Genomic DNA, 56724 nt, shown 5'->3' on the forward strand with positions numbered 1-56724 from the left:
GGCTTGCCCCGCGATGTTTTTGAATCACCCAGAGACTTCTCCTTTTGGCCCACCCCGCCCAACGCCGCTGGTATCCCCTGGTTTTCGCCATTGCCGCCCTGGTGCTGCTGCCGCTGAGCGTGCTGCTGCTGTCCTGGCAGTCGGTCGACATGCAAATCTGGTCGCACCTGCTCGATACCCAGATGGGCCGCCTGCTGGGCAACACCCTGACCCTGATTGTCGGCGTCGGGGTGGGCGTCACCTTGCTGGGCGTGAGCCTGGCCTGGCTCACCAGCCTTTGCGAGTTCCCCGGACGGCGCTGGCTGGATTGGGCGCTGATGCTGCCGTTCGCCATTCCGGCCTATGTGCTGGCGTTCGTCTTCGTCGGCCTGCTGGACTTTGCCGGGCCGGTGCAAACCCTGCTGCGCGACGGGTTCGGGCCCATGCGCCTGCCGCGGGTGCGCTCCACCGGTGGGGTGATCATCGTTCTGGTGCTGGTGTTCTACCCTTACGTCTACCTGCTTGCGCGTACCGCTTTCCTGGCCCAGGGCAAAGGCCTGATGGAGGCGGCGCGGGTGCTTGGGCATTCGCCGTTGCGAGCATTCTGGCGGGTGGCGTTGCCCATGGCCCGTCCGGCTATCGGTGCCGGCGTCGCCCTGGCCTTGATGGAAACCCTGGCTGATTTCGGTGCGGTGTCGGTTTTCAACTTCGACACCTTCACCACAGCGATCTACAAAACCTGGTATGGCTTCTTCAGCCTCTCGAGTGCTGCGCAACTGGCCAGCTTGCTGCTGCTGGCGGTGATGCTGGTGCTCTACGGTGAGCGCCGTGCCCGTGGCGCCGTGCGCGGCAGCAATGAACGCCCCCGGGGCAAGGCGCTGTACCACTTGCGCGGGATCAAGGCGCTGGCTGCCAGTGGCTGGTGCCTGTTGGTGTTTGCCTGTGCCTTCGTCATCCCGGTGCTGCAATTGCTGGTGTGGTTCTGGCAGCGGGGGCGCTTCGATCTTGATGAGCGTTACACCAGCCTGATCCTGCATACCCTCTACCTGGGGGCAATGGCGGCGCTGATCACTGTCTGTGTGGCCCTGGTGCTGGCGTTTGCCCGCAGGCAAGCGCCCACGCCGGGCATTCGTGCCGGGATCGGCTTGGCCAACCTGGGGTATGCCTTGCCAGGCTCGGTGTTGGCTGTGTCGATCATGCTGGCGTTCAGTTACCTGGACAACCAGCTGGTGGTGCCGTTGTCCAACTGGCTCGGCGGTGCCGGCAGGCCACTGTTGTTGGGCAGTCTATATGCCTTGTTGCTGGCCTACCTGGTGCGTTTTATTGCCGTGGCCTACGGCCCGCTGGAAAATAGTCTGGGGCGGATTCGCCCTTCACTGCCCGAGGCCTCGCGCAGCCTCGGGGTCAGTGGCCCAAGATTGTTTTTCAAGGTGTATCTGCCGCTGTTGGTGCCGGGCGCCTTGAGTGCCGCCTTGCTGGTGTTCGTCGATGTCCTCAAGGAAATGCCCGCGACCTTGCTGATGCGCCCGTTCGGCTGGGACACCCTGGCCGTGCGGGTGTTTGAAATGACCAGCGAAGGCGAGTGGGCACGGGCTTCGTTGCCTGCCTTGACACTGATCCTGGTCGGCCTGTTGCCCGTTATTGGCCTGATTCGGCGTTCAGCCCGACACGTGGGTCAAACGCGCTGAGGATGTCAGCCATCAAGCTTGCAGCTACAATGCGCGGCATTCGCTGCGGCCGGTCCTACAGACCGGGTAGCTGAAATGCTGCCAACAGCCGTAGCTTCGCCACGCCCGGAAGGAGAAACCCATGGGACTGCGCACGCCTCTTTATGACCTGCACCTGGCGCTAGGCGCCAAGATGGTCGATTTTGGCGGTTGGGACATGCCTTTGCATTATGGCTCGCAGGTCGAAGAGCACCATCAGGTGCGCCGTGACTGCGGGGTGTTCGATGTTTCCCATATGACCGTGATCGATATCCACGGCGCGCAGGCAACTGTCTGGCTGCAGCGCCTGCTGGCCAATGATGTCGCTCGCCTGACCGAAACCGGCAAGGCCCTGTACAGCACGATGCTCGATGAGCAAGGCCAAGTCATCGACGACATGATTGTCTACCGCTGCGAAGACGGTTACCGGTTGGTGGTCAACGCCTCGACCCGGGACAAGGACCTGGCCTGGTTGAATGCTTGCAAGGGCAGCTTCCAGGTCGAGCTCATCGAACGCCCGGAGCTGGTCATTCTTGCCATCCAGGGGCCTGAAGCTCGCACCAAGGTCGCTGAATTGGTAACCGCCCCGCGGGCAGCCCTGATCCGCGAGCTCAAACCCTTTGAAGGCCGCGCCGAGGGCGACTGGTTTATCGCCCGTACCGGCTACACCGGCGAAGACGGCGTGGAGATCATCTTTCCGGCTGTGCAGGCCCCGGCATTTTTCAACGATCTGGTGGGTGCTGGCATCGCCCCGAGCGGCCTTGGTGCACGCGATACCCTGCGCCTTGAGGCCGGCATGAACCTGTATGGCCAGGACATCGACGAAGACCATACGCCACTGACGTCCAACCTGGGCTGGAGTGTCGCCTGGGAGCCAGCTGAGCGCGACTTCATCGGCCGCAGCGGTTTGCTGACGGAAATCGAGCATGGCGTCGAGCAGAAGCTGGTTGGCCTGGTGCTGGAGGAGCGCGGTGTACTGCGCGCCCACCAGGTGGTTCGCGTTGCCGGTATTGGCGAAGGGGAGATCACCAGTGGTAGTTTCTCTCCTACGCTGAGCAAATCGATTGCGCTGGCGCGGGTGCCGATGGCAACCGCCGATCGTGCCGAGGTGGAGATCCGCGGCAAGTGGTACCCGGTGCGGGTGGTCAAGCCGACCTTCGTGCGCCATGGCAAGATTCTGATCTGAACCCATTCTGGCGGGCCTACCGCTGACCCTATCGAGGACAACAAGATGAGCAATATCCCCGCCGACCTGCGTTTTGCCGAAAGCCACGAGTGGGCCAAGCTGGAGGCCGACGGCACTGTGACCGTTGGCATCAGCGACCACGCCCAGGAAGCCCTGGGTGACGTGGTGTTCGTCGAGCTGGCGGAAGTCGGCAAGGTCTTCGCCGCTGGCGATGCTGCCGGCGTGGTCGAGTCGGTCAAGGCCGCTTCGGATATCTACGCACCGGTCAGTGGCGAAGTGATCGCTGTGAACGAGGCGCTGGCTGACAGTCCCGAGTCGCTGAACAGCGATCCTTACGCCAGCTGGATCTTCAAGCTCCAGCCAAGCGACAAGGCCGAGCTGGACAAACTGCTCGACGCCGCCGGCTACAAAGCCGCCATCGGCGAATAGTTTTCACACAAAGCGGCAATCTCTTCCTAGACTCAATATGCCTCGACTGCTCGGGGCTTGGTCTAGGAAGAGAGAGCCGCTATGTCCCAGTCGCCGTCCCTGAGCCAACTGTACGACGCCAATCCATTCCTGCGTCGTCACCTGGGCCCTGATGCCTCGGAGCAGCAGGTCATGCTCCAGGCCCTTAGTCTGGGCAGTCGCCGCGAACTGATCGAACAAACCGTGCCACCGGGCATTCGCCTGAGCCGACCGTTGGACTTGCCCGCCGCCCTGGATGAGCAGGCCGCCCTGAGCAAGCTCAGAGGGTATGCCGAGCAAAACCAGGTGTGGACCAGCCTGATCGGCATGGGTTACCACGGTACCGTCACGCCGAACGTCATTTTGCGTAACGTGCTTGAAAACCCGGGTTGGTACACCGCCTACACGCCCTATCAACCGGAAATCGCCCAGGGCCGCCTGGAAGCCTTGCTGAATTTCCAGCATATGATTATTGACCTCACCGGGTTGGACCTGGCCAATGCCTCCTTGCTGGATGAAGCCACGGCGGCAGCTGAAGCCATGGCCTTGGCCAAGCGCATGGCCAAGTCGAAAAGCAATGTGTTCTTCGCCGATGAGCACTGCCATCCACAGACCCTGTCGGTGCTGCAGACCCGCGCCGAGGGGTTTGGTTTCGAGCTGGTCGTCGATGCTGTGGATAACCTCGGCAATTACCAGGTGTTCGGGGCGTTGTTGCAATACCCCGATACCCATGGCGAGATCCGCGACCCGCGACCTCTGATCGAGCGACTGCATAAACAGCAGGCTTTGGCCTGCGTTGCCGCCGACTTGCTCAGCCTGCTGATGTTGACCCCACCGGGTGAGCTGGGGGCCGACGTAGTGTTGGGTTCATCACAGCGTTTTGGCGTGCCGATGGGCTACGGTGGTCCTCATGCCGCCTACTTTGCCTGTCGCGACGCGTTCAAGCGGGCCATGCCCGGACGCATTATCGGCGTGTCCAAGGATGCTCGCGGCAACGTGGCGTTGCGCATGGCCCTGCAGACCCGTGAACAGCATATCCGCCGGGAGAAGGCCAACTCCAACATCTGCACCGCGCAGGTGCTACTGGCCAACATTGCCGCATTTTATGCGGTGTACCACGGCCCGGAAGGCTTGCAGCGTATCGCCCAGCGCGTGCATGCGCTGACCTTTATCCTGGCGGCCGGCCTTGAGAACAAGGGCATCAAGCGCCTCAACGAGCACTTCTTCGACACCCTGACCCTGGAGGTGGGCGGCAGTCAGACGGCGATCATCGAAAGCGCTGAGGCGGCGCAGATCAACCTGCGCATACTGGGTCGCGGCCAGTTGGGCGTGAGTCTCGATGAGACCTGTGACGAAACCACCGTATTGCGCCTGTTCGATATCTTTCTGGGGGCCGACCATGGCCTGGATATCGCCACTCTCGATGCCCTGGCCTTGCCGGAAGGCATTCCGGCGGCTCTGGTGCGGCGCTCGGCCTTCCTCACGCATCCAGTGTTCAACCGGCACCACAGCGAAACCGAGATGCTGCGCTATCTCAAGCAGTTGGAGAACAAGGACCTGGCCCTGAACCAGTCGATGATTCCGCTGGGCTCCTGCACTATGAAACTCAATGCCAGCAGCGAGATGATTCCGATTACCTGGCCAGGTTTTGCCTTGCTGCATCCCTTTGCGCCCGCCGCGCAGGTGCAGGGCTACAAGGCGATGATCGATGAGCTGGAAGCTTGGCTGTGCGCGATCACCGGCTTCGACGCCATCTGCATGCAGCCCAACTCCGGTGCCCAAGGCGAGTACGCCGGGCTGATGGCAATTGCCAAATATCACCGCAGCCGCCACCAGAGTCAGCGCGATATCTGCCTGATTCCGTCATCGGCCCACGGCACCAACCCGGCATCGGCGCAGATGGCTGGCATGCAGGTGGTGATCGTCGAGTGCGACGAGGCCGGCAACGTTGATCTGGCTGACCTCAAGGCCAAGGCCCAGGCGGCCGGCGAGCACCTGTCGTGCCTGATGGCAACTTATCCGTCGACCCATGGCGTGTATGAAGAGGGTATCAGCGAGATCTGCGAGGTTATCCACAGCCAGGGTGGCCAGGTGTACATGGATGGTGCCAACCTCAATGCCCAGGTCGGCCTGAGCCGACCGGCCGATATCGGCGCCGATGTCTCGCACATGAACCTGCACAAGACCTTCTGCATTCCCCACGGCGGTGGCGGCCCGGGCATGGGCCCGATTGGCGTGCGGGCCCACTTGGCGCCATTCGTGGCCAGCCATCCGGTGATCCCGGTTCCAGGGCCAGATCCGCAGAACACTGCGGTCAGCGCCGCCCCCTGGGGCAGCGCGAGCATTCTGCCGATCAGCTGGATGTACATTGCCATGATGGGCCCGCAATTGGCCGATGCCAGCGAGGTAGCCATTCTGTCGGCCAACTATCTGGCCGAACAGCTGGGCGGAGCATTCCCGGTGCTGTACCGGGGGCGCAACGGGCGGGTGGCCCATGAGTGCATTCTAGACTTGCGGCCGCTGAAGGCCTTGACCGGGATTACCGAGGAGGATGTGGCCAAACGCTTGATGGATTACGGTTTCCATGCGCCGACCATGTCATTCCCGGTGCCGGGTACGTTGATGGTCGAACCAACCGAGAGTGAGTCGAAGGCCGAGCTGGATCGCTTTGTCGAGGCGATGCTGAGCATTCGTGCGGAAATTCGTGAGGTGCAGGAGGGCAACTGGCCGGCAGAAGACAACCCGCTCAAGCACGCGCCGCATACGTTGGCGGATGTGCTGGGAGTCTGGGAGCGTCCCTACAGTATTGCCCAGGGTGTCGCGCCCAGTGAGCATGTGCGTCTGCACAAGTACTGGCCGGCAGTTAATCGGGTGGACAATGTGTTTGGTGACCGGAACCTGTTTTGTGCCTGTGTGCCGGTGGATGATTATCGCAGCTGATCGCGGGGCAAGCCCGTTCCCACAGGCTGTGTGTGGGGGCGGGCTTGCCCCGCGATTTATTACTGCGCTACAGCATTCTTGGCCAGAATGGCATTGGCCAATTCCATGTCGCTGACCTCAAGCCCCGGGTTATCGGCCCGGACTTTGTGCATGGCCGCTTCCAGGTACGGGCCACGAATTGCACCTTCACTGGCAACAAAGCTGCCGGCATCATCCTGGGCGGCAACCACCAGCTTATGATCCTTGGACGTCAGGTAGGTGGAGGCGGTCGTCGCGCCGGAGGAAATGACATTGCGCCAGAATGTATCGGCCATGGCTGAACCGATTGGCAGGGAGAGCAGGGCAAGGGTCGCGACTGCAATTTTGAGACGCATCGAGGGGTGACTCCAACTGAGGTTAACTGGCAGCTTTGATCGGTTCGCCCCCATCTAGTTCCCTGGGGCAACGCGCAGCACTTCCGCCGCTGTAGTCAGACCACTCAGCACCTTCTGCGCGCCGCTTTGTTGCAAGCTTGGCAGGCCTTCGTCGAGGGCTTGCCGGCGCAGCATTGCCAGGTCGGTATCGCCGCGAATCTGGCTTATAAGCCCTTCGCTCATGCACAGCAGTTCATGGATACCGGTGCGACCGTGATAGCCGGTCTGCCGGCATTCATTGCAACCTTTGGCATGGTAGCCGGCTTCGCTCGAAGGCGCCGGGACTTTGCAGGCACTGCAGAGCGTGCGTACCAGGCGCTGGGCCATCACCCCGATCAGCCCAGCCTTGATCAAGTGCGGCGCAATACCCAGCTCAAGCAGGCGGTTGATGGCGCTACAGGCGTCGTTGGTGTGCAGGGTGGACAGCACCAGGTGGCCGGTCAGCGCGGCCTGGAAGGCCACCTGGGCAGTCTCCAGGTCGCGAATCTCACCGATCATGATGATGTCCGGGTCCTGGCGCAGCAGGGCGCGGGCGCCTTCGGCAAAGCCCAGGTCTATCGCCGGATGTACCTGTAGCTGGTTGAACCTGGGTTCGACCATCTCGATAGGGTCTTCGACGGTACACAGGTTGACCTGAGGTGTTGCCAGATACTTGAGGGTGGCATACAGGGTGCTGGTTTTGCCGGACCCGGTGGGACCTGTAACCAGGATCAGGCCGTGGCGTTGTCCGATCAGGGCTTTCCAGCGCTCAAGGTCCTCGCCGTCCAGACCAAGTTGGGGGAAGTCCTGCAGCAGCAGGAGGGGGTCGAAGATGCGCAGCACCAATTTTTCACCGAAGGTGGTAGGCAGGGTCGACAGGCGCAGCTCGACTTCGTTGCCAGCCGGCAGGCGGGTCTTGATCCGGCCGTCCTGGGGGCGACGCTTTTCAGCGACATTCATGCCTGCGAGGGTTTTCAGGCGGCTGATGACGGCCAGGGTCACTTCGGCCGGGAACTGATAGACCGGGTGCAGCAGGCCGTCGATGCGAAAGCGCAAGTGACCCTGGTCGCGCCGGGGCTCCAGATGAACGTCGCTGGCACGTTGATCGAAAGCGTATTGCAGCAGCCAGTCGACGATGGTGACGATATGGGCATCATCATCTTCGCGCTGCTGGTCGTTTGTACCCAGTTCGAGCAGCTGTTCCAGATTGCCGGGTGAAGGCGCTGGCAGCGGCTGGCGGCTGGCCCCGTTGACCGAACGGGCCAGATGGAAGAATGCCTGGCTGAACTGGCGAATCTGCACGGGGCTCGCCAGTACGCGCTTGATCGGGCGTCGCAGTACCTGTGCCAGATCCGTTTCCCAGGACCTGACAAAGGGTTCGGCGCTGGCCACGGTGATGCCCTGGGCGTCCGCCGCAATCGCCAGTATGCCGTGACGCTGGGCAAAGGCCGCGGACATCAGGCCAGTGGTTGCGGCGAGGTCGAGCTGCAGCGGGTCGATGTACAGGTAGGGCAGTCCGGCCCGCGGGGCCAGCCACTGGCACAGGGTTTCCAGATCCAGGCGCCGACCAGCTTGGCGTGGGTCAGGCAGGCCCTGGCGGGCGATGTGTTCGAGGGGGTGGACTTCGGCGGCCAGTGGTTGAGTTCGCAGTACCTGAGCAGCGTCCGGGTTGATGAGTCGAGCATCGAGCAGGTCGGCCAAGAGGCTGTCCAGGCTCAGCCGGCGATCCTCGTCGCTGACAGTCATGTGGCGTCCTTGCCTTGCTGCCTGAAGGGGTGGCAATGACAAGCGTAGTTGACTGTGGGGAATAGCAAGGCCGATCTACGTATCCAGGCATTTCCATACTCAGTCCGGATGCTGGGCAAGTTGCAGGCGAACTACGTCGACACAGATCAGGTTGCGTATTTTTTGGGCAATGAGTTCGGCCCGGTGCCAGCTCAAGCCGGCAATCTCGATCTCGACGTCGAGCAGATCGCCCTGTTGGCGCATCTGCACTTTGTGCGGCGTGAGGAACTGCAGGGCGAACAGATTCAAAACGCGGCACAGGCTGTCCGGTTCGGCTTCGACCTGCAATTGGTAGTGCACGCAACTGAGGGCGCTGCCGACGGCCCAGACGTCGTCGCGCAGTGGGGGCAGAGGGCTGTCGAAGCGTTCGAGTGCGCTCATGGAGTTCTCCGGATTCAGTGCGAGAAATTTTCACATGCGTGCGCGGGTATTTTTTCTCTATGATCAGTGATTATGGCGAATATTCGAATTATTCAATTCGCTAGAATGTGTAATGGAGAAATAATTATGCCAAGCGAATTGGACGCCTATGATCGTCGCATCCTGGCCCTTTTACAGGAGGACGCTGCGCTTTCCAGTGCTCAGATTGCCGAGCGCGTAGGGCTTTCTCAGTCACCCTGCTGGCGACGGATTCAGCGCTTGAAGGAGGAGGGGGTAATTCGCGCTCAGGTGACCTTGCTTGACCGCAAGAAGATCGGCCTGAATACGCAGATTTTCGCCGAGGTCAAACTCAACGCTCACGGACGCTCCAACTTCACCGAGTTCACCGAGGCGATTCGCGGCTTCCCGGAGGTGCTGGAGTGTTATGTGCTGATGGGCGCAGTGGATTTTCTGCTGCGCATTGTCACCGCGGACATCGAAGCCTACGAACGGTTTTTCTTCGAGAAGCTGTCGATGGTGCCGGGGATCCAGGAGGTCAACTCGATCGTGGCCTTGTCCGAAATCAAGTCCACGACGAGTCTACCGGTGCTGCGCTAGGGCTTACTTGCGCAGCAGGTGCTTCCAGCCACGGCTCTGGAATACGGCCATGGCCTGGTCGACACGGGCTTCAAGGACCTCCGTGCGGACTTGTTCTTCCACTTCGTTGCTGATCGGCAGGTTGGCCAGTTCGTGCAACTTGTTCAGTTCACCGAACAGGCGGTCCAGGTCCGGGCTCTCCAGCACCTGACGGGCATGGTGCAGCCAGGCCAGCAGGCGCTCGATGCGCGGCAGCTGTTCGGCCAGGTCTTCCGGCTGGCGATGGTACAGCGGCAGATTCAGATCCTTGGCCTCGTCGGCCAGCAGCACGTTCAGCCAGTTGCCCAGTTGTGCGGCACCCTGGCGGTCACCACGCTTGTTACGTTCGGCGGTCCAGCCGCGGGCCAGCAGCCAGCGCGAGGTTTCCAGAGAGAATTGACCCCAGCGGGTGTCCAGCAGTTCTTCGGCAAACTGCTCAGGCGCCGCACGGCGGACGTCTTCGTCGTCGTTGCCGGCCAGTACCAGTGGGCGCCAGTCTTCCAGCAGGACGTCGAGATTGGCACGCAGCGCGTGGGTGGTCGTACGCGGTGCGGCTTGGCCCAGGCTGCTGGCCAAGGCGCGCAGTTCGGCCAGGGTTTTGACCCAGTCCTGCAGCAGACGCCAGTGGCCATTGAAGCGGTACTGTTCGGCCAGGCGTTGGCTGGCGCCGAGCAGTTGCCAGGCCAGGGCGGCGAAGGCGTCGTCCAGTGGCATTTCGGCGTTCAGTTCGGCAGCCGGCAGGCTCAATGCGTAGCTGGCCGGATCGAGCAGGCGATAACCGCGCTCGGCCTTGCTGATGTCGCACGGGAACAGCGGCAGGCTAGCGGACAGCTCGGCGGCCAGTTCCAGCAGTGCTTCTGGCTCGCCTTCGCGCAGCTCCAGCTCCAGCTCGCAGATTTCTTCTTTGTGCTTGCCCGCAACCACAGTGCCCAGATCCAGGGCAGCTTCGATGACCACTTTGGCCTTGCCGCGGCCCCAGGCGATTTCCGCGTATTCACGGGTGAAATCGGTGGTAAACAACGCTTTGATGGCCTTTTTGTCCACCTCGGCGAGTTCGGCTGGCCAGCATTCGTCGTCGAGCTTCTTCAGGTCCAGCTTGGCCTTGGGCAGCTGCCACTCGTGCTCATTGCGCTGGGACAGGCCGGCGACGCTTTGGCCGCGGGTCTTGAGGGTCTGGATGACCACCTCGCCGTCGCGGCGCAGGCGCAGCGCGACCTTGGCGGCGGCCAGGTCACGCTCCGGGGTGTCGAAGTACTGGTTGAGCAGTTCGCGCTGCTGCCAGCCAGACTTGTTGCGCTTCTTCAGCAATGGGTGTTCGCGCAGGGCGGCGAGGGTCTCGCGGCTGACCCGCAGTTTGATTTCGGTTTCTTTGTGCATTGCTGGGTAATCCAGGCTCGGATGACAGGGAGCGTCTTGGCCGTGCAGTGTACAGGACTCGGCCGCCGACGGTTTATTCCAGGTGCCCGATGGCCCTATGATGGGTTTCGTCCCGAGGAGAACGCGCATGCCGCTGCCATCGCTCAAAGACCAGTTTGCCGCACTGATTGCCACTCCATCGGTAAGCTGTACTCAACCTGCGCTGGACCAGTCCAACCGCGCGGTGATCGACCTGTTGGCCGGTTGGCTGGGCGACCTGGGTTTTGCCTGCGATATCCAGCAGGTGACGCCGGGCAAGTTCAATCTGCTCGCCAGTTACGGCAGTGGGCCAGGCGGGCTGGTGCTGGCCGGGCACAGCGATACCGTGCCCTATGATGCGGGGCTGTGGCAGACCGATCCGCTGAAGCTGACCGAAGTCGACGGCCGCTGGGTAGGCCTTGGCAGCTGCGACATGAAAGGCTTCTTCGCCTTGATCATCGAGGCGGTACAGCCGTTGCTGGCCAATGACTTCAAGCAGCCACTGCTGATTCTCGCCACCTGCGACGAAGAAAGCTCAATGTCCGGCGCCCGTGCCTTGGCCGATGCCGGTCGCCCTCTGGGCCGGGCTGCGGTGATCGGCGAGCCGACCGGGCTCAAGCCGATCCGCCTGCACAAGGGGGTGATGATGGAACGCATCGATATCCTCGGCCGCAGCGGCCATTCGTCGGACCCGAGCCTGGGGCACAGCGCGCTGGAGGCCATGCACCAGGTAATGGCTGAGCTGATGAGCTTGCGCCGGCAATGGCAGAAGGAATTCAGCAACGCCCAGTTCAGCGTGCCGCAACCGACCCTGAATTTCGGCTGCATCCATGGCGGTGACAACCCCAACCGGATCTGTGGCCAGTGTGCCCTGGAGTTCGACCTGCGGCCGTTGCCGGGGATGGACCCAGAGGCTCTGCGTGCCGCCATCCGGCAGAAACTTGTGCCGCTGGCCGAGCAGCACCAGGTAAAGATCGACTATGCCCCGTTGTTTCCCGAAGTGCCGCCCTTTGAGCAGGCCGCCGATGCGGAATTGGTACGGGTAGCCGAACGTCTTACCGGACATCGCGCCGAAGCGGTAGCCTTTGGCACCGAAGCGCCTTATCTTCAGCGCCTGGGCTGCGAAACCCTGGTGCTGGGCCCGGGTGACATCGCTTGCGCCCACCAGCCGGGCGAGTACCTTGAAATGTCACGCTTGCAGCCTACTGTGCGTCTATTGCGTGAGTTGATCGAACATTATTGCCTGAACCCGGTAATTGCCCGCTGAGTTCAACCGTTTTGCCAAAGGAGATTGCGCGTGACGCCAAGCCTGTTCCGACGATAACCCTTCGAGCGCTGTGTGCTTTCCCGTTCTTGTCCCTTTTTCTACAGGCTCTGTGGTTATGCCCGATTACGTCAACTGGCTGCGTCATGCTTCGCCTTACATCAACGCCCACCGGGACTGCACCTTTGTGGTCATGCTGCCTGGTGACGGGGTCGAACACCCCAACTTCGGCAATATCGTCCACGACCTGGTCCTGCTGCACAGTCTCGGGGTTCGTCTGGTGCTGGTGCACGGTTCGCGTCCGCAGATCGAAACCCGCCTGGCCAATCGTGGCCTGACGCCGCACTACCATCGCGGCATGCGTATTACCGATGCGGCAACTCTGGATTGTGTGATTGACGCTGTCGGTCACCTGCGCATTGCAATAGAGGCACGCCTGTCGATGGATATGGCGGCCTCACCAATGCAGGGTTCGCGCTTGCGCATCGCGGCGGGCAACCTGGTGACTGCGCGGCCGATTGGCGTGCTTGAAGGCGTGGATTATCACCACACCGGTGAAGTGCGCCGGGTTGATTGCAAAGGTATCAACCGCCTGCTCGATGAGCGCTCCATCGTGCTGCTGTCGCCGCTGGGTTACTCGCCGACCGGGGAGATCTTCAACCTGGCTTGCGAAGACGTCGCTACCCGCGCAGCCATCGAGTTGGGCGCCGATAAATTGCTGCTGTTCGGTGCCGAGCGCGGCCTGCTCGACGAGCAAGGACGGCTGGTGCGTGAACTGCGCCCACAGCAGGTGCCAGCACATCTACAGCGTCTGGGCAGTGATTATCAGGGTGAGTTGCTCGATGCTGCCGCCGAGGCCTGCCGTGGTGGCGTGGCGCGCAGCCATATCGTCAGCTATGCCGAAGACGGCGCCTTGCTCACCGAACTGTTCACCCGTGATGGTGGCGGAACCCTGGTGGCCCAGGAGCAGTTCGAGAAGGTTCGAGAGGCAGCGATCGAAGATGTCGGCGGTTTGCTTGAACTGATCAGCCCGCTGGAGGAGCAGGGCATCCTCGTGCGCCGTTCGCGTGAGGTGCTGGAGCGCGAGATCGAGCAGTTCAGTGTGGTCGAGCGCGAAGGGATGATCATCGCCTGTGCGGCGCTGTACCCGATTGCCGACTCTGAGGCTGGGGAGCTGGCGTGCCTGGCGGTGAATCCCGAGTATCGTCATGGTGGTCGCGGCGATGAGCTGCTTGAGCGCATCGAGACGCGGGCGCGGGAGATGGGGCTCAATACCCTCTTTGTGCTGACGACGCGGACCGCGCACTGGTTCAGGGAGCGGGGCTTTGTGCCGAGTGGCGTCGAGCGACTGCCGGCGGCGCGCGCTTCGTTGTACAACTATCAGCGCAATTCGAAGATTTTCGAGAAGGCTTTGTAATGCATCGCGGGGCAAGCCCGATGCTATAACCCCCTGTAGGAGCCAGCGTTGCTGGCGATGCCCGGCGGAGCCGGGCCAGGGGCACTACGCGTCCCATCGCCGGCAACGCCGGCTCCTACAGTTAACCAAGTGGAAGACAGTTGCCACAGGTCATTCCAGCACCCACCCGCTTACACGGTATGCAGGTACCAGTTGTACTCAAGGTCGGAGATGGAGTGTTCGAACTCCTCCAGCTCACTCTCCTTACAGGCCACGAAGATATCGATGTATTTCGGATCGATGTACTTGGCCAGGACCTCGCTGTCGTCCAACTCGCGCAGGGCATCACGCAGGTTGTTCGGCAGGCTCTGCTCGTTCTGCTCGTAGGAGTTGCCTTCGGTCGGCTCGCCCGGGTCGACCTTGTTGGTCAAACCATGGTGAACACCGGCCAAAACAGCGGCCATCAGCAGATACGGGTTGGCATCGGCACCGGCAACGCGGTGTTCGATGCGCACCGCGTCGGGTGAGCCGGTCGGTACGCGCAGGGCTACGGTACGGTTGTCCAGGCCCCAGCTTGGCGAGTTTGGCACGTAGAACTGGGCACCGAAACGGCGGTACGAGTTGACGTTCGGGCACAGGAACGCCATCGACGCCGGTAGGGTCTCGAGCACACCGCCGATCGCGTGACGCAGTGCGGCGTTCTGCTCGGGATCCTCGCTGGTGAAGATGTTCTTGCCATCTTTGTCCAGCACCGAGATATGGACATGCAGACCATTACCCGCCTGACCCGGATAGGGCTTGGCCATGAAGGTGGTGTCCATCTCATGGTCGTAGGCGATGTTCTTGATCAGGCGCTTGAGCAGTACCGCGTAGTCGCAGGCCTTCATCGGGTCGGCAACGTGGTGCAGGTTGACTTCGAACTGCGCCGGGGCGCTTTCCTTGACGATGGCGTCGGCAGGGATGCCCTGCTCCTTGGCACCTTCGAGGATGTCCTGCAGACAGTCGACGTACTCGTCGAGGTCATCGATCAGGTAGACCTGGGTCGACATCGGACGTTTGCCGGAAATCGGCGAGCGCGGTGGCTGTGGACGGCCGTTCACGTTCTCCTGGTCGATCAGGTAGAACTCCAGCTCGAAGGCGGCGCAGATGGTCAGGCCCATCTCGTCGAACTTGCTCACCACCTGGCGCAGGACTTCCCGCGGGTCGGCAAAGAACGGCTCGCCTTCGAGCTCGTGCATGGTCATCAGCAGTTGGGCGGTAGGGCGCTTCTGCCAAGGCTCGTTGGACAGGGTGTCGGGGATTGGATAGCAGATGCGGTCGGCATCGCCGATGTCCAGGCCCAGGCCGGTGCTTTCGACCGTCGAGCCGTTGATATCCAATGCGAAGAGGGAGGCCGGCAGATTGATGCCTTTCTCGTAAACCTTGTGGAGGCTGGTGCGCTCGATGCGCTTGCCACGCACCACACCATTCATATCTGCAATCAGAAGGTCAACGTAGAGAACCTCAGGATGTTCCTTAAGGAACGCGTTCGCTTCGTTAAGCTGAACGGCACGCGGGGGTACCGACATGATGCAACACCTTTGTTGTTAAAAATATCAATCAATGGGGGCTTGCAGCTCCAGTCAATCGGAAAGCCATACTGAAGTCAAGCCAAGCCCATGATGCCCTAAAATGGCCGTCAAGAGGCATTTTTGCTGCAATTGAGGGCACGGACAACCGCTGCTTTCGTACGAGCAGGAGCGACCTTGAGCAGGCCGTGTTCTATTTTTTACGGGGGTGTTGTGTAAAAAAATGAACAAGGCTAAGCTCGGTGGCAACCCATAACATCAATAATACCGGGGGTTACATGTCACACCAGCCGACAATCGGCATCACCGTCTGCCGCCCGCAGATCGGTTCGCAGGCCTTTTACGCGAGCGTCTATCGCTACGCGTCAGTACGCAGTACCCCGGCTGAAATAATTGACGGCCCGGGCAGCCTGCCTGTTGTCGATGCACCTGCGAATATCCACTGCCTCCACTATAGCGGCCCTCGTCGCGGCATGCCCCTGCGCGGCTTTTGCTTTAGCCCCGCGCGGCATACAGAATGTCTGGGACGGCCCACTCCGGGTGTCCTGACGACTGTCCAGACATTTACCTCCTGAGGTATTTATGAGTAGCAACCTCGACCAGCTCACCGATTGGTTGAAAGAACACAAGATCACCGAAGTCGAGTGTCTGATAAGCGACCTCACCGGTATCACCCGTGGCAAGATTTCTCCAACCAACAAGTTCATTGCCGAAAAAGGCATGCGCTTGCCCGAGAGTGTCCTGCTGCAAACCGTCACCGGCGACTACGTCGATGACGACATCTATTACGAACTGCTGGACCCGGCCGACATCGACATGATCTGCCGGCCTGACGAGAACGCGGTGTTTCTCGTGCCTTGGGCCATCGAGCCGACGGCTCAGGTGATCCACGATACCTATGACAAACAGGGCAACCCGGTTGAACTGTCGCCGCGCAACGTGCTCAAGAAGGTCCTGAAACTCTATGCCGACAAGGGCTGGCAGCCAATCGTGGCGCCAGAAATGGAGTTCTACCTGACCAAGCGCTGCGAAGACCCGGACTTCCCGCTGCAACCGCCGATCGGTCGCTCCGGCCGTCCGGAAACCGGCCGTCAGTCGTTCTCCATTGAAGCCGCCAACGAGTTCGACCCGCTGTTCGAGGACGTCTACGACTGGTGCGAGTTGCAGAACCTGGACCTGGACACGCTGATCCACGAAGACGGCACGGCGCAGATGGAAATCAACTTCCGTCACGGTAACGCCCTGGCTTTGGCCGACCAGATCCTGGTGTTCAAGCGGACCATGCGCGAAGCGGCGCTCAAGCACAACGTTGCCGCCACCTTCATGGCCAAACCGATGACCGGCGAGCCGGGCAGCGCCATGCACCTGCACCAGAGCATCATTGACGTGCACACCGGCAAGAATATCTTCTCTGATGAAGACGGGCGCATGAGCGAGCTGTTTCTCAACCATGTCGGCGGCCTGCAGAAGTTCATCCCTGTCGTGTTGCCGCTGTTCGCGCCGAACGTCAACTCATTCCGCCGTTTCCTGCCTGACACCTCGGCGCCGGTGAACGTCGAGTGGGGTGAGGAGAACCGTACCGTCGGCCTGCGCGTACCGGATGCCGGTCCACATAACCGTCGGGTCGAGAACCGTCTGCCAGGCGCCGATGCCAACCCGTACTTGGCGATCGCTGCGAGCTTGCTGTGCGGCTATATCGGCATGGTCGAAGGCATCAAACCAAGCGCGCCGGTAAAGGGCCGTGGTTACGAGCGGCGCAACCTGCGCCTGCCGCTGACCATCGAAGATGCCCTGGAGCGCATGGAAAACTGCCAGGCCCTGGAACCGTACCTGGGCAAGAAATTCATTGCCGGCTACGTCGCGACCAAACGCGCCGAACATGAAAACTTCAAACGCGTAATCAGCTCCTGGGAACGTGAGTTCCTGCTGTTTGCAGTCTGATCAACCCGCAGCCGCAGGACCGCGGCAGTCAGAAACGGAGAAGCACATGAGCGTCAACAACCCGCAAACCCGTGAGTGGCAAACCCTGAGCAGTGAGCACCACCTGGCGCCTTTCAGTGACTATAAACAGCTGAAAGAGAAGGGCCCGCGCATCATCACCAAAGCTCAAGGCGTGCACTTGTGGGACAGCGAGGGCAACAAGATCCTCGACGGCATGGCTGGTCTGTGGTGTGTGGCGGTCGGTTACGGTCGTGAAGAGCTGGTTGAAGTTGCGGCCAGGCAGATGCGTGAGCTGCCGTACTACAACCTGTTCTTCCAGACGGCTCACCCACCGGCGCTGGAACTGGCCAAGGCGGTTTCTGACCTGGCGCCGCAAGGTATGACTCATGTGTTCTTCACCGGCTCCGGCTCCGAAGGCAATGACACTATTCTGCGCATGGTCCGCCACTACTGGGCGATCAAGGGCAAGCCGCAAAAGCAGGTGATCATCGGCCGGATCAACGGTTATCACGGTTCCACCGTGGCCGGTGCCGCGCTGGGTGGCATGAGCGGCATGCACGCGCAGGGTGGGACGCTCCCGGGCATCGTGCATATCCCGCAGCCATACTGGTTCGGTGAAGGCGGCGACATGACCCCGGACGAATTCGGGGTGTGGGCGGCCGAGCAACTGGAAAAGAAAATCCTCGAAGTTGGCGAAGACAATGTCGCCGCCTTCATTGCCGAGCCGATCCAGGGCGCGGGCGGGGTGATCATTCCGCCAGACACCTACTGGCCGAAGATCAAGGAGATCCTCGCCAAGTACGACATCCTGTTCATTGCCGACGAGGTGATCTGTGGCTTCGGGCGTACCGGTGAGTGGTTCGGTTCCGATTACTACGACCTCAAGCCTGACCTGATGACCATCGCCAAGGGCCTGACCTCCGGTTACATCCCCATGGGCGGTGTGATCGTACGTGACGAAGTGGCCAAGGTGGTCAGCGAAGGTGGCGATTTCAACCACGGCTTCACCTACTCCGGTCACCCGGTTGCCGCCGCCGTGGGCCTGGAAAACCTGCGAATCCTGCGCGACGAGAAAATTATCGAGCGGGTTAAGGAAGAAACGGCACCGTACTTGCAGAAACGTCTGCGCGAGCTGAACGATCACCCGTTGGTGGGCGAAGTGCGTGGCCTGGGCATGCTCGGTGCAATCGAGCTGGTCAAGGACAAGGCAACCCGTGCCCGTTACGAAGGCCGGGGCGCAGGCATGATCTGCCGTCAGCACTGTTTCGACAACGGCCTGATCATGCGTGCGGTGGGCGACACCATGATCATTGCACCACCCCTGGTAATCAGCCGTGAAGAGATCGACGAGCTGGTGGAAAAGGCACGCAAATGCCTGGACTTGACGCTCGAGGCGCTGAAATAGCCAAGTGCTAGGCTAGCGTAATGGCATCATCGTGTTTCGAGGCGCGCCTTCCTTGAAAGAGCGCCTTGGAACTTGCCAGACTAGCGACTGTTTCAGTCGCCTAGTGCTTGCGCCATAAAGAGCCGGCCACTGAACAGATGGCTAAATAAAAAATCTTGGAGCATTACGCATGAAGAAATTGGGCAAGACGTTGTTGGCTGTGTCCCTGATGGGCGCCATGGCCAGTGCTGTTCAGGCGGATGACAAGGTTGTTCACGTTTACAACTGGTCCGACTACATCGCGCCGGATACCGTCGCCAAGTTCGAAAAGCAGACGGGTATCAAAGTCGTCTACGACGTCTTCGACAGTAACGAAACCCTAGAAGCCAAGTTGCTGGCAGGCAAGTCTGGTTACGACGTGGTGGTACCGTCCAACAACTTCCTGGCCAAGCAGATCAAGGCGGGCGTTTACCAGGAGCTGGACAAGTCCAAGCTGGCGAACTGGAAGAACCTCGACGAAGACCTGCTCAAGGCTGTTGGCGATGCCAGTGACGCGGGCAACAAACATGCCTTCCCGTATATGTGGGGCTCCATTGGCATCGGCTACAACCCGGAGAAGGTCAAGGCTGCGCTGGGCATCGACAAGATCGACTCCTGGGACGTGGTGTTCAAGCCGGAGAACATCGAAAAGCTCAAGAGCTGCGGCGTGAGCTTCCTCGATGCACCGACCGAGATGATCCCGGCGGCGCTGCATTACCTGGGCTACCCGACCAACTCCAAGGACAAGAAGCAATTGGCCGAAGCCGAAGCACTGTTCCTCAAGGTTCGTCCTTCGATCGCCTACTTCCACTCCTCCAAGTACATCTCGGACCTGGCCAACGGCAACATCTGCGTCGCCGTGGGTTACTCGGGTGACCTGGAGCAGTCCAAGGAACGCGCCAAAGAGGCCGGCGACAAGGTCAAACTGGCCTACACCATTCCGAAAGAAGGTGCCGGTACTTTCTATGACATGGTTGCCATTCCAAAGGATGCCACCAACGTCGACGCTGCCTATAAGTTCATGGACTTCCTGATGCAGCCGGAAGTCATGGCCGAGATCACCAACGCTGTACGTTTCCCGAACGGCAACAAAGCGGCTACCCCGTTGGTGGACAAGGACATTACCAGCGATCCGAGCATCTACCCGTCGGATGAAGTGAAGAAGCAGCTGTACGCAATCAGCGACCTGGACGCAGGCACCCTGCGCTTGATCACTCGCAGCTGGACCAAGATCAAATCGGGCAAATAAGCCTGATTGACCCCGGGCGTGGTGCAAATCACGCCCAGGATCAAGAAAAGTGGCAAATTGTTTTTGCGACAAGCGTGTATCGAAGGTAAGTTGCGCGCCGGTTTGCTTGTCCGGCAGGGATTTCTGCCGTTTGACTTGGGCACTTTTGTAGAGGACCTCCCACTTGTCTATTTCTGTATTTCGCAAGGCCATCTTGGCTGGAGCGGGTCTGACGCTGGCGATCAGCGTCCAAGCGGCGCCCACGGTGCACATTTACAACTGGTCGGACTACATCGGCCAGACGACACTCGCGGACTTCGAGAAAGCCACCGGTATCAAACCGGTACAGGATGTCTTCGACTCCAATGAAACCCTGGAAGGCAAGCTGCTGGCCGGTCGTACCGGTTATGACGTAGTGGTGCCGTCCAACCATTTCCTCGGCAAGCAGATCAAGGCGGGCGCTTTCCAGAAGCTCGACAAGTCGCTGCTGCCGAACTTTTCGAACCTCGACCCGGCGCTGATGAAGCGTCTGAAGAAGAACGACCCGGGTAACCAGTACGCCGTCCCCTACCTGTGGGGCAGCAACGGCATCGGCTACAACGTCGAGAAGGTCAAGGCGGCGCTGGGTACCGACAAGATCGACTCCTGGGCCATGCTGTTCGAGCCGGAAAACATCAAGAAGCTCTCCAAGTGCGGCGTCGCCTTCCTCGACTCGGCCGATGAGATGCTCCCGGCGGTGCTGAACTACATGGGGCGTGATCCCAACAGCACCAACCCCAAGGACTACGCCGATGCCGAGAACAAGCTGCTGGCGGTGCGTCCTTACGTGACCTACTTCCACTCGTCCAAGTACATCTCGGACCTGGCCAATGGCGACATCTGTGTGGCCGCCGGTTTCTCCGGCGATGTGTTCCAGGCCAAGTCCCGTGCCGAAGAAGCCGGCAAGGGCGTGGAAGTGGCTTATGTGATTCCCAAGGAAGGCGGCAACCTCTGGTTCGACATGCTGGCAATCCCCAAGGATTCCACCAATGTCAAAGAGGCCCATGCCTTCATCAACTATTTGCTGCAGCCTGAGGTCATCGCCCAGGTCAGTGATTACGTCGGTTATGCCAACCCGAACCTCAAGGCTGGCGATCTGATGGACCAGAGCGTGCGAACCGACGCAGCGGTTTACCCACCGCAAGAAGTGCTGGACAAGTTGTACGTCAACTCGGAGCTACCTCCCAAGGTGCAACGGTTGATGACCCGCAGCTGGACCAAGGTCAAGTCGGGCAAGTAAATATCCAGGGTCCGTCACGGCAGGGGCGGACGCAAAAAATCTTGTTGGGAGTTTCATAAATGGCTGTTGCCTCCGGTGCCTATAAGAAAGCCCTCGAGGGCGACCAGCAACCTAAACAGGTGCTGGTCAAAATCGACCGGGTCACGAAAAAGTTCGACGAAACCATCGCCGTGGACGATGTGTCCCTGGAAATCAAGAAGGGTGAGATCTTCGCCCTGCTCGGTGGTTCGGGTTCGGGTAAATCCACCTTGCTGCGCATGCTGGCTGGCTTCGAACGACCAACCGAGGGGCGAATCTTCCTCGATGGCGTAGACATCACTGACATGCCGCCCTACGAGCGGCCGATCAACATGATGTTCCAGTCCTATGCATTGTTCCCGCACATGACCGTGGCGCAGAACATCGCCTTCGGTCTGCAGCAGGACCGTATGCCCAAGGCCGAGATCGATGCCCGCGTTGGCGAAATGCTCAAGCTGGTGCACATGACTCAGTACGCCAAGCGCAAGCCGCACCAGCTTTCCGGTGGTCAGCGTCAGCGTGTGGCCCTGGCCCGCTCCTTGGCCAAGCGGCCCAAGCTGCTGCTGCTCGATGAGCCGATGGGCGCGTTGGACAAGAAACTGCGTTCGCAGATGCAACTGGAGCTGGTGGAAATCATTGAGCGGGTTGGTGTGACCTGCGTGATGGTGACCCACGACCAGGAAGAGGCCATGACCATGGCCCAGCGCATCGCCATCATGCACCTGGGCTGGATCGCCCAGATCGGCAGCCCGATCGACATCTACGAGACCCCGACCAGTCGCCTGGTCTGCGAGTTCATCGGCAACGTCAACTTGTTCGACGGTGAAGTGGTCGATGACGCCGAAGGTCATGCGGTCATCGCCAGCCCTGAACTTGAGCGCAAGATTTACGTCGGCCACGGTGTCACCACCTCGGTAGAAGACAAGCGCATTACCTACGCGCTGCGTCCGGAAAAACTGCTGGTAACCACCGAGCAGCCGACCTGCGAACACAACTGGTCGCGCGGCAGGGTTCACGACATCGCCTACCTGGGCGGCCACTCGGTGTTCTACGTCGAGCTGCCTGGCGGCAAGGTTGTCCAGTCGTTCGTCGCCAACGCCGAGCGCCAGGGCACCCGGCCGACCTGGGATGACCAGGTCTACGTCTGGTGGGAAGACGACAGCGGCGTGGTACTGCGGTCATGAACATGCGCAAGCTCAAGCGAGCATTCGATCGAGTAAAGCCCGAGGGGCGCCATCTGGTGATCGGCGTGCCGTTCATCTGGCTGTTCCTGTTCTTCATGCTGCCGTTCTTCATCGTCCTGAAGATCAGCTTTGCTGAAGCAGACGTGGCGATCCCGCCCTACACCGAAATCTACAGCTACGTCGAAGACAAGCTACAGCTGGTGCTGAACATGGCCAACTACGGTCTGTTGACCGAGGATGAGCTGTACATCTCGGCGTATTTGGGCTCGTTGAAGATGGCCTTCTTCAGCACCCTGTTGTGCCTGTTGATCGGTTATCCGATGGCCTATGCCATTGCCAACGCGCGCAAGGAGTCGCAGACGGTCCTGTTGCTGCTGATCATGATGCCGACCTGGACTGCGATCCTGATCCGCGTCTACGCCTGGATGGGCATTCTCAGCAACAACGGTCTGCTCAACAGCTTCCTGATGTGGCTGGGCTTGATCGACCAACCGTTGCAGATCCTCAACACTAACCTTGCGGTGTATATCGGTGTGGTCTATTCGTACCTGCCGTTCATGATCCTGCCGCTCTATGCCAACCTGGTCAAACACGACCAGAGTTTGCTTGAGGCCGCATCGGACCTGGGTTCGAGCACCTTCAACAGTTTCTGGAAGATCACCGTGCCGCTATCGAAAAACGGCATCATCGCCGGCTGCATGCTGGTGTTCATTCCGGTGGTCGGTGAGTTCGTTATCCCGGAACTGCTCGGCGGTCCGGAAACCCTGATGATCGGTAAAGTGCTCTGGCAAGAGTTCTTCAACAACCGTGACTGGCCGGTGGCGTCCGCCCTGGCGGTGGTGATGCTGGCGATCCTGATCGTGCCGATTCTGCTCTTCAACCGTAGTCAGGCTAAAGAGATGGAGGGCCGGGCATGAAGCGTTTCAGTTTCTCCAAGCTGATGTTGATTGTGGGCTTGCTGTTCATCTACCTGCCCATGCTGATCCTGGTGATCTACTCGTTCAACGCCTCGAAGCTGGTGACAGTCTGGGGCGGCTGGTCGGTGAAGTGGTACGTCGGCCTGCTCGACAACAGCCAACTGATGGGCTCGGTGATGCGCTCGCTGGAGATCGCTTGCTACACCGCGATCGCTGCTGTGGCGCTGGGCACCCTGGCGGCCTTCGTGCTGACCCGGGTGACGCGCTTCAAGGGCCGTACCCTGTTCGGTGGCCTGGTCACCGCGCCGCTGGTAATGCCTGAGGTGATTACCGGTCTGTCGCTGTTGCTGCTGTTCGTGGCCATGGCGCAGATGATCGGCTGGCCGCAGGAGCGCGGCATCGTGACCATCTGGATCGCGCATACCACCTTCTGTGCTGCCTATGTGGCGGTGGTGGTGTCGGCACGTCTGCGTGAGCTGGATCTGTCCATCGAGGAAGCAGCCATGGACCTGGGTGCCAAGCCGTGGAAGGTGTTTTTCCTGATCACCATCCCGATGATCGCACCCTCGCTGGCGGCGGGCGGCATGATGTCCTTCGCCCTGTCGCTGGATGACCTGGTACTGGCCAGCTTCGTGTCCGGTCCGGGTTCGACCACTTTGCCGATGGAAGTGTTCTCGGCCGTGCGCCTGGGCGTGAAGCCGGAAATCAACGCGGTGGCCAGCCTGATCCTGCTGTCGGTGTCGTTGGTGACCTTCATGGTCTGGTACTTCAGCCGTCAGGCCGAGGAGCGTCGTCGTCGGGCGATCCAGCAAGCCATCGAGGAAAGTGCTGCCGATTCGTGGAAACAACCGGACGTGCGTCGCGCGCCGACGCCGGTTTCGGCTTGACCTGAAAAACATCGCGGGCAAGCCCGCTCCTACAGCAGGAGTGGGCTTGCCCGCGATCAGGCCCCAGCGGACTCACTCCGGCCAATGCCAGGCCGGCGCATCCAGCACCCCCTGACCCGCCACCCGGGTCTGTCCCAATTCCTTCTCCAGTACGATCGAGTTGCAGGTCGCATCCTGTTCCAGAGCGGCCACCAGTCGCCTTGCGTGCGAAACCACCCACACCTGGCAATGCTCCGTTGCGCGAATGATCAAGCGTGCCAACGCCGGCAGCAGGTCCGGGTGCAGGCTGGTCTCCGGCTCGTTGAGCACCATCATGGTCGGCGCCCTGGGGCTCAACAGCGCAGCCACCAGCAGCAGGTAACGCAAGGTTCCATCCGACAGCTCGGCAGCCGACAGCGGCCGCAGCAATCCTTCCTGATAGAACTGCAAACTGAACAGGCCGCCAGGTACCGCATCGATGGTCAGGTGTGAGCCAGGAAACGCGTCGCTGATCGTATCCCACAGCGCCTGGGCGTCGCCGATCTCGATAATGGTCTGTAAGGCGGCGGCCAGGTCGCGACCGTCGTGATGCAGGACTGGGGTGCGGGTACCCAGTTGGGGCCGTCGTGCCGGGGCGTCGCGATCAGTGCGAAAGTGATCATAGAAACGCCAGCCACGGATGCGCTCGCGCAGATGCAGCACTTCAGGCGATGAGCGCAGGTTGCCGACCTGGTCGTAGAGGCTGTCGAAGTCCGGCGTGTGCTGGGCCAGTACGTCCCATTGGCGTCCTTCGCGGGCACGGAGCATCGCACCCTGGCGATCCACCAGCAGGCTGGACGGGCGATAGAGCGGGCCTGCCCAGATGCATTCGCGCTTGATCTGCGGGTCGAGAGTGAAGCGCGAAGGGATCCGCGAGCCTTGTCCCGGGAGCATGAAGTGTCCGCTGGACGCTGGCAGACCAAGGCCGATGGCATAACCGAAATCCTCGTCGGCAAAGCCCAGGCGCAGGCGTTTGGCGTCCTGGCGCGGGCCGCCCTCAACAGCTACTTCCCCGTGGCTCATGCGGCGGCTGATGCGCTCGGGGCCTGCCCAGAAGGTCGATTCCAGTCCGCCTTCACCGGCCAAAGCATTGACGACACCGCCCTGGGCGGTTTCAGCGAGCAAGCGCAAGGCTTTGTACAAGTTGGACTTGCCGCTGCCGTTGGGGCCAGTGATGACGTTCAGGCGGGCCAGGGGCAGCACCAGGTGATTGATCGAGCGGTAGTTTGCAACGGCCAATGTGGTCAGCATCTTGGCGTCCTTGCGCAGGTGATGGTGGCGTCAGTATCGCCGACTGATCAAGCTCAAAGGAATTGCATTAGTTACAGCGGTCGCCCAATCCCTGATCTACGCTAACACTCGCATCTCTGAATCGATCTGACACATGCAAGGAGCCTGCATGACGGTGTTGCGTACTGTATTGGTCGTCAGCCTGGGCTCGGCGCTCGTGCTAACGGGCTGCGGCGAGAAGAGCACTGCCGAAATCGAGTTGCCCAGGGTGGGCGTACAACGTGTTCAACCCAGCGATTTTGCTGCTTCCGTGACCCTCACTGGCGATGTCCAGGCGCGGGTGCAGGCGGATCAGTCGTTTCGCGTGGGTGGCAAGATCATTTCCCGCAGCGTCGATGTCGGCGATCACGTCAAGGCCAATCAGGTTCTGGCCCGGCTTGACCCCAAAGACCTGCAAGCCAATGTCGACTCGGCCAAGGCCGAAGTATTCGCCGAGCAGGCACGGGTGACCCAGACCGTCGCCGCGTTTGTCCGTCAGCAGAAACTGTTGCCCAAAGGCTATACCAGCCAGAGTGAATACGACTCCGCGCAGGCGGCGCTGCGCAGTAGCCAGAGCGCCTTGAAAGCCGCCCAGGCGCAACTGGCCAATGCCCGCGATCAGTTGAGCTACACCGCACTGGTGGCGGATGCGGCCGGGGTCATCACCGAACGCCAGGCCGAAGTGGGGCAGGTCGTGCAGGCCACGGCGCCGATCTTCAGCCTGGCCCACGATGGCGACCGTGATGCGGTGTTCAATGTCTACGAGTCCTTGCTGGTCGCGCCGCCCAGCAGCGAGACGATCACCGTCAGCCTGGTGGATAACCCGAAGATCCAGGCCAAGGGGCATGTGCGTGAAATCACCCCGACCGTTTCAGCGCAGAGTGGCACGGTGCAGGTCAAGGTGGCGTTGCGCGATGTACCGCCCGGAATGGAGCTGGGTTCGCCGGTCACGGCTACCGGCCATGCCCAGGGTAAGCCAAGTATCGAACTGCCTTGGTCAGCGTTGACCAAGGCTCTGCATGATCCGGCCGTCTGGCTGGTGGGTGAGGGTAACAAGGTCAGCCTGCAGCAGGTCAAGGTCAGTCGCTATCTCACCGGCAAGGTGGTGATCGGTGAAGGCCTCAAAGGGGGAGAGACCGTGGTTGTGGCAGGCGGACAGTTGCTCAACCCGGGCATGCAGGTGGAAATCGCGCCGCTCAAGGACAGTGGGGTGGCACAATGAAAGCAGTCGTACTTGGCCTGTGCAGCGTTCTGTTGCTGGCCGGTTGTGAAAAGAATACCGCGGAGTCGGAGCCGATCCGCCCGGTGCTGTCGGTGATTGTCCAACCGCAGGTACAAGCCAATCTTGGACGGTTCGCGGGCTCCATTCAGCCACGTTATGAGAGCACCCTGGGCTTTCGTGTTGCCGGTCGTATTGCCCGGCGCTGGGTCGATGTCGGTAGTGAGGTGAAACCGGGTGACTTACTGGCCAGCCTTGATCCGGCCGATCAGCGCAATCAGCTGCGCGCAGCCGAGGGCGACCAGGCCAAGGTCCAGGCACAGTGGATCAATGCCCAGGCCGATGCGCGCCGCCAGCAACAGTTGTTCGATCGCGGCGTGGGCGCCCAGGCGCAACTGGATATCGCCCAGACCAATCTGAAAACCACCGGAGCTGCCCTGGAGCAGGCACGGGCCGCTGTCGCCCAAGCGCGTGATCAGCTTGGATACAGCGGACTCAAGACCGATCACGCTGCAGTGGTCACCCACTGGCAGGCAGAAGCGGGGCAGACCGTCAGTGCCGGCCAGGCGGTGGTTACCCTGGCCCGTCCGGATATCAAGGAGGCAGTTATCGACCTGCCGACCTACCTGGCCGAACAGTTGTCCGCTGATTTGAAGTTTGTGGTGGCTTCGCAACTCGATCCGAGTATCAACACTACCGCGACCTTGCGTGAGCTTGAGCCCCAGGCCGACGCCGCCACCCGAACCCGGCGTGCGCGCCTGACCCTGGCCAGTACACCCGAGGCCTTCTATTTGGGTACGGCAATCAGTGTCACGCTGACCTCAGCGGTGTCGCCGCGCAGCGAGCTGCCGGCTTCAGCGTTGCTGGAAAGTGAAGGCCAGGCCCGGGTATGGGTGGTCGATCCGCAGCACAAAACCGTTGCCACCCGCGAGGTGAAACTGCTTGAACGTACCCCCTACAGTGTGGTGCTGAGCTCGGGCGTGCAGGCAGGGGAACGCGTGGTGACAGCCGGTGTGAACAGCCTGAAAGCAGGCCAGAAGGTCATAGTCGATGAGGAAGATCCACGATGAAAGGAAGCTTCAACCTGTCGGAATGGGCGCTGAAGCACCAATCCTTTGTCTGGTACCTGATGTTCGTCAGCTTGCTGATGGGTGTGTTCTCCTACATGAACCTGGGGCGCGAGGAAGACCCTTCATTCACGATCAAGACCATGGTCATCCAGACCCGCTGGCCGGGCGCAACTCAGGATGAAACCCTGCTCCAGGTCACCGACCGCATCGAAAAAAAGCTCGAGGAGCTGGATTCGCTCGACTATGTGAAGAGCTATACCCGGCCGGGTGAATCAACGGTCTATGTCAACCTGCTGGATACCACTCCGGCCAAGGACATCCCTGAAATCTGGTATCAGGTGCGCAAGAAGATCCAGGATATTCGCGGCCAGTTCCCCGTGGGTATCCAGGGGCCGGGATTCAACGACGAGTTCGGGGACGTCTACGGTTCGATCTACGCCTTTACCGCCGACGGGCTGACCATGCGCCAGTTGCGTGACTACGTCGAGCAGGTGCGGGCCCAGATCCGCGAGGTGCCGAACCTGGGCAAGGTCGAGATGATCGGCGCCCAGGACGAGGTGCTGTACCTGAACTTCTCCACACGCAAGCTCGCTTCGTTCGGTATCGATCAGCGCCAGGTGCTGCAGGCCTTGCAGAGCCAGAACGCGGTGACCCCGGCCGGGGTCATCGAAGCCGGCCCTGAACGTGTGTCGGTGCGCACTTCCGGTCAGTTCGCCTCGGAGAAAGACCTGGAAGCGGTCAACCTGCGTATCAATGACCGATTCTTCCGCCTGGCAGACATCGCCGAGATTCAGCGTGGATACGTCGATCCGCCAGCGCCGATGTTCCGCTACAACGGACAGCCTGCCATTGGCCTGGGCATCGGCATGAAGGCCGGTGGCAACATCCAGGCGTTTGGCGCCAATCTGCACAAAATGATGGACCAAGTGATCAGCGAGCTGCCGGTGGGCGTCGGGGTGCACACTGTGTCCGATCAGGCCGTGGTGGTGGAGGAAGCGGTCGGTGGTTTCACCAGCGCATTGTTCGAGGCCGTGATCATCGTACTGGTGGTTAGCTTCATCAGTCTGGGCGTTCGTGCCGGTCTGGTGGTGGCCTGTTCGATTCCGCTGGTACTGGCCATGGTGTTCATTTTCATGGAGTACAGCGGTATCACCATGCAGCGGATCTCCCTGGGCGCGTTGATCATTGCCCTCGGCCTGTTGGTGGATGATGCAATGATCACCGTGGAGGTGATGGTCACGCGCCTGGAAATGGGCGAGACCAAGGAGCAGGCCGCGACCTTCGCCTATACCTCAACGGCATTCCCGATGCTTACCGGTACCCTGGTGACCGTGGCCGGCTTCATGCCGATCGGCCTCAATGCCAGTTCGGCGGGGGAATACACCTACACCCTGTTCGCGGTAATTGCCGCGGCATTGCTGGTGTCCTGGGTGGTGGCAGTGGTATTTGCGCCGGTGCTCGGCGTGCATATCCTCAACGTCAAGGCCAAAGCCCATAACGAGGAGACCGGCCGCGTCGGCAAGGCTTTCGAACACAGCCTGTTGTGGTGCATGCGCCATCGCTGGCTGACCATCATCGGCACTGTTTTGCTGTTTGTGCTGGCGTTGTTTTGCATGCGTTTCGTGCAGAATCAGTTCTTCCCCTCTTCGGACCGCCCAGAGATTCTCGTCGACCTCAACCTGCCGCAGAACGCCTCGATCGAAGAAACCCGTAAAGCGGTGGATCGGCTTGAGGCAACGTTCAAGGGTGATCCGGACATCGAGCGCTGGAGCACCTATATCGGTCAGGGCGCCATTCGCTTCTACCTGCCGCTGGACCAGCAACTGCAGAACCCGTACTACGCCCAGCTGGTGATCGTGAGTAAAGGTTTCGAAGAGCGCGAAGTGTTGATCAAACGCTTGAAGCAGCGTTTGCGCGAAGACTTCGTCGGTATCGGCAGCAACGTCCAGTCGCTGGAAATGGGCCCGCCGGTGGGGCTGCCGATCCAGTACCGGGTTATGGGCAAGGATATCGACGAGGTGCGTAAACATGCCATTGCCCTGGCGACCTTGCTCGACAGCAACGACAACATTGGCCAGATGATTTACGACTGGAACGAACCGGGCAAAGTAATGCGGGTCGAAATCGCTCAGGACAAGGCGCGTCAGCTTGGCCTGTCGTCCGAGGACGTGGCCAATGTCATGAACAGCATTGTCAGCGGCACGGCGATAACCCAGGTGAACGACAACATCTACCTGATCGACGTCATCGCCCGCGCCGAAGACAGTGAGCGTAGCTCGCCGCAGACCCTGCAGAACCTGCAGATCGTCACCCCCAGCGGCACCTCGATTCCGTTGCTGGCCTTCGCCACCGTGCGCTACGAACTGGAGCAGCCGCTGGTCTGGCGTCGCGACCGCAAGCCGACCATCACCATCAAGGCTGCAGTGCGTGGCGATATCCAGCCGACCGACCTGGTTCGTGAGCTCAAACCGGCGATCGATGACTTCGCCAGCAAATTGCCGGTGGGCTACAAGATCGAAACCGGCGGTACGGTGGAGGCAAGCGGCAAGGCCCAGGGGCCGATCGCCAAAGTGTTGCCGCTGATGCTGTTCCTGATGGGCACGTTCCTGATGATCCAGCTGCACAGCGTGCAGAAGCTGTTCCTGGTGGCCAGTGTGGCGCCGCTGGGCTTGATCGGCGTGGTGTTGGCGCTGGTACCGACGGGCACGCCCATGGGCTTTGTGGCAATCCTCGGGATTCTTGCGCTGATCGGCATCATCATCCGCAACTCGGTGATCCTCGTGACCCAGATCGACGAGTACGAAGGGCAGGGGCTCACGCCGTGGGCGGCGGTGCAGGAAGCTACCAATCACCGCCGTCGACCGATCCTGCTCACTGCGGCGGCGGCGAGCCTGGGCATGATCCCGATCGCCCGTGAGGTGTTCTGGGGGCCGATGGCCTACGCGATGATTGGCGGGATTATTATTGCTACGCTCCTGACCTTGCTGTTCCTGCCGGCGCTGTATGTGGCCTGGTACAAGATCAAGGAGCCGCAGGGGCACGGCGCATAAATCACAGGCAAAAAAACCGGCGCACGAGGCGCCGGTTTTTTAGGGTTCCGCTTCGACTTACAACCCGTCGAGCATCGCCTTGTTGCGTACCGCACCCTTGTCAGCACTGGTCGCCAGCAGGGCGTAGGCTTTAAGTGCAGTAGTCACTTTACGTGGGCGTACTTCCACCGGTTTCCAGCCTTTCTTGTCCTGTTCGACGCGACGTGCCGCCAACGTTTCATCGCTGACCAGCAGGTTGATCGAGCGGTTGGGGATGTCGATCAGCACCTTGTCGCCATCCTGCACCAGGCCGATGGCGCCGCCGGCAGCCGCTTCAGGCGAAGCGTGGCCGATCGACAGGCCCGAGGTGCCGCCGGAGAAGCGGCCGTCGGTGAGCAAGGCACAGGCTTTGCCCAGGCCCTTGGACTTCAGATAGGAGGTCGGGTAGAGCATTTCCTGCATGCCCGGGCCACCTTTCGGACCTTCGTAGCGAATGATGACAATGTCGCCAGCCTTCACTTCATCAGCAAGGATGCCGCGTACTGCACTGTCCTGGCTTTCGAAGATTTTCGCGTTGCCTTCGAAGACGTGGATCGACTCGTCGACACCGGCAGTCTTCACCACGCAACCGTCCAGGGCGATGTTGCCGTACAGCACGGCCAGGCCGCCTTCTTGCGAGTAGGCGTGCTCGACACTGCGGATGCAGCCGTTTTCGCGGTCGTCGTCCAGGGTGTCCCAACGGGTCGACTGGCTGAATGCGGTCTGGGTCGGAATACCGGCAGGGCCGGCTTTGAAGAAGTGGTGCACCGCTTCATCGTCGGTCTGGGTGATGTCCCACTTGGCGATGGCTTCTTCCATGCTCGGGCTGTGCACGGTCGGCAGGTCGGTGTGCAGCAGACCGCCACGGGCCAGCGAGCCGAGGATGCTGAAGATGCCGCCAGCGCGGTGGACGTCTTCCATGTGGTACTTCTGGATGTTCGGCGCAACTTTGCACAGCTGCGGCACTTTGCGCGACAGGCGATCGATATCGCGCAGGTCGAAATCGATCTCGGCTTCCTGGGCGGCGGCCAGCAGGTGCAGGATGGTGTTGGTCGAACCACCCATGGCGATATCGAGCATCATGGCGTTTTCGAACGCCTTGAAGTTGGCGATATTACGCGGCAGGACGCTGTGGTCGTTGTCGCCGTAGTAGCGCTTGCACAGCTCGACAATGGTGCGTCCGGCCTGCAGGAACAGCTGTTCGCGGTCGCTGTGGGTGGCCAGGGTCGAACCGTTGCCTGGCAAGGCCAGGCCCAGGGCTTCGGTCAGGCAGTTCATCGAGTTGGCGGTGAACATCCCGGAGCAGGAACCGCAGGTCGGGCAGGCGCTGCGCTCGTACTCGGCGACTTTTTCATCGGAAGCCGTCGAGTCGGCGGCGATGACCATGGCATCGACCAGGTCCAGGCCGTGGCTGGCCAGCTTGGTCTTGCCCGCTTCCATCGGCCCGCCGGAGACGAAGATCACCGGAATGTTCAGGCGCAGGGCAGCCATCAGCATGCCGGGGGTGATCTTGTCGCAGTTGGAGATGCACACGATGGCGTCGGCGCAATGGGCGTTGACCATGTACTCGACCGAGTCGGCGATGATCTCCCGGCTAGGCAGCGAATAGAGCATGCCGTCGTGGCCCATGGCGATGCCATCGTCGACCGCGATGGTGTTGAACTCCTTGGCCACGCCACCGGCGCGTTCGATCTCGCGGGCGACCAGCTGGCCCAGGTCCTTCAGGTGCACGTGGCCCGGGACGAACTGGGTGAACGAGTTGGCGATGGCGATGATCGGCTTTTTGAAGTCGTCATCTTTCATCCCGGTGGCACGCCACAAGGCGCGTGCGCCGGCCATATTGCGGCCGTGGGTGGACGTTTTCGAGCGGTAATCAGGCATGAAGCACTCCTGGCGGCTAATCAGGTAACAAAAAGGGGAGTGAGCTTCTCTTGTCCTTTGCACCGAAGGCAGGTGGCCGCTGGTACGGATGAAGCCGAGATCGCCGCGGGATCGCCGTGCGCTCGGCCAGAGCTCATAAACCCGCCGGGGATGACTGGCGATGAATAGCCCGATTCTACACCGCTGGCGCTGTGAAGGAATGGCGTTGTAGAGGGTTACTGGCGAACGGCGGTGGTGTTGTTCCGTGATTGACGTGTCAGATCCAATATCAGCCTCCTGTAAGGTTTTTCTGAAATGCCGCAGAAGCCCGGAAAAGCGGGTGTTTCCTCCTGCCAGTATGGCTATTGAACGCCGCGCCGCATGTGCGGCTCACGAGACGACACCTTTAATGGACCTTCCCAGTTTCAGTTCATCGCGAACCTACATTCTGGCACTGAACGCAGTGGCGTCAGGGCTGCCCGTTAGTTGACCGACAGCCTGCCGGTCGGCCTCCAGGCAGCTGCGTCACTGCCTGGAGATCGATATGACATCTATCTACGAAGCAAACCTGGTCGGGCTGGCATTGCCCTGCGAGCAGGCCCAGGCCCGTCGCGACGACCTGCTGCAGGCCGGTCGTTATCCGCAAGGCACCGCAGGTGCTCTGATGAGCAGCCATTATTCCTGCATTTGCAGCGGACTGAGCGCAAGCCAGGCCATCGATATGTTGCGCCGCGAAGCCGCTGATGCCGAGACCATCTACCAGTCCTATGTGCTGGACGAGCAGGGCAACCTGCTCGGTACGCTGTCCCTGCGCGAGCTGATCCTGGCCACCCCAGAGTTGCCGGTAGAGCAATTGATGGCGCATCCGGTGCTTAGTGTGAGCGCTTTCACCTCCCAGGAAAAAGTCGCCCGGTTGATCAGTGAACACGATCTGCTTGCCTTGCCCGTACTGGGCAACGGCGGGCGCCTGGTGGGTATCGTCACCTGTGACGACGCTATGGATGTGGTGGTCGAGGAGGCCACCGAGGACTTTCACAAGGGCGCCCTGATCGGTACCCACCTGGGTAACCTGAGGACGGCTACGGTGGGTTTGCTCTATCGCAAACGCGTGCTTTGGCTGGTGTTGCTGGTATTCGGCAACCTGTTTTCCGGGGCGGGTATCGCTGCTTTCGAAGACACCATCGCTGCGCATATCGCCCTGGTGTTCTTCCTGCCGTTGCTGGTCGACAGCGGTGGCAATGCCGGCGCCCAGTCGGCAACGCTTATGGTGCGCGCCCTGGCCACGGGTGAAGTAGTCATGCGTGACTGGTTGAGCCTGCTGGGGCGTGAGTGTGGGGTGGCCCTGGCCCTTTGGTGACGTCCATCGCCGATGCAGCCGGGGTATTGGTGTACTTCGGGATTGCTTCGCAGGTGCTGGATATCTGAGGCCAGGCTACGGTTGCTAGAGATGACGCTGTGCCTCGATTAGCAGTGATCCGCAGCTGTAAAAATCCCGGCACCTGGCCGGGATTTTTCACTGCGCAGCTTAACTGTTAGGCAGCAAGCGGCAGGTGATGCTCTTGATGTAACGGGTTTCCGGGATCGCCGGGTGGACCGGGTGATCCGGGCCCTGGCCGCCGCGTTCGAGCAGCTGGATGTTGCGGTCCAGGTGGCGGGCGCTGGTCAGCAGGATGTTCTGCAGGTCGTCCTCGGGCAGGTGCATCGAGCACGAAGCGCTGACCAGAATGCCGTCCTTGGTCAGCAAGCGCATGGCTTGTTCGTTCAGGCGGCGGTAGGCGCCTTCGCCGTTTTTCAGGTCTTTTTTACGCTTGATGAAAGCGGGCGGGTCGGCAACGATTACGTCGAAACGTTCTTCTGAGGCCTTGAGCTCCTTCAGTGCTTCGAACACGTCGCCTTCAATGCAGGTGAGTTTCTCGGCAATGCCATTGAGCGCGGCGTTGCGCTCAACGCCATCGAGGGCAAAGCCTGAGGCGTCGACGCAGAACACTTCGCTGGCGCCGAAGGCACCGGCCTGCACGCCCCAGCCACCGATATAGCTGAACAGGTCGAGGACGCGCTTGCCCCGGACATACGGCGCCAGGCGTGCACGGTTCATGCGGTGGTCGTAGAACCAGCCGGTCTTCTGGCCTTCCATCACCGGGGCCTCGAACTTCACGCCGTTCTCTTCCAGGGCAACCCACTCCGGCACCAGGCCGAACACGGTTTCAACGTAGCGATTCAGGCCTTCGGCGTCACGTGCGGCCGAGTCGTTCTTGAACAGGATGCCGCTCGGCTTGAGCACCTGTACCAGGGCGGCGATGACGTCGTCCTTGTGCTGTTCCATGGTGGCCGATGCCAGCTGGACCACGAGGATGTCGCCGAAACGATCGACCACCAGACCCGGCAGCAGGTCGGAATCGCCGTACACCAGGCGGTAGAACGGCTTGTCGAACAGACGCTCACGCAGCGACAGGGCAACGTTGATGCGGTGCACCAGCAGCGACTTGTCCAGCGCCAACTTGGCGTCACGCGACAGCAGGCGGGCGCAGATCAGGTTGTTCGGGCTCATGGCAACGACGCCCAGGGCTTTGCCACCGGCGGTTTCAAGAATCGCCTGGTCACCGGCCTTGAAGCCATGCAGCGGGGTCGCGGCGACGTCGATTTCGTTGCTGTAGACCCACAGGTGGCCGGCGCGCAGGCGGCGGTCGGCATTGGCTTTGAGACGAAGGCTGGGCAGGGACATGACGTCGCTCCGGGAAAAAAGAGCGGGAGTATAACCCGATGCCCACTGCGCCGATGAGAATAGCGACAAATTGCAACAGAGCAGTGGCCTTTCGCTTCCCCCTTGGCCAGTATGATCGGGTTAGAATCGCCGCTCAGCCCCGAGTGTGTACATATGTCCCAGGAACTTTCCGCCGAACAGATCCAGCACGTCTTGCAAGGCATCAGTGTGCCGCCACAGCCGCAGATCATGGTTGACCTGCAGTTCGAGCAATACATGCCTGATCCCGACCTTGAGGTGATCGCCAAGCTGATCGCCCAGGACCCAGGCCTGTCTGGCGCCTTGCTCAAGCTGGTAAATTCGCCTTACTACGGGTTGACCAACAAGATTGCCTCGATCCAGCGTGCGGTGAACCTGCTCGGCAGTCGCTCGATCATCAACCTGATCAACGCCCAGTCGATCAAGGGCGAGATGAGCGACGACACCATCGTCACCCTCAACCGTTTCTGGGACACCGCCCAGGACGTGGCCATGACCTGCCTGACCCTGGCCAAGCGTATCGGCTCCCAGGCGGTGGATGAGGCCTATGCCTTGGGCCTGTTCCATGACTGCGGCGTGCCGCTGATGCTCAAGCGCTTCCCCGATTACATGCGCGTACTTGAGGATGCCTACGCCAGTACTGACAGCCATCAACGGGTGGTGGATACCGAGAACCAGGTGTTCAACACCAACCACGCCGTGGTCGGCTACTACACCGCCAAGTCCTGGCGCCTGCCCGAGCACCTGAGCAATGCCATCGCCAACCATCACAACGCCCTGGCAGTGTTCAGCGATGAGTCGGCGCGTAACAGCCAGCTGAAGAACCTGCTGGCGATCCTCAAGATGGCCGAACACATCTGCTCGTCGTACCGGGTGTTGGGCAACCAGAACGTTGACCACGAATGGAATGCCGTTGGGCACTTGGTGCTCGACTATGTGGGGCTTTCCGAGTACGACTTTGAGAACCTTAAACAGACCATTCGCGAATTGGGCAGTCACTGATTTATGCCGGAATTACCAGAAGTCGAAACCACCCGGCGCGGCATTGCGCCTTACCTGGAAGGCCAGCGCGTCAACCGGGTGATCGTGCGCGACCGGCGCCTGCGCTGGCCAATTCCTGAGGACCTGGATATTCGTCTGTCCGGGCAGCGTTTCGTCAAGATCGAGCGCCGCGCCAAGTACCTGCTGCTCAATGCCGAGGTCGGCACGCTCATTAGCCACCTGGGTATGTCCGGCAACCTGCGCCTGGTCGAGATCGGTTTGCCGGCAGCCAAGCATGAGCATGTGGACATCGAGCTGGAGTCGGGCCTGGCCTTGCGCTACACCGATCCGCGACGCTTCGGCGCGATGCTCTGGAGTCTCGATCCGCTCAACCATGAGCTGCTGATTAAGCTCGGCCCTGAGCCGCTGACCGACCTGTTCGATGGCGAGCGCCTGTTCCAGCTGTCGCGTGGCAAGGCCATGGCGGTCAAGCCGTTCATCATGGACAACGCGGTGGTGGTCGGGGTCGGCAACATCTATGCAACCGAGGCGCTGTTCGCCGCAGGCATCGACCCGCGCCGCGAAGCCGGGAGCATCTCGCGGGCGCGTTACCTGAAGCTGGCGATCGAGATCAAACGCATCCTCGCCTGCGCGATCGAGCGCGGTGGCACCACCTTGCGCGACTTTGTCGGCGGTGATGGCCAGCCGGGTTATTTCCAGCAGGAGTTGTTCGTCTACGGGCGCAGAGAAGAACCCTGCAAGGTCTGCGGCAGCATCCTGCGTGAGGTCAAGCTGGGCCAGCGCGCCAGCGTTTTCTGCCCGCGCTGCCAGAAGTGATGGTGCTCAGCGTGGGCTGAGCACTTCGGCGGCACCCACGCCGCGCGGGTCGCTGGCGGCCTCCAGGGTCTGCCTGGACTTGTCCCAGAACAACACTTGCTGATTGCCGTAGGTGCGGCCCAGGTCCTTGAGCTGGTAGCCGCGTGCCTGCAACTCGCGCTGCTGTTCGGCGCTGAACGCGCCCGGCTCGTGCTCGACTACATCTGGCAGGTACTGGTGGTGATAACGCGGTACTGCGGGCCAGTGGGCGACCGGCTTGCCTTCGAGAAAGCCCAGCATCGACAACAGCACCATGCTCGGAATGCGGCTGCCGCCCGGTGTGCCGAAGGCGGCGAACTGCGTCGGGCTTTCGATGAAACTCGGGCTCATGCTCGACAGCGGCCGCTTGCCAGCGGCCACGGCATTGGCCTGGCTGCCGGCCAGGCCGTAACTGTTGCTGCCGTGTGGGTCGGCGGCGAAGTCGTCCATCTCGTTGTTCAACACCACGCCAGTGCCGGGCGCGCTGTAGGCCGCACCGAATGGCAGGTTGACCGACAGTGTCGCGGCCACGGCATTGCCTTGGGCATCGATCACGGCGAAGTGGGTGGTGTGGTCGCCTTCACGCCAGGCCGGGGCGGGCGGCAGGCTGCTGCTTGGCGTGGCCTGGTGCACGTCGATACTGTCGGCAAGGCTGGCCAGGTAGTTGCGCGCCAGCAGTTGTGGCACAGGGTTGGCCACGTAATCCGGATCGCCGAGCAGGCCACGGTCGCGGTAGGCCCGGCGCAATACTTCCAGCACGTAGTGGCTGCGCTGCACCGGCTCGGCACTTTGCCAGGGCAGGCGCTGAAGCATTGCCAGGCTCTGGGCCAGGGCCACGCCTCCGGCCGATGGCGGAGGAGCGCTGATCAGTTCGCGCTGATCGGCCAGTTGGTAGCGCAACGGTTCGCGTTTGGCAGTGCGGTAGTTAGCCAGGTCATCCAGGCTCCAGATACCGCCTGCGGCCTGTACGCCCTGGACCATGGCCTGCGCGGTCGGGCCGCTGTAGAAACCCTCGCGGCCCTGGTTGGCCAGGCGCTCAAGGGTGACGGCCAGTTCTGGCTGGCGGATCTGTGCGCCAAGGGCCGGTACTTCACCGTTCTTGAGGAACAGCCGGGCGCTTTCCGGATCGTCGCGCAGGGCGCTCAAGCGCATCTTGGCCCGATCCCGGTAAATGCGGTCGACGGCAAAACCTTGGTTGGCCAGGCGAATGGCCGGGGCCAGGGTGTTTTTCAGTGGCAGTTTGCCGTAGTGCGCAGCGAGGTCCGCCAGCGCCGCTGGCAAGCCGGGAATCGCTGCTGCCAGAGGGCCGTTGACGGATAGGCCAGGCTGAACCTTGCCGTCCTTCAGGTACATGGCCTCGCTGGCTTTTCCTGGCGCGCGCTCGCGGGCGTCGATAAAGGCGTAGCGTGCCGGCGTGTCGCCTTCGCGCAGGAGGAAGAACCCACCGCCACCGAGCCCGGATCCATAAGGTTCGACGACAGCTAGCGCTGCGCTGACCGCAATTGCCGCATCGAAGGCATTACCGCCTTGTTCGAGGATTTCCCGCGCAGCAGCGGTAGCTCCGGCGTGCGGGCTGGCAATCGCCGCGTGCCCCGGGCCTTGTGCCCTGGCACTGGCTGTCCCCAGCGCCAGGGCGGCGCCAAGAACCAGAGGGGCGAGGCGGGCGACGAACGGCATCAGGCCTTGCCGGTGATTCGGCGGTATTTTTCCATCAACTGCTCTTCGGTCTCCGGATGGGCTTCATCCAGCGGGATGCAGTCAACCGGGCAGACTTGCTGGCACTGTGGCTCGTCATAGTGGCCGACGCACTGGGTGCACAGGTTCGGGTCGATCACGTAGATCTCTTCGCCCTGGGAAATAGCGGCGTTCGGGCACTCGGGTTCGCAGACGTCGCAATTGATGCAGTCGTCGGTGATGATCAGGGACATGGGGACTCCGGCCCGGGCTCAGAAGCCGGGCATTTGAAAACCAATGGGCATAATTGTGCCGCATTAGCGCCCGTAGTGCACGCAGGCGCCGTGGTCAAATCACCAATGTCACTTCTTGAAGCGTTCGGTCAGGGCTTCGGCCACTATGGGATGGACAAATTTGGTGATGTCGCCACCCAGCGCCGCGATTTCCCGAACCAGGGTCGAGGAAATGAACGAATAACGCTCGGAAGGGGTGAGGAACAGGCTTTCGACGTCCGGTGCCAACTGACGGTTCATGTTCGCCAGCTGGAACTCGTACTCGAAGTCCGAGACGGCACGCAGGCCGCGCAGGAACACATTAGCCTGCTGTTCTTTGGCAAAGTGCGCGAGCAAGGATGAGAAGCCGATGACTTCGACATTGGGCAGGTGCTTGGTGACCTCACGAGCCAGCTCCACCCGTTGCTCCAGTGGGAACAGCGGGTTTTTCTTCGGGCTGGCGGCGACCGCAATAATCACTTGGTCGAACAGCCGTGAGGCACGCTCGACCAGATCGCCATGGCCCTTGGTAATAGGGTCGAAAGTACCTGGGTACAACACTCGGTTCATCGCGTCGTCCTGGCAGGAGTGCGTTGGGGAGTCGGATGGTATCGCAGCAGTGGCAGTCGGCCAAGTCGCCTGCGCGCGCTGAAGGCACTATAGACAGTGTGCCCATTTGTTGTCATCTCCCGGCAACCAGGCGTTCGATCAGGCCATCGGTAAGCCGTGCCGTGAGGCCGTACACCGACAATTGCGGGTTGGCGCCGATGCTGGTGGGGAACAGTGAACCGTCGTGGATCGACAGATTGGCCAGCTGATGATGCCGTCCCAGACTGTCGCAGACGGCCTGGCGTGGGTCTTCACCCAGGGCACAGCCACCCATGACATGGGCGCTGCCCAGGCGTGTACGGAACAGCTCAAGGCTCAGGCCGTCGATCATCTGCCGGGCTTCACCGAGGCTCTTCACGTAGCGACCTTCGCAGTGCAGCGGCAGTACCGCCTCGGCTCCCGCAGCGAACTGGATCTCGGCCATGCTGTGAAAGGCGCGGCGTACGCCGTCCCAGGTGTAGGGCGAAACCGGGTAATCGAGCACCGGCGAGCCGTCGCCGCGCAGCTGGACTTCACCACCGATGCTGTCCGGGTGGAAACCGTCACGCAGCAGGGCGAGCATGACGTGGGTATTGGGCAGTTGCTCCATGCGCATTGCGTTGTCGCTGCCGAAGCTGCCAAGCAGGGTGCTGGCCAGTGCCGGGTGCAGCGGCGGCACCTCGAGTTTGTAGCCGATTGGGCCGCTGACGCCATTGCGCCACTGAAAGTGGTCGGAGTAGATCGATTGCGGTGCGCCGTAGAAAGGATTGACCTTGTCCTTGAACAGTCCGGCGCTGAAGTTGACCAGGTGCAGGAAGGTCCGTTTGCCCAGGCGTGCATGCGGGTCCGGGGCGTCCGAGCGCAGCAGCAGCGCCGGGCTGTTGATACCGCCACCCGCGAGGATGTAGTGGCGCGCCTTGACCTGAATCTGCTGCCCGGTGGGGTTCACGCAACGCGCATCCATGGCCAGGCATTGCAGGCCGCTGATGCGCTCGCCATCGTGGATCAAGCGTTCAGCACGGGCCAGGTAGAGCAGCTCGCCGCCCTTTTCCAGGGTGGCGGGAATGCTGGTCACCAGCATCGATTGTTTGGCATTGACCGGGCAGCCCAAACCGCAGTAACCCAGGTTCCAGCAGCCGCGCACGTTGCGCGGGATGACCTCCCAGCTGTAGTCGAGTGTTTCGCAGCCGCGCTTGAGTACCTCGTTGTTGGCATTGGGCGGCATGATCCAGGGGGCGATGCCCAGGCGCTGTTCCATGCGCTCGAACCAGGGCGCCAGTTCGGTGCTGCTCAGGCCTTTGACACCGTGTTCGCTGGCCCAGTGCTGCAGGGTCGGCTCGGGCGTGCGGAAGCTCGAGGTCCAGTTGATCAGGGTCGTGCCCCCCACTGCGCGGCCCTGCAGGATGGTGATGGCGCCATCCTTGCTCATGCGGCCGACGCCTTCTTGGTAGAGGCTGGCGTAGGCCTGGTCTTCGAGCATGTGGAAGTCGCTGCTGGTCTTGAGCGGGCCTTCTTCGATCAGCAACACCTTGAAACCGGCGGCACTGAGCAGTTCGGCGCTGGTGGCGCCACCGGCGCCGCTGCCGATGATGGCGATATCGGTTTCCAGGGTCAGGTCCTGGTCCAGGCGCGAGGCGTCACGGGTTTTCCAGCCGCGGGCGAGGCCCTCGCGGAACAGATCGGGTACGGGCATCTTCAGCCTCTTGTCGTTATGGGCGGTTCAGACCTTGGGTGGGCCCGGGTAGCCACAGTGCGCCCAAGCGTCGGGCATTTCGTACCAGGCCATCTGCAGCAACTGCAGCAGCGAGGCATGGCCCATGCGCAGCAGGTTCAGCGAGCTGTCCTGCCAACGCTGGAGAAAGGCCTCGATTTGCTCGGTGCTGGCGTTTTCCCAACTGCCCCAGATGCCGGTCAGCGGCCCACGGGTGACCGGCAAGGCGAGCACATCGAACAGTTGCCGGGTCAGCTTGAGCATGGCCGGGGACAGGCTGGCGAGTTTGTTGTCCAGTTGCCGCAGCAAGGTCTCAGTAGCCTCAGGGGCTGTGGTGCCGGCGAGCACCACCGGAATCAGCGCACGTATTACTGGCAGATCGCTCTGGCGCAGGGCGATGAGGCCGGTGGCCGGGGTTTGTGCAAAACACCCCGTGAGGCTGGCGCCCAACCCGGCGGTGGCCAGGAAGGCGCTGGCGCCGAGGCTGAACTTGAGCAACCCGCGGCGGCTCAGGGCAGGTGGTGCAGGCAGGCGTGTGGTCATTGTTGTTATGCCTGGTCGTGGTGTTAGCGAATGAAGAGTTTGTACACCAGCCTGATCAAGGGCTTGCCATAGGGCGGGTAGACCAGCCTTGCGGCGTTGAAGCGCTGCTTGGCGAACACTGCCTTGGCTTTGCTGAAGGTCAGGAAGCCCTCGTGGCCGTGGTAGTGGCCCATGCCCGAAGGGCCGACACCGCCGAAGGGCAGGTCATCCTGGGCTACATGCAGCAAGGTGTCGTTGAGACAGGCGCCACCGGAATGGGTCTGTTCGAGCACCTTCCGTTGTTCGCAGCGGTCGTAGCCGAAGTAGTAAAGCGCCAGGGGACGAGGGCGCTTATTAATGTATGCAAGCGCTTCATCAAGGCTGTCGTAGGGCACTAGCGGCAACAGCGGCCCGAAGATTTCGTCCTGCATCACGCGCATCTCGTCGCTGACCTGCAGCAGCAGGTGAGGGGGAAGACGACGACCCTGGCGCGGCTCCTGCGGGTACAGGTCAATGATCTTCGCACCCTTGTCGCGGGCATCGCTCAGGTAGCTTTCCAGGCGCGCCAGGTGGCGCGGGTTGATGATCGCGCTGTAGTCCGGGTTGTCTGCCACGGTCGGGTAAAAGCGATGAATGACGCTGCGGTAGGCCGTGGCGAAGTCGTCCAGGCGTTCGCGTGGCACCAGCACATAGTCCGGTGCCACGCAGGTCTGTCCGGCATTGAGGGTCTTGCCGAAGGCGATACGTTCGGCGGCGTCGGCCAGGGGTACGCTGGCCGAGACGATGGCCGGTGATTTACCGCCCAGCTCCAGGGTCACCGGTGTCAGGTTCTGCGCTGCCGCCAGCATCACGTGGCGCCCGACGCTGGTGGCGCCGGTGAACAGCAGGTGATCGAAAGGCAGGCGCGAGAAGGCTTCGCCGACATCAGCCTCGCCCAACACCACGCTGATCAGGTCTTCGGGGAACGCCGATTCTAGCAATTGCTTGAGCAGCAGGCCGGTCGCCGGGGTGGCTTCGCTGAGCTTGAGCATGACCCGGTTGCCAGCGGCAAGGGCGCAGGTCAAAGGGCCCATGGCCAGGAACAATGGGTAGTTCCACGGCACGATGATCCCGACCACGCCCAACGGCTGATACAGCACTTTGGCGCTGGCTGGCTGGAAGGCCAGGCCAACCTTGCGCGATGAGGCCTTCATCCACTGCTTGAGATGGCGCTCGGCATGACGCAAGCCCTGGATGCTCGGCATCAATTCGGCCAGGCGGCTTTCATCGGCGCTACGGCCGCTGAAGTCGTCGCTGATGGCTGCGATCAATGCGTCCTGGTGGCTGAGTAACATCTGCCGCAGGCTCTTGAGCCACTGCAATCGCTGGGCCGCAGGTGGCATGGGATTGCCGGCAAAAGCCTGACGCTGGGCGCTGAACTGGGCAGCGAGGTCATCAAGGGCGCTGGGGGGTAAAAGACGAGCAGCATCGGCGGTCATGCGAAACTCCACGGCAGTGTGTTTTATAGAGCTTAAACTCTAATATAGCCTTTTTGCGACTAGATTTTGACGACAGGCAGGTACATCCGGATTCGGATAAACCGTAAGATGGACCTATTCAATTAAAGCTCGGCATCTGGAGCTGATCATGGCCCCGCGTATCAAGACTCGCGAACGCATCGTGCAGAACAGTCTGGAACTGTTCAACCAGCAGGGCGAGCGCAGTGTCAGCACCAATCACATTGCAGCTCATATGGAGATTTCCCCAGGCAACCTGTACTACCACTTCGCCAACAAGCAGGAAATCATTGCCGTACTCTTCAGTCAGTACGAGGAGCAGGTCGAGAGCTTCTTGCGTCCGCCGCAAGATCGGGCCGCGACCGTAGACGACAAGCGTTTCTACCTCAAGGAACTGTTGGCGGCGATGTGGGACTACCGCTTCCTGCATCGCGACCTTGAGCACCTGCTCGACAGTGACAAGGAGCTGGCAGCCCGCTATCGGCGCTTCTCTCAGCGTTGCCTGATCCAGGGACAGGCCATTTACCGAGGTTTCGTCGAGGCCGGGTTGGTGCAGATGGACGCCGTGCAGATCGAGTCGCTGACCCTCAACGCCTGGATCGTGCTGACCTCCTGGGTGCGGTTTCTCTGTACCACCCGGGAGAACTCGGCGCACTTGAGTGAAGATGCCTTCAAGCGTGGTGTCTATCAGGTGCTGGTCCTGGAGCTCGGTTTTGTTACTGCACAGGCCCGCCCGGCGGTGGATGCCCTGTGCCAGGAATTCTACGTTCCGCTCAACCAGGCACTGGAGCAATAAGGCCCAGGCCCTATCCGTTCAATCGTTCAGGAGACTGTCATGCCCCTCGCGCAACTGATCACCGCCCAGCAATTGGCCGAACGCCTGGAGGCGCCGGCGCTGGTGATTCTCGATTGCCGTTTTGCCCTGGAAGACATTGATTATGGCCAGCGCAGTTATGCCGAGGGACATATTGCCGGTGCGCATTTTGCCGACCTTGAGCGGGACCTGAGCGGCCCGGTCATCAAGGGCGTGACCGGTCGTCATCCACTGCCCGATTCGCAGCAACTGATCGAGCGGCTGCGTGCCTGGGGCATCGACAATGACAGCGAAATCGTCCTTTACGACGATGGTCCGGGCGCCTTTGCCGCCCGTGCCTGGTGGTTGTTAGCCTGGCTCGGCAAGCGAAGTGGTGTGTCGATTCTGGATGGTGGCCTCAAAGCCTGGCACGCGGCAGCGTTGCCATTGAGTCTCGATGCGCCGGTTAAACGTGAAGGCACCTTCAGTGGCGAGCCTGATGCTGTGTTGGTGCTTGACGCTAAACAGTTGGGTGAGCGTCTGGGGCGGCCTGACCTGACGCTGATCGACGCCCGTGGCCTGCCGCGTTTTCGTGGTGAGGTGGAGCCTATCGACCCGGTGGCCGGACATATTCCTGGGGCGCAGTGTGCGGCCTTTACCGATAACCTGGGAGCTGACGGGCGGTTTCTACCGGCTGATCAGCTCAAGCAGCGTTTCGCCGAGAAGTTGGGCAAGCGCTCGCCCGAGCAACTGGTGGCTTATTGCGGCTCCGGGGTGACGGCGTGTCATAACCTGTTTGCCTTGGCGCTGGCGGGCTATCCGCTGGGCAAGTTGTATGCGGGGTCGTGGAGCGAGTGGATTACCGATCCGCAGCGACAGGTGGCTACGGGCGACTGAAAAGCATCGCGGGGCAAGTCAGCTCAAATCCCCGCCAGCCACTGCGGAATTCGCCTTTCCAGGTAGTACCCCGGCGCACGCACGCTGCCGTCGACAAAGCCGACATGGCCACCGCGTGAGTGCAACTCGAAGGTGGTCTGCGGCGCGAGCTCATTGGCCGCAGGCAGGCTATGGCTGAACACGAACGGATCATCGCTGGAGTGGATAATCAGCGTCGCTGTTCGGTTCTCGCCGAGAAAGTACCGGCTCGATGCCCGGCGGTAATAGTCCTTGGCATCGACAAAGCCATTGAGCGGTGCAGTAACTCTGCCGTCGAAGTCCCAGAAGGTGCGCAGGTTCTCCAGTGGCCCGAGGCGTTCAAGTGCGGCGAGACCTTCATGGTGGCCGTGATGCTGAAAGTGCCGCTGCTTTTCCTTCACATAGGAAAGCATGGCGCGCATGAAATGTGCCTGATAGACCCGGGAAAGACCCAGGCCGATACGGTCGGCGCACTGGTCCAGGCGAAACGGCACCGATACTGCCACCGCCGCCTGCAACTGACTCACCGAGCCCGCTTCGCCAAGGTACTTGAGCAGCACGTTGCCGCCCAGCGAGTAACCGACGGCAAATAGCGGTGCTTGTGGGCGTTGCGCGCGCAGGTGGTCGATAGTTTCGGCGAGGTCCTCGCTGGCGCCGGAGTGATAGCTGCGTGGCAGCAGGTTCGGCTCGCCCGAGCAGCCGCGCCAGTTCAGCGCTACGCTGGCCCAGCCGCGGTTAGCCAGGGCCTGTTGCATGCCGATGACATAGGGCGAGTTGGAAGAGCCGGTCAGCCCGTGCAGCACCAGCACCAGCGGCGTCGTCGCTTCATGGGGGCCGTGCCAGTCAAGGTCGAGAAAATCGCCATCGGCCAGCCACAGGCGTTCACGTTGCCGGCTCAGGGCTGCAGATTTACGCCACAGCGGCCCCCACAGTGTCTGCAGATGCGGGTTGCCCAGCCCCAGGGCGGGTTTGAAAGGGCTGGGGGTGGAGGGATACATTGTGCTGTGCTCGCAGATTTCTTTCAGACAAGTGTATGTCCGGTTACCGACACTTGCCCGGCTGGGTCAGCCGTTTGCAGATGCGATTTCGGGCAGGTCCTGCTGTTCGACCGACGGGCCGACACTGATTTGCACCAGCTTGTCGGGCTTCAGGTGTTTTTTCAACACAGCCTTCAGCTGATCCAGGGTCAGCGCTTGTACTTGCTCGAGAAAGACCTGGCGGCTGTCCAGCGGCAACTGGTTGAAACCGATGGTGCGCAGGATGCCGCTTATCTGCTGGTTGCTTACCGATCCCAGCAGGTATCTGCCGCGCAACTTCTGCGACAGATCCTCGACCTGCGCAGTGTGACGACCCCGCCGTAGCAGGGTCGTCGTTGCCGCTCAGCCGCGTCGCCAGAGGGCGTAGTACACCTGTCCGGCTTTTTTCTCCCGATGCAGGCGCCAGTTGCCGGGTAACTGCAGGGTCGAGGGCGGCGTTTCGCTCTCGGTGTAGACCCAGGCATTGGCGGCCAGCCACTGGTGCTCTTCGAGCAAGGCGCAGGTGGTTGGCAGCAGATCCTGGTGGAACGGCGGGTCGAGGAACACCAGGTCGAAGGCCAGCTTCGGCTCGCCTTGCAGGTAACGCTGGGCATCGCTCTGGATTACCTGGCCGCGAGGGCAGCGCAGGGTTTCCAGGTTCTGCCGCAGGCTGGCAATGGCTGCCGGATTGCTGTCCAGCGCCACGGCCTCAGCCGCGCCACGCGACAGCGCTTCCAGGTACAAGGCACCGCTACCGGCAAAGGCGTCGAGTACCTTGGCCCCTTCGATATGCGCGGCAAGCCAGTTGAACAGGGTCTCGCGCACCCGGTCTGGCGTGGGGCGCAGGCCGGGGGCGTCAGGGAAGCTCAGGCGGCGGCTGCGCCATTCGCCGGCAATGATGCGCAGCTGGCCCTGGCCGTTGTGTGGCTTGGCCGATTTTGCGGATGGACTGGCCATTAATGCTCCGGTACACCAAGCGGTTGCTCGGCGGGTTTGTCAGTGGGCGGCGGCAGGGGTTTTTGCGGCACGCTGGGACCTGCGGTGACGATGACCATCCTGTCAGCGGCGAGGTGCTTGTTCAGGGCGGCCTTGACCTGTTCGGTGGTCAGCGCCTGGGATTGCTGCATGTAGTCTTCCAGCCAGGTCAGCGGCAGGTTGTAGAAGCCAATGGCGCCCAACTGGCCGACGATGCTCGCATTGCTGGCGTTGGACAGCGGAAAGCTGCCTGCCAGCTCGCGTTTGGCATCATCCAGTTCCTGCTGGCTCGGACCGGTCTTGAGGTAATCGGCGAGGATGTCCTGGACCAGCTTGAGGGTGCCTTCGCTGAGCTCGGCACGGGTCTGCAGGTTGATCATGAACGGGCCACGCACCTGCATCGGGCTGAACACCGAGTATACGCCGTAGGTCAGGCCGCGCTTCTCGCGTACTTCGCTCATCAGGCGGGTACCAAAGGTACCACCACCGAGGATCTGGTTGCCCAGCGACAGTGCCGCATAGTCCGGGTCATTGCGATCGATGCCCAGCTGAGCCAGCATCAGGTGGGTTTGCTTGGACGGGAAGTCGATGTGCGTGGTGCCAGGTTTTGGCTCGGCAGGCTGAGGCGGCTTGGCCAGCGCCGGGCCTTTGGGCAGGGCGGCCGAGACCTGAGAAGCAATAGCTTCAGCTTCACTGCGGCTCAGGTCGCCCACCAGAGCGATGACGGTATTGCCAGCGGCATAGGCCCTGGCATGGAAGGCACGCAGTTGCTCCAGGGTGATCGGTGGGATGCTCTTGGCATCGCCATCACTTGGATGGGCATAAGGGTGACTGCCATACAGCTTCTCGAACAGCGCGATGCTGGCCAGCTTGCCCGGGTTCTGCTTCTGGTACTCGAAACCGGCCTGCAGCTGGTTCTTGATGCGCTCAAGGGCATCCTGCGGGAAGGTCGGCTTGCCCACTACCTCGGCGAACAGCTTCAGCGCTGGCTCTCGTTTGTCCGCCGCGCCCAGGCTGCGCAGCGTGGCCACGGCCATATCGCGGTAGGCACCGTTGCCAAAGTCTGCGCCCAGGCCTTCGAAGCCTTCGGCAATGGCCGTGACGTCCTTGCCAGCCACGCCTTCGTTGAGCATGGCGTTGGTCAGGGTCGCCAGGCCCGGGGCGTCACCGTCCTGGCTGCTGCCGGCGGCGAAGGTCAGGCGCAGGTCGAACATCGGCAGCTCGCGGGCTTCGACGAACAGTACCTTGGCGCCTTCAGCGGTGTTCCAGGTCTGGATGTTCAGTTGTCGGCGGCTGGGCGCCTTGCCGTCCAGTTCCGCCAGCGTCTGCAGGGAGTTGGCCGGCTTGGCCGCGGTGCTGTTGGCAGGTTGTGCGGCGTTATCCGACTGGGCGGGCTTGGCCAGGAAAAACGCCAACGCGCCGATCAACAGTAGGATGCCGAGACCGATCAGGGTGTAGCGGGGTGCGCTGCGTTCACTCATGAGCGTTCTCCTCGGGCAGTACATGGGCAACGCTCAGGCGTTCGCGGGTGAAGTAGGTACGCGCAGCGTTCTGGATGTCGGCCGGGGTCACGTTTTTCAGTTCGTCGAGTTCGCTGTCGATCAGCTTCCAGGACAGGCCCACGGTCTCCAGCATACCGATGGCGGTGGCCTGGCTGCTGATCGAGTCGCGATCGTAGACCAGGCCGGCGATCACCTGGGCGCGTACGCGCTCCAGCTCTTCAGCCGAAGGCGGGGTGGTCTTGAGTTCGTCAAGCAGCTTCCAGATGCCGCTTTCAACGTCGGCCAGGGTCTTGTTCTTCTGTTGGTTCGGCGTGGCCGAGATCAGGAACAGGCTGTCGCCGCGGGTGAACGGGTTGTAGTTGGACGAGGCGCCGGAGACCAGCTCCTGGCCGCGCTCAAGCCGGCTCGGCAGGCGGGCGCTGTAGCCGCCATCCAGTAGTGCCGAGATCAGACGCAGGGCGTGCACGGTACGCGGGTCCTTGGCGGTGGCCAGGCCCGGGACGTTGAAGCCGTAGATCAGGCTCGGCAGCTGGGTGCGTACATGCAGGGTGGTCTCGCGCAAACCAGGCTCGGCCAGTTCCAGCGGCAGCTTGGCCGGTGGGACCGCGCGTTTGGGGATGGCACCAAAGAAGCGCTGGGCCAGGCCTTTGACCTCGTCGACGGTGACGTCACCGACCACCACCAGGGTGGCGTTGTTCGGCGTGTACCAGGACTCGTACCAGTGGCGCAGCTCTTCGACCTTCATGCGGTCCAGGTCAGCCATCCAGCCGATGGTCGGGGTGCGGTAGCTGCTGGCCGGAAAGGCCATGGCGCTGAACAGCTCGAACGCCTTGGCGTTGGGTTGATCGTCGGTGCGCAGGCGGCGCTCTTCCTTGATCACCTCGATCTCGCGGCTGAACTCGTCGGCTGGCAGGCGCAGGCTGCTCATGCGATCAGCTTCCAGCTCCAGGGCCACTGGTAGGCGGTCGCGGGCCAGCACCTGGTAATAAGCGGTGTAGTCATCGCTGGTGAAGGCATTCTCTTCGGCACCCAGGTCACGCAGGATGCGCGAGGCTTCGCCGGGCCCGAGTTTCTCGCTGCCCTTGAACATCATGTGTTCCAACGCGTGGGAAAGGCCCGTCTGGCCTGGGGACTCATAGGTGGAGCCGACCTTGTACCAGATCTGCGAAACCACCACCGGCGCCCGGTGGTCCTCGCGCACGACTACTTTCAAACCGTTGTCGAGAATGAACTCGTGGGTGGGTTGCGGATCGGCGGCAAAGGCCGCGAACGGCAGACAAACTGTGCTGAGCAACAGGCCAGCGGCGCGGCGGGCTAGAGCATTCATACGTTGTTTAACCTGTAGGACTGCCCGCATGGTCTTAGCGTCAGCGGGCTAGGAGGTGCTAGGATACTGATCCGGTTGCCTGACGACCATGCCTGTCGTGGATCTGACCCGCAGGCCTCAAGACAAAATGCTGCGCATGAACGAGCCGGAATAAAAGTAGTCTGTTCTGCGTTAAAAGAATTTTCGAAGCGCCACAGTGGCGCATCGCTACCCTGAGATAGCCGTCTTCCATGTTTGGTTCCAACGACGACAAAAAGACGCCGGCTGCGGCTGGTGAAAAGAAAGGCCTGTTCGGCTGGCTGCGCAAAAAGCCGCAGCAACCTGTTGCCGAGCAGCCACAAGCCCCTGTACCGATTGAGTCGGAGCAGCCTGCGGCGCTGACCAGCGAAGCGCCGGCCGCCCCAGCGCCAATCGATGGCGCACTTGCGTCTGTACCAGCCCCTGCCGTCGCGCCGGAGCCTGTTTACGTCGCGCCACCGGTGGTTGCGGTCGAGGCACCACCAGCGCCGCCCGTCGGCTTGGTCCTGCCTGTTCCTGAAGAGCCGGTTGCCCTGGTGGCGGACCTTGAGCCACACACACCACCGCCGATCCCGGAGCGTCCGGCACCTGTCGCTGCGCCTGTGGTAGAGCCGGCGCCGGTTGTTGCCCAGCCTGAACCGATCGTTGCGCCCGAGCCTGCTCCAGTGGCTCCAGTGGCTCCAGTGGTCACCGTTGTCCCCGTCGCGCCTGTTGTCGTAGAGTCCACGCCTGTCGAGGCGCCTGCCCAGGCTCGCAGCGACGAGAGCAAGGGCGGCTTCTTCGCCCGCCTCAAGCAGGGCTTGTCGAAGACCAGCGCCAGCATCGGCGAGGGCATGGCCAGCCTGTTCCTGGGCAAGAAAGCCATCGACGACGATCTGCTCGACGAGATCGAGACCCGACTGCTGACCGCCGACGTTGGTGTCGAAGCCACGTCGGTGATTGTCCAGAGCCTGACCCAGAAAGTCGCGCGCAAGCAGTTGGCCGACAGCGATGCCCTGTTCAAGTCCCTGCAAGGCGAGCTGGCCGACCTGCTCAAGCCGGTCGAGCAGCCCCTGCGCATCCAGGCTCAGGGCAAACCTTTTGTGATCCTGGTCGTCGGCGTCAACGGTGCCGGCAAGACCACCACCATCGGCAAACTGGCGAAAAAGCTCCAGCTTGAAGGCAAGAAAGTCATGCTCGCCGCCGGTGACACCTTCCGTGCCGCGGCCGTCGAGCAATTACAGGTCTGGGGCGAGCGCAACCAGATTCCGGTCATCGCCCAGCACACTGGTGCCGACTCCGCTTCGGTGATCTTCGACGCCGTCCAGGCCGCCAAGGCGCGTGGTATCGATGTGCTGATCGCCGATACCGCCGGTCGCCTGCACACCAAAGACAACCTGATGGAAGAGTTGAAGAAGGTCCGTCGGGTCATTGGCAAACTCGATGCCGACGCGCCGCATGAGGTTCTGCTGGTGCTGGACGCCGGCACCGGACAGAACGCGATCAACCAGGCCAAGCACTTCAACCAGAGCGTTGAACTCACCGGCCTCGCCCTGACCAAGCTTGATGGCACCGCCAAGGGTGGGGTGATCTTCGCCCTGGCCAAGCAGTTCGGCCTGCCGATCCGCTATATTGGCGTGGGCGAAGGCATCGACGATCTGCGTCCCTTCGAGGCCGAACCCTTCGTGAAAGCACTGTTTGCCGAGCGGGAGCATCCATGATTCGATTCGAACAGGTCGCCAAGCGCTACCCCAATGGTCACGTAGGCCTGCATGAGTTGAGTTTTCGGGTGCGTCGGGGCGAATTCCTGTTCGTCACCGGTCATTCCGGCGCGGGTAAAAGTACTTTGCTGCGCCTGCTGCTGGCCATGGAACGGCCGACCAGTGGCAAACTGCTGCTGGCCGGGCAGGACCTGGGGCAGATCAGCAACGCGCAGATTCCTTTCCTGCGTCGGCAGATCGGCGTGGTGTTCCAGAATCACCAACTGCTGTTCGACCGTACCGTGTTCAACAACGTTGCGTTGCCGTTGCAGATTCTCGGTCTGTCCAAGGCCGAGGTGGCCAAGCGCGTCGACTCGGCGCTCGAGCGTGTAGCCTTGTCCGATAAAGCCGAGCTGTTTCCTGGCGACCTGTCCACCGGCCAGCAACAACGCGTCGGTATTGCGCGCGCCATCGTTCACCGCCCGGCCTTGCTGTTGGCAGATGAACCCACCGGTAACCTCGACCCGCGCCTGGCCGCGGAGATCATGGGGGTATTCGAAGATATCAACCGCCTGGGCACCAGCGTGCTGATCGCCAGTCACGACCTGGCACTGATCGCGCGTATGCGCCATCGCATGCTGACGCTGCAGCGCGGCCGCTTGATCGGCGACGGGGAGGCCGGGCAATGAGTGCGACACGCAGTCCCAAGGTTTCCGAGCGGGTAGCGCCGAAGGCCGCCGATCCTGCACTTGAAAAAAACAAACGTAGCAGTCATGACGACGATGGTCCGGATTTCCGCACCCTGTTGCATGCCTGGCTGGAAAGCCACCGTTCAAGCCTGATCGACAGCTTGCGCCGCCTGGCCAAGCAGCCGATTGGCAGCTTTTTCACCTGCCTGGTGATGGCCGTGGCCCTGAGCTTGCCCATGGGCCTGTCGCTGTTACTGAGCAACGTCGAGCGTCTGGGTGGTTCGTGGCAGCGTGCGGCGCAGATATCCCTGTACCTCAAGCTCGATGCCAATAGCCGCGACGGTGAAGCCCTGCGCGAGCAGATCAAGGGCTTGCCGGGCGTGGCCGAGGCCGAGTACGTCAGTCGCGAGAAGGCACTGGAAGAATTCCAGCAGCAGTCCGGCCTGGGTGATGCACTGCGCGAGTTGCCGGAAAACCCGCTGCCCGGTGTGGTCGTGGTAACCCCGGCGCAAGTCGACAAACCGGCCCTCGAAGCCTTGCGCCAGCGCCTTGCGGAGTTGCCCAAGGTGGAGGCGGCACAGCTGGATCTGGTGTGGGTCGAGCGTTTGGCGGCAATCCTCAAGCTGGGTGACCGCTTTGTCTTCGGCCTGACCGTTTTGCTGGTATCGGCGCTGCTTTTGGTAATTGGTAACACAATTCGCCTGCACATCGAGAACCGCCGTACCGAGATCGAAGTGATCAAGCTGGTAGGCGGCACCGATAGCTATGTGCGGCGGCCTTTCCTGTACATGGGCGCCTTGTACGGCTTGGGTGCGGGTGTGCTGGCCTGGGGAGTGCTGGCGTTTGGCCTTAATTGGCTGAATGACGCGGTAATCGGGCTTTCTGGGCTGTATGGCAGTGATTTTGCCCTGGCCGGGGTTCCGTCTGCTGATGGTCTGTCGCTCTTGCTTGGTGCGGTGCTGTTAGGGTATATCGGTGCTTGGATTGCGGTCGCCCGTCACTTGAGTGAGCTTGCACCGCGATAGTGTTTTTTTGCTGCTATTGACTCTTTTTATTTTCAGGGAACTTGTTTCGCGGTTCCCGGTCAATGTTGGCAGTGCCTGCGGGCACGAGTTTAGTGAGTCGGAGGTTTTTTCGTATGACCACTTCGTTGCAACCTGCCTATGCCCTGGTTCCCGGCGCAAACCTGGAAGCCTATGTGCACACGGTCAACAGCATTCCATTGCTGACGCCGGAGCAGGAGCGTGAACTGGCCGAGAGTCTCTACTATGAGCAGAATCTTGAGGCGGCTCGGCAGATGGTGCTCGCCCACCTGCGGTTTGTCGTACATATCGCTCGCAGCTATTCCGGCTACGGGCTGGCCCAGGCTGACCTGATTCAGGAAGGCAATGTTGGCCTGATGAAAGCGGTCAAGCGTTTCAACCCGGAAATGGGTGTGCGTCTGGTGTCCTTTGCCGTGCACTGGATCAAGGCCGAGATTCACGAGTTCATCCTGCGCAACTGGCGCATTGTCAAAGTTGCTACCACCAAGGCCCAGCGCAAGCTGTTCTTCAACCTGCGCAGCCAGAAGAAACGTCTGGCCTGGCTGAACAACGATGAGGTGCATCGTGTTGCCGAAAGCCTGGGCGTAGAGCCGCGAGAAGTGCGCGAGATGGAGAGTCGCCTGACCGGTCAGGACATGGCCTTCGACCCCGCGTCCGAAGCTGACGACGACAGCGCTTTCCAGTCGCCGGCCAACTACCTGGAAGACCATCGTTACGACCCGGCGCTTCAGCTCGAAGATGCTGATTGGAGCGACAACTCCACCAGCAACCTGCATGAAGCCCTGCAGGGCCTGGACGACCGTAGCCGTGACATCCTCTACCAGCGCTGGCTGGCCGAGGAAAAGGCCACGCTTCACGACCTGGCCGAGAAATACAGCGTATCCGCCGAGCGGATTCGTCAGCTGGAGAAGAATGCGATGAACAAGGTGAAAGCCTTGATCGCAATCTGAGTCGCGATACGGCAATAAACAAAAAGCCCCGACGTGTCGGGGCTTTTTTATGGTGCCAGGTCTTTCAGGCGGCAGCGCAGGTCTATAATCGCGCCACGTTGGCCCCGTCACTTTTTCCGCCACCCATGTCGAGACTGTTATGACCATTTCCTTGTACGCCGCTTCTGTTCCTGTTTTCAAGCAAATGCTCAACGCCTTGAGTGAGGTCCTGAACAAGGCCGAAGCTCACGCCACGGCGAAAAACATTGATCCGAACGTCTTCCTGCAGGCTCGCCTGTATCCGGACATGTTTCCACTGGTTCGCCAGGTGCAGATCGCTGTTGATTTCGCCAAGGGTGTATCGGCGCGCCTGGCTGAGGTCGAGTTGCCGAAATACGATGACAGCGAAACCACCTTTGCTGAACTGCAAGCGTTGATCAGTAAGGTTCTGGCTTTCCTGGACGGCGTTGCGCCGGCGCAGATCGATGGCAAGGAAGGCATCGAAATCGTGACCCGTCCGGGCACGCCGAAAGAGAAGCGCTTCAGTGGCCAGGCCTATTTGCTGACCTACGGCCTGCCGCAGTTCTTCTTCCACGTCACCACCACTTACGCAATCCTGCGTCACAATGGTGTGGAAGTGGGCAAACGTGACTACATGGGCGCGTTCTAAGGCGTTTACCCAGTAATCAGCAAACAATAAAAACCCGGCAAGGTGTGCGCTTTGCCGGGTTTTTTATTGGTTCCAGGGGGCCTTGCGCGGGCTGTCCAGCTGCGCGAGGTAGCCATCGCCCCCCAACTGGCGCATCTGCTGACGAATCCAGCCGGCACGCCGTGCCACGTAGCTGCTGGGGCGGCTGGCGCTCCAGTTGAGCGGGCTCGGTAGCACCGCCGCCAGCAGGCTGGCCTGCTGACGGCTCAGGCGGCTGGCATCGACACCGAAATGGTGTTGCGCCGCTGCCTGGGCACCGAACACGCCTTCGCCCCATTCGGCACTGTTGAGGTACACCTCAAGTATCCGTTCCTTGGACCAGAGCAGTTCAATCAGGGCGGTGAACCAGACTTCGAGGCCCTTGCGCAACCAACTGCGTCCCGCCCAGAGAAACTGATTCTTGGCCACTTGCTGGCTCAGGGTGCTGGCACCGCGAATGCTGCCGCCGCGTTCGTTGTGCGCCAGGGCAGCCTGGATGGCGATGAAGTCGAAGCCCCAGTGATTGGCGAATTTCTGGTCTTCACCGGCAATGACCGCCACCTTGAGCTCATCGGAGATGCGCTCCCAAGGCTCCCAGTCGCGCTGCAGGTCAATCGGCTGGCCGTTGAACCAGGATTCGACCTTGCGTTCGACCATCAGCGCCGTGCCCGGCGGCGGTACCCAGCGCAGCACCAGCACCAGCAAAGCGCTGCCAGCGGCGAACCAGAGCAGGGCGCGGGTAAGACGGCGGATAATGGACGACAACATAGAGATGGCTTGGCCGAACCGAATGAGCGGGCCATTATACAGACCCTGTGATGACTAGGAGTCGCCTCATGTTGCGTAGTTTTCTCTTGCTCGCGGCCTTTTTCGGCTTCACCGGGGTCGCCCTGGGTGCCTTTGCCGCACACGGCTTGAAGGGCCGTCTGAGCAGCGAATACCTGGCGATCTTCCATACCGGGGTGACCTATCAACTGGTGCATGCTCTGGCCTTGCTCGGCGTTGCCGTACTGGCCACCCAGTTGCCCGGGCGTCTGGTGAGTTGGGCCGGCGGCTTGTTCGCCTTGGGTATCGTGCTGTTCTCCGGCAGCCTGTACCTGTTGACCCTCAGCGGTATCGGCAAACTGGGCATAATCACCCCGATCGGCGGCTTAGCCTTTCTCGGCGGCTGGTTGTGTCTGGGGCTCGCCGCCTGGCGCCTGGGTTGACTCGGCGGTCCGAATCGAGACGAATGGCGATGCTTGGCCTTGGTCGCAGCACCTGATCGGGGCTAGAATGCGGACCCCTAAAAATAATGGTGGCCGTGCGCATGCGCATTCAATTGAACGGTGAACCCTTCGAGTTGCCCGATGGCGAAAGCGTCGAGGCCCTGCTGACCCGCCTGGACCTTGTCGGGCGCCGCGTCGCGGTAGAGCTCAACCTGGATATCGTGCCACGTAGCCAGCACGCAGCCACGGCGCTGTGTGAAGGCGATCAGGTCGAAGTCGTGCATGCCATCGGCGGCGGCTAGAGCCCCAGGATTACCTTGCAAGTCCCTCAACCTTTCAGAGGATTTCCGATGAGCAACCTTCGCAGCGACAAGCCCTTCACCCTGGCCGGCCGTACCTTCCAGTCGCGCCTGCTGGTCGGCACCGGTAAATACCGTGACCTTGAAGAAACCCGCCTGGCCATCGAAGCCTCGGGTGCCGAGATCGTCACCGTTGCCGTGCGTCGTACCAACATTGGCCAGAACCCGGGCGAACCGAACCTGCTCGATGTGCTGCCGCCGGATCGCTACACCATCCTGCCGAACACTGCAGGCTGCTATGACGCGGTCGAAGCCGTGCGTACCTGCCGCCTGGCCCGTGAACTGCTCGATGGCCACAACCTGGTCAAG

General features: G+C 61.5%; 49 protein-coding genes and 1 pseudogene (1 of these 50 only partly in view). 30 read left to right on the top strand and 20 right to left on the bottom strand.

Annotation, left to right across the window (positions count from 1 at the left end; genetic code table 11):
- The first annotated feature begins 44 nt into the window (after window positions 1-44).
- The 4 genes from ACRESH_RS06095 (at window position 45) to gcvP (ending at window position 6258) form a co-directional block, all read left to right on the top strand.
- Window positions 45-1667, top strand: a complete 1623-nt coding sequence (locus ACRESH_RS06095) for an ABC transporter permease (protein WP_431741121.1) — start codon at window positions 45-47, stop codon at window positions 1665-1667.
- A gap of 121 nt (window positions 1668-1788) precedes the next feature.
- On the top strand, window positions 1789-2871 hold the full coding sequence (gene gcvT / locus ACRESH_RS06100; RefSeq protein ID WP_431741122.1) for a glycine cleavage system aminomethyltransferase GcvT: 1083 nt from the start codon (window positions 1789-1791) through the stop codon (window positions 2869-2871).
- 45 nt (window positions 2872-2916) lie between these two features.
- Window positions 2917-3300: a glycine cleavage system protein GcvH gene (gene gcvH / locus ACRESH_RS06105; RefSeq protein ID WP_431741123.1), complete on the top strand. Its 384-nt coding sequence runs from the start codon at window positions 2917-2919 to the stop codon at window positions 3298-3300.
- An 81-nt stretch (window positions 3301-3381) separates the two neighbouring features.
- Window positions 3382-6258, top strand: coding sequence for an aminomethyl-transferring glycine dehydrogenase (gene gcvP / locus ACRESH_RS06110; protein WP_431741124.1), 2877 nt, complete (start codon window positions 3382-3384; stop codon window positions 6256-6258).
- A gap of 59 nt (window positions 6259-6317) precedes the next feature.
- Here gcvP and ACRESH_RS06115 read toward each other — a convergent pair whose 3' ends face one another.
- From ACRESH_RS06115 to ACRESH_RS06125, 3 genes are all read right to left on the bottom strand, one after another.
- Complete coding sequence (locus ACRESH_RS06115) at window positions 6318-6632, bottom strand: DUF2388 domain-containing protein (RefSeq protein WP_431741125.1); 315 nt, start codon at window positions 6630-6632, stop codon at window positions 6318-6320.
- A 54-nt stretch (window positions 6633-6686) separates the two neighbouring features.
- Window positions 6687-8396 carry a GspE/PulE family protein gene (locus ACRESH_RS06120; RefSeq protein WP_431741126.1) on the bottom strand — a complete coding sequence of 570 codons (1710 nt, stop codon included), beginning with the start codon at window positions 8394-8396 and terminating at the stop codon, window positions 6687-6689.
- Window positions 8397-8495: 99 nt separating this feature from the next.
- Window positions 8496-8816, bottom strand: a complete 321-nt coding sequence (locus ACRESH_RS06125) for a hypothetical protein (protein ID WP_431741127.1) — start codon at window positions 8814-8816, stop codon at window positions 8496-8498.
- A 126-nt stretch (window positions 8817-8942) separates the two neighbouring features.
- Between ACRESH_RS06125 and ACRESH_RS06130 the strand changes: the two genes are divergently transcribed.
- Window positions 8943-9413: an Lrp/AsnC family transcriptional regulator gene (locus tag ACRESH_RS06130; protein WP_431741128.1), complete on the top strand. Its 471-nt coding sequence runs from the start codon at window positions 8943-8945 to the stop codon at window positions 9411-9413.
- Between the two features lie 3 nt (window positions 9414-9416).
- On the opposite strand, the gene ACRESH_RS06135 is transcribed toward ACRESH_RS06130, so the two are convergent.
- Window positions 9417-10808 carry an inorganic triphosphatase gene (locus ACRESH_RS06135; protein ID WP_431741129.1) on the bottom strand — a complete coding sequence of 464 codons (1392 nt, stop codon included), beginning with the start codon at window positions 10806-10808 and terminating at the stop codon, window positions 9417-9419.
- Window positions 10809-10935: 127 nt separating this feature from the next.
- Between ACRESH_RS06135 and argE the strand changes: the two genes are divergently transcribed.
- Window positions 10936-12093: an acetylornithine deacetylase gene (argE, locus tag ACRESH_RS06140; protein WP_431741130.1), complete on the top strand. Its 1158-nt coding sequence runs from the start codon at window positions 10936-10938 to the stop codon at window positions 12091-12093.
- Between the two features lie 115 nt (window positions 12094-12208).
- A complete protein-coding gene (gene argA / locus ACRESH_RS06145) occupies window positions 12209-13507 on the top strand; it encodes an amino-acid N-acetyltransferase (protein ID WP_431741131.1) in 1299 nt (432 codons plus the stop codon).
- Window positions 13508-13677: 170 nt separating this feature from the next.
- Here argA and ACRESH_RS06150 read toward each other — a convergent pair whose 3' ends face one another.
- Window positions 13678-15054: a glutamine synthetase family protein gene (locus tag ACRESH_RS06150; RefSeq protein WP_431741132.1), complete on the bottom strand. Its 1377-nt coding sequence runs from the start codon at window positions 15052-15054 to the stop codon at window positions 13678-13680.
- 582 nt (window positions 15055-15636) lie between these two features.
- On the opposite strand from ACRESH_RS06150, the gene ACRESH_RS06155 reads away from it, so the two are divergent.
- The 7 genes from ACRESH_RS06155 to ACRESH_RS06185 all read left to right on the top strand — a co-directional run bounded on the left by ACRESH_RS06155 (window position 15637) and on the right by ACRESH_RS06185 (window position 23931).
- On the top strand, window positions 15637-16995 hold the full coding sequence (locus ACRESH_RS06155) for a glutamine synthetase family protein (RefSeq protein WP_431741133.1): 1359 nt from the start codon (window positions 15637-15639) through the stop codon (window positions 16993-16995).
- Between the two features lie 46 nt (window positions 16996-17041).
- Window positions 17042-18400 (top strand): aspartate aminotransferase family protein, encoded by a 1359-nt coding sequence (locus ACRESH_RS06160; protein ID WP_431741134.1) that lies wholly within the window; start codon window positions 17042-17044, stop codon window positions 18398-18400.
- Window positions 18401-18569: 169 nt separating this feature from the next.
- Complete coding sequence (locus tag ACRESH_RS06165; protein ID WP_431741135.1) at window positions 18570-19667, top strand: polyamine ABC transporter substrate-binding protein; 1098 nt, start codon at window positions 18570-18572, stop codon at window positions 19665-19667.
- A gap of 163 nt (window positions 19668-19830) precedes the next feature.
- Complete coding sequence (locus ACRESH_RS06170; protein ID WP_431741136.1) at window positions 19831-20925, top strand: polyamine ABC transporter substrate-binding protein; 1095 nt, start codon at window positions 19831-19833, stop codon at window positions 20923-20925.
- Window positions 20926-20984: 59 nt separating this feature from the next.
- The gene (gene potA / locus ACRESH_RS06175; protein WP_431741137.1) at window positions 20985-22127 is read left to right on the top strand and encodes a polyamine ABC transporter ATP-binding protein; all 1143 of its coding nucleotides are present in this window, start codon (window positions 20985-20987) and stop codon (window positions 22125-22127) included.
- Window positions 22124-23044, top strand: coding sequence for an ABC transporter permease subunit (locus ACRESH_RS06180; protein ID WP_431741138.1), 921 nt, complete (start codon window positions 22124-22126; stop codon window positions 23042-23044). Before potA ends, ACRESH_RS06180 begins: the two co-directional genes overlap by 4 nt.
- A complete protein-coding gene (locus tag ACRESH_RS06185) occupies window positions 23041-23931 on the top strand; it encodes an ABC transporter permease subunit (protein ID WP_431741139.1) in 891 nt (296 codons plus the stop codon). The genes ACRESH_RS06180 and ACRESH_RS06185 overlap by 4 nt, the downstream gene beginning before the upstream one ends.
- Before the next feature lie 72 nt (window positions 23932-24003).
- Here ACRESH_RS06185 and ACRESH_RS06190 read toward each other — a convergent pair whose 3' ends face one another.
- Window positions 24004-25200 (bottom strand): AAA family ATPase, encoded by a 1197-nt coding sequence (locus ACRESH_RS06190; RefSeq protein WP_431741140.1) that lies wholly within the window; start codon window positions 25198-25200, stop codon window positions 24004-24006.
- Between the two features lie 148 nt (window positions 25201-25348).
- On the opposite strand from ACRESH_RS06190, the gene ACRESH_RS06195 reads away from it, so the two are divergent.
- The 3 genes from ACRESH_RS06195 to ACRESH_RS06205 are packed head-to-tail and all read left to right on the top strand — an operon-like array spanning window position 25349 to window position 30557.
- Window positions 25349-26440: an efflux RND transporter periplasmic adaptor subunit gene (locus ACRESH_RS06195; RefSeq protein ID WP_431741141.1), complete on the top strand. Its 1092-nt coding sequence runs from the start codon at window positions 25349-25351 to the stop codon at window positions 26438-26440.
- Window positions 26437-27507: an efflux RND transporter periplasmic adaptor subunit gene (locus ACRESH_RS06200; RefSeq protein WP_431741142.1), complete on the top strand. Its 1071-nt coding sequence runs from the start codon at window positions 26437-26439 to the stop codon at window positions 27505-27507. Before ACRESH_RS06195 ends, ACRESH_RS06200 begins: the two co-directional genes overlap by 4 nt.
- Window positions 27504-30557, top strand: a complete 3054-nt coding sequence (locus tag ACRESH_RS06205) for an efflux RND transporter permease subunit (protein ID WP_431741143.1) — start codon at window positions 27504-27506, stop codon at window positions 30555-30557. The genes ACRESH_RS06200 and ACRESH_RS06205 overlap by 4 nt, the downstream gene beginning before the upstream one ends.
- Before the next feature lie 57 nt (window positions 30558-30614).
- Here ACRESH_RS06205 and ilvD read toward each other — a convergent pair whose 3' ends face one another.
- Window positions 30615-32456 carry a dihydroxy-acid dehydratase gene (ilvD, locus tag ACRESH_RS06210; RefSeq protein WP_431741144.1) on the bottom strand — a complete coding sequence of 614 codons (1842 nt, stop codon included), beginning with the start codon at window positions 32454-32456 and terminating at the stop codon, window positions 30615-30617.
- A 523-nt stretch (window positions 32457-32979) separates the two neighbouring features.
- On the opposite strand from ilvD, the gene ACRESH_RS06215 reads away from it, so the two are divergent.
- The gene (locus tag ACRESH_RS06215) at window positions 32980-33792 is read left to right on the top strand and encodes a magnesium transporter (RefSeq protein ID WP_431741145.1); all 813 of its coding nucleotides are present in this window, start codon (window positions 32980-32982) and stop codon (window positions 33790-33792) included.
- Between the two features lie 168 nt (window positions 33793-33960).
- On the opposite strand, the gene ACRESH_RS06220 is transcribed toward ACRESH_RS06215, so the two are convergent.
- Window positions 33961-35157 carry a class I SAM-dependent rRNA methyltransferase gene (locus tag ACRESH_RS06220; RefSeq protein ID WP_431741146.1) on the bottom strand — a complete coding sequence of 399 codons (1197 nt, stop codon included), beginning with the start codon at window positions 35155-35157 and terminating at the stop codon, window positions 33961-33963.
- 207 nt (window positions 35158-35364) lie between these two features.
- Between ACRESH_RS06220 and ACRESH_RS06225 the strand changes: the two genes are divergently transcribed.
- On the top strand, window positions 35365-36177 hold the full coding sequence (locus ACRESH_RS06225; RefSeq protein ID WP_431741227.1) for an HDOD domain-containing protein: 813 nt from the start codon (window positions 35365-35367) through the stop codon (window positions 36175-36177).
- 3 nt (window positions 36178-36180) lie between these two features.
- Window positions 36181-36993: a bifunctional DNA-formamidopyrimidine glycosylase/DNA-(apurinic or apyrimidinic site) lyase gene (gene mutM / locus ACRESH_RS06230; protein ID WP_038615620.1), complete on the top strand. Its 813-nt coding sequence runs from the start codon at window positions 36181-36183 to the stop codon at window positions 36991-36993.
- 6 nt (window positions 36994-36999) lie between these two features.
- Here the strand turns inward: mutM and ggt are convergent, their stop codons facing one another.
- The 6 genes from ggt to ACRESH_RS06260 all read right to left on the bottom strand — a co-directional run bounded on the left by ggt (window position 37000) and on the right by ACRESH_RS06260 (window position 43256).
- Complete coding sequence (gene ggt, locus ACRESH_RS06235) at window positions 37000-38688, bottom strand: gamma-glutamyltransferase (RefSeq protein ID WP_431741147.1); 1689 nt, start codon at window positions 38686-38688, stop codon at window positions 37000-37002.
- The gene (locus ACRESH_RS06240) at window positions 38688-38939 is read right to left on the bottom strand and encodes a YfhL family 4Fe-4S dicluster ferredoxin (protein WP_010222176.1); all 252 of its coding nucleotides are present in this window, start codon (window positions 38937-38939) and stop codon (window positions 38688-38690) included. The genes ggt and ACRESH_RS06240 overlap by 1 nt, the downstream gene beginning before the upstream one ends.
- Window positions 38940-39047: 108 nt before the next feature.
- Window positions 39048-39527 carry a pantetheine-phosphate adenylyltransferase gene (gene coaD, locus ACRESH_RS06245; RefSeq protein WP_431741148.1) on the bottom strand — a complete coding sequence of 160 codons (480 nt, stop codon included), beginning with the start codon at window positions 39525-39527 and terminating at the stop codon, window positions 39048-39050.
- Window positions 39528-39639: 112 nt separating this feature from the next.
- Window positions 39640-41238 carry a GMC family oxidoreductase N-terminal domain-containing protein gene (locus ACRESH_RS06250; RefSeq protein ID WP_431741149.1) on the bottom strand — a complete coding sequence of 533 codons (1599 nt, stop codon included), beginning with the start codon at window positions 41236-41238 and terminating at the stop codon, window positions 39640-39642.
- A 27-nt stretch (window positions 41239-41265) separates the two neighbouring features.
- Window positions 41266-41799 (bottom strand): twin-arginine translocation pathway signal protein, encoded by a 534-nt coding sequence (locus ACRESH_RS06255; protein WP_431741150.1) that lies wholly within the window; start codon window positions 41797-41799, stop codon window positions 41266-41268.
- A 23-nt stretch (window positions 41800-41822) separates the two neighbouring features.
- A complete protein-coding gene (locus tag ACRESH_RS06260; protein WP_431741151.1) occupies window positions 41823-43256 on the bottom strand; it encodes a coniferyl aldehyde dehydrogenase in 1434 nt (477 codons plus the stop codon).
- 148 nt (window positions 43257-43404) lie between these two features.
- On the opposite strand from ACRESH_RS06260, the gene ACRESH_RS06265 reads away from it, so the two are divergent.
- Both ACRESH_RS06265 and ACRESH_RS06270 read left to right on the top strand, forming a co-directional pair.
- A complete protein-coding gene (locus ACRESH_RS06265) occupies window positions 43405-44070 on the top strand; it encodes a TetR/AcrR family transcriptional regulator (RefSeq protein ID WP_431741152.1) in 666 nt (221 codons plus the stop codon).
- A gap of 39 nt (window positions 44071-44109) precedes the next feature.
- Entirely contained in the window at window positions 44110-44964 is an 855-nt protein-coding gene (locus ACRESH_RS06270; RefSeq protein ID WP_431741153.1) for a sulfurtransferase, read from the top strand.
- A 23-nt stretch (window positions 44965-44987) separates the two neighbouring features.
- On the opposite strand, the gene ACRESH_RS06275 is transcribed toward ACRESH_RS06270, so the two are convergent.
- The 5 genes from ACRESH_RS06275 to ACRESH_RS06295 all read right to left on the bottom strand — a co-directional run bounded on the left by ACRESH_RS06275 (window position 44988) and on the right by ACRESH_RS06295 (window position 49802).
- A complete protein-coding gene (locus ACRESH_RS06275) occupies window positions 44988-45980 on the bottom strand; it encodes a hydrolase (protein WP_431741154.1) in 993 nt (330 codons plus the stop codon).
- Between the two features lie 66 nt (window positions 45981-46046).
- Complete coding sequence (locus ACRESH_RS06280; protein WP_431741155.1) at window positions 46047-46295, bottom strand: hypothetical protein; 249 nt, start codon at window positions 46293-46295, stop codon at window positions 46047-46049.
- Between the two features lie 66 nt (window positions 46296-46361).
- Complete coding sequence (gene rsmD, locus ACRESH_RS06285) at window positions 46362-46955, bottom strand: 16S rRNA (guanine(966)-N(2))-methyltransferase RsmD (RefSeq protein WP_431741156.1); 594 nt, start codon at window positions 46953-46955, stop codon at window positions 46362-46364.
- Window positions 46955-48454 (bottom strand): M16 family metallopeptidase, encoded by a 1500-nt coding sequence (locus ACRESH_RS06290; protein ID WP_431741157.1) that lies wholly within the window; start codon window positions 48452-48454, stop codon window positions 46955-46957. Before ACRESH_RS06290 ends, rsmD begins: the two co-directional genes overlap by 1 nt.
- On the bottom strand, window positions 48447-49802 hold the full coding sequence (locus ACRESH_RS06295; RefSeq protein WP_431741158.1) for a M16 family metallopeptidase: 1356 nt from the start codon (window positions 49800-49802) through the stop codon (window positions 48447-48449). Before ACRESH_RS06295 ends, ACRESH_RS06290 begins: the two co-directional genes overlap by 8 nt.
- A gap of 230 nt (window positions 49803-50032) precedes the next feature.
- On the opposite strand from ACRESH_RS06295, the gene ftsY reads away from it, so the two are divergent.
- The 5 genes from ftsY to ACRESH_RS06320 all read left to right on the top strand — a co-directional run bounded on the left by ftsY (window position 50033) and on the right by ACRESH_RS06320 (window position 54830).
- Window positions 50033-51520: a signal recognition particle-docking protein FtsY gene (gene ftsY / locus ACRESH_RS06300; protein WP_431741159.1), complete on the top strand. Its 1488-nt coding sequence runs from the start codon at window positions 50033-50035 to the stop codon at window positions 51518-51520.
- Window positions 51517-52188, top strand: a complete 672-nt coding sequence (gene ftsE, locus ACRESH_RS06305) for a cell division ATP-binding protein FtsE (RefSeq protein ID WP_038615591.1) — start codon at window positions 51517-51519, stop codon at window positions 52186-52188. Before ftsY ends, ftsE begins: the two co-directional genes overlap by 4 nt.
- A complete protein-coding gene (gene ftsX / locus ACRESH_RS06310) occupies window positions 52185-53213 on the top strand; it encodes a permease-like cell division protein FtsX (protein WP_431741160.1) in 1029 nt (342 codons plus the stop codon). The genes ftsE and ftsX overlap by 4 nt, the downstream gene beginning before the upstream one ends.
- A gap of 113 nt (window positions 53214-53326) precedes the next feature.
- Window positions 53327-54181 (top strand): RNA polymerase sigma factor RpoH, encoded by an 855-nt coding sequence (rpoH, locus tag ACRESH_RS06315; protein ID WP_038615587.1) that lies wholly within the window; start codon window positions 53327-53329, stop codon window positions 54179-54181.
- 139 nt (window positions 54182-54320) lie between these two features.
- On the top strand, window positions 54321-54830 hold the full coding sequence (locus ACRESH_RS06320; RefSeq protein WP_431741161.1) for a DUF1993 domain-containing protein: 510 nt from the start codon (window positions 54321-54323) through the stop codon (window positions 54828-54830).
- 63 nt (window positions 54831-54893) lie between these two features.
- On the opposite strand, the pseudogene mtgA reads toward ACRESH_RS06320, so the two are convergent.
- Window positions 54894-55651, bottom strand: a pseudogene (mtgA, locus tag ACRESH_RS06325) (monofunctional biosynthetic peptidoglycan transglycosylase).
- Window positions 55652-55684: 33 nt separating this feature from the next.
- Between mtgA and ACRESH_RS06330 the strand changes: the two are divergent.
- The 3 genes from ACRESH_RS06330 to ACRESH_RS06340 form a co-directional block, all read left to right on the top strand.
- Window positions 55685-56056, top strand: coding sequence for a DUF423 domain-containing protein (locus ACRESH_RS06330; protein ID WP_431741162.1), 372 nt, complete (start codon window positions 55685-55687; stop codon window positions 56054-56056).
- 101 nt (window positions 56057-56157) lie between these two features.
- A complete protein-coding gene (gene thiS, locus ACRESH_RS06335) occupies window positions 56158-56358 on the top strand; it encodes a sulfur carrier protein ThiS (protein WP_038617011.1) in 201 nt (66 codons plus the stop codon).
- Between the two features lie 48 nt (window positions 56359-56406).
- Window positions 56407-56724: the beginning of a thiazole synthase gene (locus ACRESH_RS06340; protein WP_038615579.1), read on the top strand. 477 nt of this gene lie beyond the right edge of the window; the window shows 318 of its 795 coding nt (coding positions 1-318); the start codon lies at window positions 56407-56409; its stop codon lies off the right edge, out of view.

This window comes from Pseudomonas sp., from assembly GCF_050739775.1.
Classification (GTDB): Bacteria; Pseudomonadota; Gammaproteobacteria; order Pseudomonadales; family Pseudomonadaceae; genus Aquipseudomonas.

What these genes read in the sequence shown, in the direction of transcription:
- gcvT (WP_431741122.1), top strand. Translation starts at nt 1,789, where the DNA reads ATGGGACTGCGCACGCCTCTTTATGACCTGCACCTGGCGCTAGGCGCC.
- gcvH (WP_431741123.1), top strand. Translation starts at nt 2,917, where the DNA reads ATGAGCAATATCCCCGCCGACCTGCGTTTTGCCGAAAGCCACGAGTGG.
- gcvP (WP_431741124.1), top strand. Translation starts at nt 3,382, where the DNA reads ATGTCCCAGTCGCCGTCCCTGAGCCAACTGTACGACGCCAATCCATTC.
- ACRESH_RS06115 (WP_431741125.1), bottom strand. Translation starts at nt 6,632, where the DNA reads ATGCGTCTCAAAATTGCAGTCGCGACCCTTGCCCTGCTCTCCCTGCCA.
- ACRESH_RS06120 (WP_431741126.1), bottom strand. Translation starts at nt 8,396, where the DNA reads ATGACTGTCAGCGACGAGGATCGCCGGCTGAGCCTGGACAGCCTCTTG.
- ACRESH_RS06125 (WP_431741127.1), bottom strand. Translation starts at nt 8,816, where the DNA reads ATGAGCGCACTCGAACGCTTCGACAGCCCTCTGCCCCCACTGCGCGAC.
- ACRESH_RS06130 (WP_431741128.1), top strand. Translation starts at nt 8,943, where the DNA reads ATGCCAAGCGAATTGGACGCCTATGATCGTCGCATCCTGGCCCTTTTA.
- ACRESH_RS06135 (WP_431741129.1), bottom strand. Translation starts at nt 10,808, where the DNA reads ATGCACAAAGAAACCGAAATCAAACTGCGGGTCAGCCGCGAGACCCTC.
- argE (WP_431741130.1), top strand. Translation starts at nt 10,936, where the DNA reads ATGCCGCTGCCATCGCTCAAAGACCAGTTTGCCGCACTGATTGCCACT.
- argA (WP_431741131.1), top strand. Translation starts at nt 12,209, where the DNA reads ATGCCCGATTACGTCAACTGGCTGCGTCATGCTTCGCCTTACATCAAC.
- ACRESH_RS06150 (WP_431741132.1), bottom strand. Translation starts at nt 15,054, where the DNA reads ATGTCGGTACCCCCGCGTGCCGTTCAGCTTAACGAAGCGAACGCGTTC.
- ACRESH_RS06155 (WP_431741133.1), top strand. Translation starts at nt 15,637, where the DNA reads ATGAGTAGCAACCTCGACCAGCTCACCGATTGGTTGAAAGAACACAAG.
- ACRESH_RS06160 (WP_431741134.1), top strand. Translation starts at nt 17,042, where the DNA reads ATGAGCGTCAACAACCCGCAAACCCGTGAGTGGCAAACCCTGAGCAGT.
- ACRESH_RS06165 (WP_431741135.1), top strand. Translation starts at nt 18,570, where the DNA reads ATGAAGAAATTGGGCAAGACGTTGTTGGCTGTGTCCCTGATGGGCGCC.
- potA (WP_431741137.1), top strand. Translation starts at nt 20,985, where the DNA reads ATGGCTGTTGCCTCCGGTGCCTATAAGAAAGCCCTCGAGGGCGACCAG.
- ACRESH_RS06180 (WP_431741138.1), top strand. Translation starts at nt 22,124, where the DNA reads ATGAACATGCGCAAGCTCAAGCGAGCATTCGATCGAGTAAAGCCCGAG.
- ACRESH_RS06185 (WP_431741139.1), top strand. Translation starts at nt 23,041, where the DNA reads ATGAAGCGTTTCAGTTTCTCCAAGCTGATGTTGATTGTGGGCTTGCTG.
- ACRESH_RS06190 (WP_431741140.1), bottom strand. Translation starts at nt 25,200, where the DNA reads ATGCTGACCACATTGGCCGTTGCAAACTACCGCTCGATCAATCACCTG.
- ACRESH_RS06195 (WP_431741141.1), top strand. Translation starts at nt 25,349, where the DNA reads ATGACGGTGTTGCGTACTGTATTGGTCGTCAGCCTGGGCTCGGCGCTC.
- ACRESH_RS06200 (WP_431741142.1), top strand. Translation starts at nt 26,437, where the DNA reads ATGAAAGCAGTCGTACTTGGCCTGTGCAGCGTTCTGTTGCTGGCCGGT.
- ACRESH_RS06205 (WP_431741143.1), top strand. Translation starts at nt 27,504, where the DNA reads ATGAAAGGAAGCTTCAACCTGTCGGAATGGGCGCTGAAGCACCAATCC.
- ilvD (WP_431741144.1), bottom strand. Translation starts at nt 32,456, where the DNA reads ATGCCTGATTACCGCTCGAAAACGTCCACCCACGGCCGCAATATGGCC.
- ACRESH_RS06215 (WP_431741145.1), top strand. Translation starts at nt 32,980, where the DNA reads ATGACATCTATCTACGAAGCAAACCTGGTCGGGCTGGCATTGCCCTGC.
- ACRESH_RS06220 (WP_431741146.1), bottom strand. Translation starts at nt 35,157, where the DNA reads ATGTCCCTGCCCAGCCTTCGTCTCAAAGCCAATGCCGACCGCCGCCTG.
- mutM (WP_038615620.1), top strand. Translation starts at nt 36,181, where the DNA reads ATGCCGGAATTACCAGAAGTCGAAACCACCCGGCGCGGCATTGCGCCT.
- ggt (WP_431741147.1), bottom strand. Translation starts at nt 38,688, where the DNA reads ATGCCGTTCGTCGCCCGCCTCGCCCCTCTGGTTCTTGGCGCCGCCCTG.
- ACRESH_RS06240 (WP_010222176.1), bottom strand. Translation starts at nt 38,939, where the DNA reads ATGTCCCTGATCATCACCGACGACTGCATCAATTGCGACGTCTGCGAA.
- coaD (WP_431741148.1), bottom strand. Translation starts at nt 39,527, where the DNA reads ATGAACCGAGTGTTGTACCCAGGTACTTTCGACCCTATTACCAAGGGC.
- ACRESH_RS06250 (WP_431741149.1), bottom strand. Translation starts at nt 41,238, where the DNA reads ATGCCCGTACCCGATCTGTTCCGCGAGGGCCTCGCCCGCGGCTGGAAA.
- ACRESH_RS06255 (WP_431741150.1), bottom strand. Translation starts at nt 41,799, where the DNA reads ATGACCACACGCCTGCCTGCACCACCTGCCCTGAGCCGCCGCGGGTTG.
- ACRESH_RS06260 (WP_431741151.1), bottom strand. Translation starts at nt 43,256, where the DNA reads ATGACCGCCGATGCTGCTCGTCTTTTACCCCCCAGCGCCCTTGATGAC.
- ACRESH_RS06265 (WP_431741152.1), top strand. Translation starts at nt 43,405, where the DNA reads ATGGCCCCGCGTATCAAGACTCGCGAACGCATCGTGCAGAACAGTCTG.
- ACRESH_RS06270 (WP_431741153.1), top strand. Translation starts at nt 44,110, where the DNA reads ATGCCCCTCGCGCAACTGATCACCGCCCAGCAATTGGCCGAACGCCTG.
- ACRESH_RS06275 (WP_431741154.1), bottom strand. Translation starts at nt 45,980, where the DNA reads ATGTATCCCTCCACCCCCAGCCCTTTCAAACCCGCCCTGGGGCTGGGC.
- rsmD (WP_431741156.1), bottom strand. Translation starts at nt 46,955, where the DNA reads ATGGCCAGTCCATCCGCAAAATCGGCCAAGCCACACAACGGCCAGGGC.
- ACRESH_RS06290 (WP_431741157.1), bottom strand. Translation starts at nt 48,454, where the DNA reads ATGAGTGAACGCAGCGCACCCCGCTACACCCTGATCGGTCTCGGCATC.
- ACRESH_RS06295 (WP_431741158.1), bottom strand. Translation starts at nt 49,802, where the DNA reads ATGAATGCTCTAGCCCGCCGCGCCGCTGGCCTGTTGCTCAGCACAGTT.
- ftsY (WP_431741159.1), top strand. Translation starts at nt 50,033, where the DNA reads ATGTTTGGTTCCAACGACGACAAAAAGACGCCGGCTGCGGCTGGTGAA.
- ftsE (WP_038615591.1), top strand. Translation starts at nt 51,517, where the DNA reads ATGATTCGATTCGAACAGGTCGCCAAGCGCTACCCCAATGGTCACGTA.
- ftsX (WP_431741160.1), top strand. Translation starts at nt 52,185, where the DNA reads ATGAGTGCGACACGCAGTCCCAAGGTTTCCGAGCGGGTAGCGCCGAAG.
- rpoH (WP_038615587.1), top strand. Translation starts at nt 53,327, where the DNA reads ATGACCACTTCGTTGCAACCTGCCTATGCCCTGGTTCCCGGCGCAAAC.
- ACRESH_RS06320 (WP_431741161.1), top strand. Translation starts at nt 54,321, where the DNA reads ATGACCATTTCCTTGTACGCCGCTTCTGTTCCTGTTTTCAAGCAAATG.
- ACRESH_RS06330 (WP_431741162.1), top strand. Translation starts at nt 55,685, where the DNA reads ATGTTGCGTAGTTTTCTCTTGCTCGCGGCCTTTTTCGGCTTCACCGGG.
- thiS (WP_038617011.1), top strand. Translation starts at nt 56,158, where the DNA reads ATGCGCATTCAATTGAACGGTGAACCCTTCGAGTTGCCCGATGGCGAA.